The organism is Neorhizobium huautlense, from assembly GCF_002968575.1.
Classification (GTDB): domain Bacteria; phylum Pseudomonadota; class Alphaproteobacteria; order Rhizobiales; family Rhizobiaceae; genus Neorhizobium; species Neorhizobium huautlense.
The window spans coordinates 1-45908 of the sequence record NZ_PVBM01000032.1 but is presented as its reverse complement, the minus strand read 5'-3'; the positions used below and the strand labels follow the sequence as shown (position 1 = coordinate 45908).

The window sequence follows — 45908 nt, the reverse complement described above, 5'->3', positions numbered from 1 at the left end:
TGCTGCGCTTCCTTTCCTGATGCTTGTGGCTGTTTGGACAGACCACGTTTTATCATCAGCTCGAAGCGCAGCACCTCCTGCATCACCGTGGAAGATGAGGCGAAAGCCGAATACCCCATCTCCGGTACGAAACGTCACCTATCTCTCAGGTCGGGCATTCTATGAAATCCTAAATAAACGCAGCCTCGGCGGGCAATGATTTATTCGGCTTAGATGCCACACGAGTCGAGAGACCACGACATGGCGCAGGCGGCCGGTTGCGGCCGACAAGGTCAAGCCGCACGTCCTCATGCTTCCCGCTTAGTGCTTTGAAAAAACGTAATCGGTCTCCTGCCGCAGGGCCTCACCGGGGCGCAGGACGGCATTGGGGAATCCGGCATGGTTGATCGAATCGGGCCAGACCTGGGTTTCGAGGCAGAAGCCTGCGAAGGGGCCGTATTGCCGCCCGTCAAGTCCGGTCACCGGAAGCTTCTGCAGCTTAAAGGCCGCATAGAACTGCAACCCAGGTTCGGTCGTGCGCACTTCCATCGCAAGGCCGGAATAGATGCTGCGCACCAATGCCACGGGTCGTTTGGCTGTGCGTTCAGGCGACAGGCAGAAATTGTGATCGAAAAGGGTCTGATCGCCGCCGCCGAAGCGTTTCATCGGCCCCATTTCCCGCAGATCGAAAGGGGTGCCGGCAACGGCTAAAATCTCGCCAGTCGGCACCTGCCTGTCGTCGAGAGCAAGCACATGGTCGGCGGCGATCATGATGTCATGGCCGAGGGCGTCGTCACGGCCATCAAGATTGAAATAGGAATGCTGGCAGATATTGGCGAGTGTCGGTTGATCGGCCGTCGATTCGTAGATGACCGACAATACGCCGTCAGCCTTGAGCTGATAGGTGGCGGTGATGGTGCAGTTTCCGGGGTAACCGGCACGGCCATCCGGATCGGTGATGCGCAGCACCACCTTGTCGGGCGTGCAATCAACGATCGTCCAATTGCTGCGGCCGATGCCATCCGTACCGCCATGCAGGTGCGTAACGCCGCGTTCGTTCAGTTCAAGCTGATATTGCCTACCGTCCAAGGAGAAACGGCCACCGCCGATGCGGTTGGAACACCGGCCGGGGGTAGCGCCGAAATAGGGCGAGTGTGCGAGATAGTCCTCGAAGCGCTCGAAACCCAATACGAGCGGCGGCTGATGTCCGTCGAGCCGCAGATCCTGAATGACGGCCCCCCAGGTGATGACATGCGCCGTCAGCCCGCCGCCGGAAATCTTGACGCGGTAGACCGCCTCGCCCTTCTCCGTCTGCCCGAAAACCTCGAAACCCTGCTTCGCTTGATCCGCCACGGCCTGCTCCTCCGAATTGTCGGCGTGCAAACTGCGCGATTTGTCCGGCAGCCGCAACGTCGTTGCGAACAAAATTATCCGCCGCCATCGGATCCAAGCTTATTGCGCGCCGATCTTCTCCATATCGTAGGGCGTGGTCTGATAGATCTCGTTGATCCAGTTGCCGAACAGGAGATGCGCGTGGCTGCGCCAGCGGTTCAAGGGCGTCAGCGTGTCGTCGTTATGCGGGAAGTAGTTATGCGGCAGCTTGATCGGGATGCCCGCGTTCACATCCCGGAAATATTCGTCCGCCAGCGAGGTGGAATCATATTCGACGTGATTGAACATGTAGAGCCGTCTGCCGGCCTTCTCATGCACCAGGCAAATGCCCATCTCCTCGGATTCCATCAGGATTTCGAGATCCGGCACCTTCTCGATGTCTTCCCGTCGCACCTCCGTCCAGCGCGATACCGGAACCTGGAAATCGTCGGAAAATCCGTTGAGATAGACGGACGACGGGCAGAGATTGCGGTGGCGGTAAACTCCGAACGCCTTCTCTTTCAATTCGTATTTCGGAACGCGATGGAAGTGATAGATAGCGGCCATCGCCCCCCAGCAGACATTCATGGTCGAATGGACGTTGGTGGTCGTCCAGTCGAGGATCTTCTCCATCTCATCCCAATAGGTGACCTCTTCGAACGGCAGCGTTTCAATCGGCGCCCCGGTGATGACGAAACCGTCGAATTTGCGGTGCTTCACCTCTTCCCAGGTCTCGTAGAAGGCAAGCAGATGATCCTCGGAGGTATTCTTGGCCCTGTGGTTGCCGACGCGCACCAGTGAAAACTCGACTTGCAGGGGCGTCGCACCGACGAGGCGCGCCATTTGCAGCTCGGTCTTGATCTTGTTCGGCATGAGGTTCAGGAGCCCGATCTGAAGCGGACGGATGTCCTGCCGCACCGCCGCGGTTTCAGTCATCACCCGCACACCCTCTTCAACGAGGGTACTGAACGCGGGCAGCGTATCGGGAATCTTGATCGGCATGGCTCAACCCAACAAAAACAAAGCCGGCGGCGAAAAATCGCAACCGGCCCGTGGGAAGACATCTTCTCGCGGCCCTTTAGCGACTTTTTTAACGTGGCTGCAAGCCGGCCGGCCAAATCACCACGGAATTATGAGCTTTCAAATAATCCTTGCTAAGCCCCGCGTCAATGGTAGCAAAATCTACCTGACCTAGCCCAGCCGCCGTTCCAAGCATAAGACCCAGCGCAAAGCACTCGAAATCGGCGAGACGGGCTTCTGGCCGCTTTCCCTTCATGCCCTGTTTACGCTATGGGCAGTGGACATGACCCATTCAACCTTTGCCATCCTGCTCGGCGGAAACCTCACCGTCACCGCTCGTTTGAAGACGGCGCTCGCAGACAGCCGCTTCATCGCGGCAGATAGCGGCATGCGGCACGCAGCGATACTCGGCGTGGAACCCGAACTATGGGTTGGCGACTTCGACTCCACCGATGCCGAGCTCGCAAGGCAATGGCCGGGTATCAAGCAGAAGACCTATCCCCCGGAAAAAAACGAGACCGACGGCGAAATCGCCACGGCCGAGGCGGTCGACCGCGGAGCCACACGGCTAGTTTTCGTTGGTGCGCTCGGCGGCGAGCGGAGCGACCATGCCCTCCAGCACCTGTTACATGCAATGAGTCTCGCCGAGCGCGGCGTCGATATCGTTCTGACCTCCGGCGAAGAAGAAGCCGTACCTCTTTTGCCAGGCAGGATCAGCCTCGATCTTCCAAAAGGCTCGTTGTTTTCCGTCATCGGTTTTTCTGCCCTGGAGGGGCTCGATATCATCGGAGCTCGGTATCCGCTGGTAAATTTCTCACTTCCATTCGGTTCTTCGCGCACGGTTTCGAACGTTGCAGAAGGGCGCGTCGAATTCCATCTAAGAAGCGGCAAGGGCATGATACTCGCCCGCCCCTATGACATGACAGGAGCCTGACTTTTGGCGCCCCCAATTTTGAAACTGGACGACATCTTCTTGAGCTTCGGCGGCGCACCGCTGCTTGCCGGCGCGGGATTGCAAGTGGAACCGGGCGACCGGATCTGCCTCGTCGGCCGCAACGGCTCGGGGAAGTCGACGCTGATGAAGATCGCCGCTGGAATGGTCGAGCCCCAATCCGGTGAGGTCTTCCGTCACCCCGCCGCAACCATCCGCTATCTCGAGCAGGCCCCCGATTTCGCGGATTTCAAGACGGTGCAGGCTTATGCGGAGGCCGGTCTTGGTCCCGGCGACGATCCTTACCGCGTCACCTATCTGCTCGAACATCTGGGATTGACGGGCCAGGAGGATCCGAAAAACCTTTCAGGGGGGGAATCCCGCCGCGCAGCGCTTGCGCGCGTCATGGCGCCGGAACCGGATATCCTGATGCTGGACGAGCCGACCAACCATCTCGACTTGCCAACGATCGAATGGCTTGAAGAGGAGCTGCGCAAGACGAGAAGCGCGCTGGTTCTGATCTCCCACGACCGGCGGTTCCTGGAAAAGGTATCGACCGCTACCGTATGGCTCGACCGCGGCACTTCCCGGCGGCTCGACAGGGGATTTGCTCATTTCGAAGCTTGGCGTGATGAAGTGCTGGAAGCGGAAGAACTGGAGCAGCACAGGCTCGGAAAAGCCATCGAACGCGAGGAGCACTGGCTGCGCTACGGCGTGACAGCGCGCCGCAAGCGCAATATGCGCCGGCTTGGCGAATTGCACACGATGCGCTCGAATTATCGAGGCCACAAAGGACCGCAAGGCACGGTACAGGCACAAATCACCGAAGGCCGGGAGTCCGGCAAATTGGTGGTCGAGGCCGAGAACATTACCAAAGCTTATGATCGGCCTATCGTAGCACCGTTCTCGATCCGCGTGCATCGGGGCGACCGGATCGGCCTTGTCGGTCCGAATGGTGCCGGAAAGACGACACTTCTGAAGATGTTGATCGGCCAACTTTCACCCGATAGCGGAACCGTGAAGCTCGGTACCAATCTGGAAATTGCGACGGTCGACCAGAAACGCGAGGACCTGGACCCTGAAGAGACGCTGTCCCACTATCTGACGGATGGCCGCGGAGAGACGCTGCTCGTCAATGGGGAACAGCGTCACGTCGCCGGTTACATGAAAGATTTCTTGTTTCAGCCGGAGCAAATCAGGACACCGATCAAGAACCTGTCCGGCGGAGAACGCGCCCGCCTGATACTCGCCCGTATCATGGCAAAGCCATCGAACCTGCTGATCCTCGACGAACCGACCAATGATCTCGACATCGAGACGCTCGACCTGCTCCAGGAGATCGTGGCAAGCTACAACGGCACCGTGATCCTCGTCAGCCACGACCGCGATTTCCTGGATCGCACCGTCACCTCGACCATCGCGCCGGCCAATCCCGACGCACCGGATGGGCGCTGGATCGAATATGCGGGCGGCTACACCGACATGCTGGCACAGCGCAAAGGCGCTTTGGAGGAAAGGCGCAGGGCCGAAAAGGCTGAAAAGCCGAAGGCCGAATTGAACGCTTCCGCAGAAGCGCCGAAGGGCAAAGGCAAGCTTTCCTACAAGCAGAAATTCGCGCTCGAAAATCTGCCGAAGGAAATGGCGAAAACGGAAGCCGAAATCGCCGCGCGGGAGGAGAAGATGGCCGACCCCGGCCTGTTCACGCGGGATCAGGCTGCATTCAACAAGCTTGCCGCCGAAATGGAGAAGCTTCGCAGCAGCTTGAACAAGATGGAAGAGGAGTGGCTGGAGCTCGAAATGCTGCGAGAGGAACTCGAAGGGTAGCTAAGAATTTGTTATCCTTAACAAATAGTTAGCAGAAAAACATATGTATCGGCCCGGAACAATCCGGCTCGTTCGGCGTTCGACAGGCAGACAACGCCGGGACGCACCTCACGTGTCGGCATGATGAGAACCGCAACAGTGGGGACATTCAATGCTGACAAATGTTGAGAGTGGTCGGCTGGCCCGCGAGGCGCCAAGTCAACGCGTATTGATCGTTGAGGACGAATTCCTGATTGCCCTCGATCTTGCCGAAACGATTGAACATATGGGACTGGAGGTCGCAGGATTTGCACATGGCCGCCGGAATGCTCTCGAATTGGCACCGGAGGCGGATATCGCCATTGTCGACGTCAATCTCGCTGATGGGCGGACCGGGCCGGATATCGGTCGCATGCTCGCTGAACGTTACGGGGTCACCGTCATTTATATGACCGGGAATCCGGAAGACGTTGACGGTGTGAGGGGACCTCTGGGTGTTCTGACAAAACCGGTGCTCCCCCATGTGGTCGAGCAGTCGATTGACTATGCTGTGGCAAACCGTCTTGGCCGTTCCGCGAAGGTGCCGCGTGAACTCAAGGTCTTCCGGCAGGGGCGGGCCTGAGCCGGCCTCTTGCCAGCGGAACTTCCTGCCGTTAAATCTTTCTCCGCTCTAACGGGGTGCCACGCAATTTTCTGTGGCTGAGAGGCATCGCCAACCCGCGGAACCTGATCCGGCTAGCACCGGCGGAGGGATTAGACGGCTCGTTACCAGCGCCTATTCCCCAAACTTTTGAAGAGGAGGCGCTGATGCGCAATGTCATTGTGTCGATGTTCGCGGCTGCAGCGGCGCTGTCCCTTTCCACTGTTGCATACGCCCAAGAAAAAACGCTGACCGTCTATACCTACGAGAGCTTCATTTCCGACTGGGGTCCTGGACCCAAGGTCAAGGAGGCTTTCGAGAAGACGTGTACCTGCAATGTGAAATTTGTCGGTGTGGCGGATGGCGTGGCGCTGCTCACGCGCCTCAAGCTGGAAGGCCAGGATACCGATGCGGATCTCGCACTTGGTCTCGACACCAATCTTGTTTCCGAAGCCAAGGCTACGGGGCTTTTCGAGGCGCATGGGCTTGATCTTGCGGCGGTCAAAGTGCCTGGCAGTTACAGCGATGACACCTTCGCCCCTTATGACTATGGCCACTTCGCGGTCGTTTACGATACGGAGGTGATGAAGAACCCGCCAAAAAGCCTTCGGGAGCTTGTCGAAGGTGACCCATCGCAGAAGATTGCGATTGAAGACCCTCGCACCTCGACACCTGGTCTCGGCCTGCTCCTCTGGGTGAAGTCTGTCTATGGCGATAAGGCCCCGGAAGCCTGGGCAAAGCTCAAGAACCGCATTCTGACGGTAGCGCCCGGCTGGTCCGAAGCCTACGGCTTGTTCACCAAAGGCGAAGTCCCGATGGTGTTTTCATACACGACCTCTCCCGCCTATCACATGGTCGAGGAAAAGACCGAGCGTTATCAAGCAGCGTCCTTTGCCGAAGGCCACTACATCCAGATCGAGGTGGCCGGCATCCTGAAGGGCGCTTCAGATAAAGAACTGGCGAAAGAGTTCCTGAAGTTCATGGTCTCACCGGCCTTCCAGGACATCATTCCCACCACCAACTGGATGATGCCCGCCGCCAAGATATCCGGTCCTCTGCCGGACGCCTTTAACAAACTGGTCCAGCCGCAGAAGACGTTCCTCATGGGATCGGATGAGGTCGCGAGGAACCGCCAGGCCTGGATAGACGAGTGGCTGGCTGCCATGAGCATGAATTAAGAAGATCATGTTGCTGACGCGGGGAGAGCGAAGAAGAGGCGTCGCCTGGGGTCTGACGAGCTTCGCCTCTATCGCCCTCTTCGTCGCCATTGCCGTTGTTGCATTGCTTTCCTGGGATGCCGACGGCGCCCAATCCCGGGTCTTTACGGCCTACACATGGCGAATCCTGCGCTTTACGCTTTGGCAGGCGATGCTGTCGACATTGCTTTCCGTAGGGCTTGCACTTCCCGTGGCACTCGCTCTTGCCCGCCGGCCCGACTTTCCCTGCCGAACCTGGATCGTCCGCCTCCTGGCGCTGCCGATGGGGCTGCCGGTTTTGATCGGCGCGCTGGGGTTGATCGGTATATGGGGGCGGCAGGGCCTGATCAACGGCCTGCTGTTGACGCTCGGCCTAGACCAGCCCATCAGCATCTACGGTCTTTCCGGAATCCTGCTCGCACATATGTTCTTCAACCTGCCGCTCGCCACGAGGCTGTTGCTCGCGGCACTGGAGCGCCAGCCGGCGGAATACTGGCTTCTATCCGCAAGCCTCGGCATGAAACCGCTCTCGGTCTTCCGGTTTGTGGAATGGCCCGCCGTTAAAAACGTCATCCCGGGCATCGGCGCGCTCGTCTTCATGCTGTGTGCCACGAGCTTTACGCTGGTGCTGCTGCTGGGCGGCGGACCGGCAGCGACCACGCTCGAAGTGGCGATCTACCAATCGCTGCGTTTCGATTTCGACCCGCCGCGGGCGGTCGCCCTGGCGCTGCTGCAAATCGTCATAACAGGCGTTATTCTGCTCGCCATGGCATTGTTGCCGGCGCCGGACGACCAGGGTGCAGCCTCGGGCCGTACAAGCCGCCGCTTCGACGGTCAGGCGTTGTCTGTACGTCTTTGGGATTCATTTGCCATACTTGCTGCCACGGTATTCCTGATCATGCCCCTGGCTTCGATCCTTGCCGCCGGGCTTAGAGCAAATCTCTGGAACCTCGCATCGAGCGCCGCCTTTCTTGCCGCCGCCTGGACGAGCTTCTCCATCGCTTTGAGTGCCGGCCTGCTGACGATTGTGACCTCGCTCGCCATGATCGCAGGTAGGGAAGCGGTGGCCGACATGAAAAAGCCCGCCGCGAGCGCTCGGGGCTTCGCTGCGATGCTTGCGGGCACGTCCTCGCTTGTTTTGCTGGTGCCGCCGGTCGTCCTCGGCACCGGTTGGTTCCTGGTGTTACAACCCCTTGGGGATGTTGGTCGCTTTGCCCCTCTGCTGGTCGCGGTGATCAACATGCTGATGGCGCTGCCTTTTGTGATGCGGGTGCTGGAGCCGGCCATCGAGACCCATCGTCAGCGGACAGCCAGGCTTTCCGCAAGTCTCGGCCTCTCCGGTCCTTCGCGGCTTTGGCATATCGACCTCCCTGTGCTTTTAAAGCCCCTGGCGACGGCACTTTCCTTCGCCATGGCACTGTCTCTCGGTGATCTCGGGGCCGTGGCTTTATTCGGTTCCAACGATCTCGTCACGTTGCCCTGGCTCGTTTACAGCCGGCTATCCAGCTACCGGACCAATGACGCCGATGGCCTGGCGCTTATGCTGGGCATCATTTGCCTGCTGCTGACCATATTGGGAACGACCGGCCGGAGAGGGGCGGAGAATGGCTGACGGCATCAAGCTGGAGAATGTCGAATTGAGGCTCGGCACCACGGATTTCCGGTTTGATTGCGCTCTTCCCTCCGGCGCGGTGACAGCCATTACCGGGCCGTCAGGGTCGGGCAAATCCACTTTTCTCAATATCATTGCGGGTTTCGAAGTTCCCGACATGGGCCGCGTCTTCGTCGCCGGAGAGGACGTGACCGAAAAGCATCCATCCGAACGACCGGTTTCGCTGGTTTTTCAGGACCATAATCTCTTCGCTCATCTGGACCTCTTCACCAATGTCGGTCTCGGCATCAGTCCTTCGCTGACCCTTTCGCCCGAACACCGGAAGGCAATTTCGCAGGCGTTGGAACGTGTGGGGCTAGGCGGATACGAAAAACGCCTGCCAGGCACGCTTTCCGGGGGCGAGAGACAGAGAGCCGCCTTTGCGCGCGCCTTGGTGCGCAACAAGCCCGTACTGCTGATGGACGAACCGTTTGCTGCGCTCGACCCGGGTCTGCGCATCTCGATGGCGGGCCTTCTGCTCGACCTGCATCGGGAGACGGGCAATACCGTGCTGATCGTCACCCATGATCCGAAAGAACTGAACCGCTTGGCCGATCGCGCCCTATTTATTGAGCAGGGACAGATCATGCTGGAGGCACCGGCAGAGGAATTTTTGGGCCGTCGCGACATCCCGTCGCTCCTCGAATTTCTTTCGAGCTGATCGCTCCCGGCTCTCTTGAAGGAGAGTCTATCGACCTTTTTGACCGATCACGCCCGGAGACTCTTGCAAAAGCTCCGTTACATTTGCCGCCACAATTTGGACGTGGCGCAATGGCATCGCGAACTGGCTGTGGGGATTTTCTTTGCAAACACGCCGATAAGACATATCTCAATAATGTCTGTGCATGCGATGCGAAAATCGCTAAGCGAACATGGAGAACAAACTCGCTTTGGTTCGAGAGAGCCATCCTGAGGCCGGATGGCAGACCTTGGAAATGACGGTGCGTGAAACGAAGACGATGAGGCGCGATACGGCTGGTTCGATGGTCTTGCCAAGGGCTCGCTTCATGCTGGGCTTTCGGACTGCGGGCGCCTTGTTGCTCGGGGGAACCCTCCTGGCCGGCTGTCAGTCCATCTTCGAGCAGGCCTATACTCCGAACGTCTCTCCTTCCGACTCGCCGCAGATCGTCGATGAAGTCCAGAAGAACGATCCCCGAGCGCAAATGGGAGCGCGGGAGCATCCCCGCATCGTCGCAAGCTATGGCGGAGAATACCGCGATGCCAAGACCGAACGGCTGGTCGCCCGGATAGCCGGCGCCCTGACCGCTGTCTCGGAAAATCCCAACCAGTCCTTCCGCATCACCATCCTGAATTCGCCGGCGATCAACGCCTTCGCCTTGCCCGGCGGCTATCTCTATGTGACCCGCGGGCTTCTCGCCCTTGCAAATGACGCGTCGGAAGTCGCAGCGGTCCTCTCCCACGAAATGGGGCATGTGACCGCTAACCACGGTATCGAACGGCAACGGCGCGAGGAGGCGGAAGTGATCGCCAGTCGCGTTGTCGCCGAGGTCCTTTCGAGCGATCTTGCCGGCAAGCAGGCGCTTGCCCGCGGCAAGCTCAGGCTTGCAGCATTCTCCCGCCAGCAGGAGCTGCAGGCTGACGTGATCGGCGTGCGAATGCTGGGCGAGGCAGGATACGACCCCTATGCGGCGGCGCGTTTTCTGGATTCCATGGCAGCTTATGCCAGGTACTCATCCGTGGACCCTGATAGCGACCAGAGCCTGGACTTTCTGTCAAGCCATCCCAATTCCACGCAGCGTGTCGATCTTGCGCGCCGCCATGCGCGCAATTTCGGCCAGGAGGGTACGGTCGGCGACAAGGGGCGCGACTATTATCTCGCCGGCATCGACGGCCTTCTCTATGGGGACAGCCCGCAGGAAGGTTATGTGCGCGGTCAGACCTTCCTGCATGGTGGGCTCGGCATCCGCTTCGACGTGCCACCCGACTTCCGTATCGACAACAAAGTGGAAGCGGTACTGGCGACCGGGCCGGGTGAAACGGCAATCCGGTTCGATGGGGTCGCCGCCGGCGATAACAACAGCCTGACCAATTACCTGACGAGCGGTTGGGTGGCGGGGCTGCAGCCCGAAACGGTGCGGGAAATCCAGGTCAACGGACTGCCCGCGGCAACCGCTCGCGCTTCAGCCGACCGCTGGGACTTTGACGTTACAGTCGTCCGGGTGGGCGAGCAGATATTCCGCTTTCTCACCGCGGTGCCGAAGAACAGCGCTTCACTGCAGACCACGGCCGATCTGCTGCGCAGCACGTTCAGGCGAATGACACCGGAGGAGACCGCAACATTGAAACCTCTGCGGGTCCGGATCGTGACTGCCGCTCAAGGCGACACGGTGGCTTCCCTCGCCGCCCGCATGATGGGAACCGACCGGAAACTCGATCTTTTTAAGCTGATCAATGCACTATCGGCTGGCGCCACCTTGTCGCCAGGCCAGAAGCTGAAGATCATTTCCGAATAGCCCGCCGAATATCAGCAGACAGCGGCCATTTGCGGGTTGGCTGAAACCAGCGCCATCTTGAGTTTTTCGATCGCGCGACTCTCGATCTGACGTACGCGCTCTTTGGAAATGCCGAGCTCGGCACCCAGCGCTTCCAGTGTCGCACCTTCATCCGTGAGGCGGCGTGCCCGGATAATCTTCTTTTCGCGATCATTGAGCTTGGTAAGTGCACCCTGAAGCCATTTCAGGCGCCGTTCGCCGTCTATCATTCCGGAAACCTGTTCATCGGGCAGCGGCTCGGTACTGGTAAGCATGTCCAACCGTTCGCCGCTGTCGGCGTCGCCGGCGATGGACGGAGCCTGTAGCGAAGCGTCATTGCCGGAAAGGCGGGCATCCATGGTCTGAACATCCGCGACACTGACCCCGAGAGCTACGGCAATTTCTTCGTGGATGGCGCGCGCCGTCAGATTGGAATCCCCGCGGGCAAGTTTCGCACGCAACCGACGAAGATTGAAGAACAAGGCCTTCTGCGCCGAACTGGTGCCGCCGCGAACGATGGACCAATTGCGCAGGATATAATCTTGCATGGAAGCTCGGATCCACCAGCTTGCATAGGTGGAAAAACGTACATCACGTTCCGGTTCAAACCTTGCCGCAGCTTCGAGCAGCCCTACATAACCTTCCTGTACGAGGTCGCTCATCGGCAATCCAAAGCCGCGGAACTTGGAAGCCATGGCGATTACGAGCCGCATATGAGCAAGCGCGATCCGGTTGCGGGCGTTCTGGTCTTGATCGTCCTTCCACCGTACCGCCAGATCTCGCTCTTCATCTCGTGCAAGATAGGGTGCCGACATCGCTATCTTGATCATAGTGCGGTCTGCGGACATGGCTGTCATCGTGCTCTCCGTGAACGGTCTGATCCGACAAAAAGCAAAGCCCAACTCCAGCACCGTGCCTTCGAACGGCGATGAAGATTTTAAGGCTGCGCTTTTCTCCCCTCGTTGAATTCCGCGGGGATTCATCCGGCCGACAAGCCAAAAATCCGCCCGCACTGCTTCCTGCGGACGCGAATGATGCCGTTAACGCAATTCGCCATCCCGGTGGGACAACGCTGCAGCACGGAAAAAGTTCCAATAAAAAAACCCGGCTGGAAGGCCGGGTTTTAAAAACAAGGGCGCAATAGGAGCTTAGGCGGCTTCTTCCTGTGCCTCGTCTTCTTCGATTGTCTTGCCGCGCTTGGGACCCTTGGCAAGATTGATCTCGACAACGCGAACGGCTTCCGTTTCAGACATTCTGTTAACGGCAGCGATTTCACGAGCCATACGGTCGAGCGCGGCTTCGTAGAGTTGGCGCTCGGAATAGGATTGTTCGGGCTGGTTCTCCGCACGATAAAGATCGCGCACCACTTCCGCGATCGAGATCAGGTCACCAGAATTGATCTTGGCATCATATTCCTGAGCGCGGCGCGACCACATGGTGCGCTTCACGCGTGCCTTGCCCTGGACCACCTTGAGGGCACGCTCGACAAAATCCGTTTCGGACAACTTGCGCATGCCGATGTTCACGGCCTTGGCAACCGGCACCTTAAGGCGCATCTTGTCTTTCTCGAAATCGATTACGAAAAGTTCGAGCTTCATGCCCGCCACTTCCTGCTCTTCGATGGCCGTGATCATTCCCACGCCATGAGCGGGGTAGACAATCGATTCACCGGTCTTGAAGCCCTGGCGCGCGGGAGAATTCTTCTTCTGCTGAGTCGTCATTCGTTTCACAAACTCCCTATTACTCACCCGTGTTTCGGGTCGGGGAAACCGGGTCTGTCAGGCCCGGATGAGACGGGGGAAACCGTCGGGTCACTCCATACTGGTCCGACCAACGCTAGCGAAAAACAAACCCCATCGCGAACTGCGACCGCCAACATTCAAGCGTTGCAATGTCACTTGTACCGCGTTTTGGATGATCTGTTGCTTTCGTGATGTTTTTTGGGCACGCGAGTGCCGCCTTGTGGAACAGTTCTTATTACCTACCACAAAAAAGTGCGGAAATCAATAATTTGCTTTTGCATGTGCACACAAGGCCACATTCGTCCTGTGCTCAACAAAAAGGCAATATGATTCCAGATGGCTGCCGAGCCATGCGAGGAAGGTATGGATCAATCGCCCTTGCCAGGCTCCGGCGAGAAGAATTGCTCGTATTTGCCAGCCACGCCGTCCATCTCTTTGGCTTCCGGTAAAGGATCGCGCTTGACGGTGATGTTGGGCCAGACCTGCGCAAAATCCGCATTCACCTTGAGCCATTTGTCCAGCCCCGGTTCGGTGTCCGGCTTGATTGCCTCGGCGGGACATTCTGGCTCGCAGACGCCGCAATCGATGCATTCATCCGGGTGAATGACGAGGAAGTTTTCACCTTCATAGAAACAATCGACCGGGCACACCTCGACACAGTCGGTGTATTTGCAACGGATACAATTGTCGGTCACGACATACGTCATGCGGCACCCCAGCAATATCTCGGATCAGCAACACGCCGGCAACAGGATGAGTGCCGGCATGCCGGAAAGCCGGGACAGGCGAAACCCTAACTGCAAAGAGGACAGGAGGCAGGCATTCCGGCTTTTCGACTGTCAGGTAAAGCCTTTGGCTTTGCTTAGCAAGGATAAAGCGTCCTGAAAACCGCAGCTCGGCAGGTGATTTTTCTAATCTAATCGCTATCTGCGTCCGGAAACAGCCGGTCGGTTTCCCGACGCTCCTTCTTGGTGGGCCGGCCGCTTCCCTGCATGCGCTGCGCTTGCTCGAAGAGCGTCAGCCGCTGCCTCTCTTCCGGTGGCGGGCTGAGATCCTCGTAAAGAAGACGCGCCTCCTCGAAAGGGCCACGCCGCTCGCCACCCGACCTCACCACGAGCACGACATCGCGACGTTCAAGCGCAAGCTCGATGCGGTCCCCCGGCTTCACCTGGGAACTCGGCTGGGAAACAACATCTCCGTTCACCCGGACATGGTTCGATCGGATAAGGTCCTGAGCGATGGAGCGTGATTTCGCCATGCGGGCAAAAAAGAGCCACTTGTCGATGCGCTGGCGCGAACCGCTCAACGACGCCGCTTGTGGCTCCTTTTCCGTCATAGCCTTACTTCTTCATTTGCTCCTTGAGAGCAGCGAGCTTTGCAAAGGGCGAATCCGGATCGATCGGCTTCTCCTTGCGCGGGGGCTTAGCCTCAAAACGCGTCGGCTGCGACCCTTTGCCGCGCTCGTTACGATCCTGGCGCGGGCCGCCCTCCGGGCGTTCGCCGCGGTTTGGCCGATCGCCACGGTTGTTGTCAGGTCGGCGATTGTTGTCGCGGTTCTGCCGGCCGCCGTCGCGGCGCTCACGATCCCGGTCGCCGCTTGGCCGCCCTTCCCTGCGCTCTCCATCGCGACGATCGTCACGGCGCCCTTGAGCACCCTGAGCCGCCTCACCGCCGGCCTGGCGTTGGCCACCGCCGTGGCCACGCCGATCACCGTGTTGCTGGCGTCCAGTTCGCTGATTGTTGTCCCGGCCACCACCGGGCCGCCACAGAAGAACGGGCTTTGGCTCCTCGGGCTCATCAGTCTTTGCCGCATCAGCAGGGTCTGCCGAAGGTGTTTCCTCTACTGCCTCCGGTACCGCTTCGGATTGTGCCGCTTCGGATTGCGCCGTTTCAGCAGCCGTATCCGGCGAAGCCTCTGCCGTTTCGGAGGCGTCCGCGTCGTCAGCCTCTCCGGTCTCCTGTGCGGCTTCGGCAGATGCCGGCGCTACACTATCGGCAGACGCCCCGCCTTGAGCAGCCAGGAAAGCCTGCGCCTCTTCCGCCTTGACGGCATCCGCACGGTAACCCAATCCCTTGAGGATCTCTTCCATGTCATCTGGTGTGGCGCCTAGGATGGAAAGCATCGCGGTCGTCGTCGTGAACCGGCGGCCGTCATAAGCGCCCTCCGGACGTGGGGTGGTGCCGGGCTTCCACTGGAGGAGCGGACGGATCAGATCTGCCAGGCGCTCGAGAATATCGATACGAACCGCTCGTTTTCCGAGGAAACGGAAACCTGCCAGCTTGTAGAACATGCGTTCGAAAGCCGGATCCGCGACAACCGAAGTACGGCCGGCAGCAAGTGCCGGAATAAGGTCGCCGTAACCCGGCTTGTCGAGGCCGTCATTCTTCAAGGCCCAAAGAAGCGTGATCAGTTCGGCTGGAGCCGGCTTCAGAAGCGTTGGCATGAAGACGTGATAGGCGCCAAAGCGGATACCGTAGCGCCGCATCGAAGCGCGCGCGTCCTGATCCAGCGACTTGACTTCTTCTGTGACATCGCGCCGGAAGAGAACACCCAGATTCTCGACAAGCTGGAAAGCCAGCCCCTTCGCAAGACCCTGAAGGTCTTCGGCCCGCGACAGATCATCGAGCGGCTTCAGGATCGTGGCGACATGATGATTGACGAAGCGTTCGATGCGGGCAACCACATGATCGCGGGCATTGCCGGTGAGCTGCTCGTCCGACAGCAGGATAACGCGCGGACGCATGATATGATCGCTTGCTGTAAGACGGGCAACAGGTTCGCCCAGCCAACGCACGAAGCCATCGGATCCCACGGCGAGATCGCCATTGCCGGAGGCATAGAGCCTTGCGGCGCGGGCCTCGAATTCGAGGGCCAATGCCTTCTGGGCGGCCGCCTGCACCGCCTTAGCGTCCGGCCCCTCGGCCCCTGCGACGGGTGTGAAGCGGAATCCCGCCAACTGCCCGACGTGATGTCCTTCCACAAAGACATCACCATTCACACTGATTTCAGCTTCCAGCATAGCATTCTCTCTCAGGCGCTTCATGAGCACAGATGTCCTGCGATCAACGAAGCGTTTCGTCAACCGTTCATGTAGTGCGTCCGACAACCTGTCCTCAATTTCCCGCGTCTTTTCTTGCCAGTGTGTCGGATCGGCAAGCCAGCCGGGACGGTTCGAGACATAGGTCCAGGTCCGAATTTGCGCAATGCGTGCCGACAGCGTGTCGATTTCGCCATCGGTCCGATCGGCTCGGCGGACCTGCTCCGCCATGAAGTCCTCGTTCACAGTACCGAAGCGCACAAGATCGGAGAAAAGAGTCGAAATGAGGTCCGCATGCTGCGCCGGCGCAATCCGCCGATAATCCGGAAGAGCGCAGGCTTCCCATAGTTTCTCCACGCGTTCCGGCGTCGTCGCCGCGTCCCGGATCTCCGGATATCTCGAAAGATGATCAAGGGCTTGGCTATCGGTCGCGGGCAATGCACGGGTAAGACCGGAAACCGTGGGCGCCGCATCGAGGCTTTCTCGCAAAGCTTTGAGCGAAGAAAAATCCAGGTTCTTTGAACGCCACTGAAGCACCTTCACCTGATCGAATTGATGCCCTTCGATTCGCTCGACCAGTTCATCATCGAAGGGGGCAACCTGACCGGTGACACCAAAGGTTCCGTCTCTGACATGTCGCCCGGCGCGGCCAGCGATTTGGCCGAGCTCCCCCGGATTGAGATTTCGGAACTGGTAACCGTCGAATTTCCGGTCCTGGGCAAACGCGACATGATCGACGTCCAGGTTGAGACCCATGCCGATCGCATCCGTCGCAACCAGGTATTCAACATCGCCTGACTGATAAAGACCGACCTGAGCGTTGCGAGTACGGGGACTGAGCGCGCCGAGAACGACGGCCGCGCCGCCGCGCTGGCGCCGGATGAGTTCTGCGATGGCATAGACCTCGTCAGCCGAAAACGCCACGATGGCAGAACGCTGCGGAAGACGGGTGATCTTCTTCTGGCCGGCATAAAAGAGCTGAGACAGGCGCGGTCGCTCAACGATCGTCACGCCTGGCAATAGCCTTTCGAGAATCGGACGCATCGTCGCGGCACCCAGCAGAAGGGTCTCGTCGCGCCCGCGAAGATGCAGGATCCGGTCCGTGAAGATATGTCCGCGCTCGAGATCGCCGGCCAATTGCACTTCATCGATTGCAACAAACGACGCTTTCGTCTCACGCGGCATCGCTTCGACGGTACAAACGGAAAAGCGGGCGTTCGGCGGAGTTATCTTTTCCTCGCCGGTCACTAGAGCCACCTGGGAGATCCCGACTTTTTCCACCAGACGCGTATAGACCTCCCGCGCCAGAAGCCGGAGCGGAAGACCGATCACACCTGAACCATGGGCGACCATTCGCTCGATGGCGTAATGCGTTTTGCCGGTATTGGTGGGTCCGAGCACGGCGGTAACGCCGCGCCCGCTTGTAATCAAGGGCTGAAAATTCAAAGCCTAGGTCCGCGCATATGTGGACCGGTCATTACATGAGAAAAGGCCGGCCACGCCACACATGGCGATCCCTGCCGATAAAGGCAAGCCTCCATTGCGGTTTTGCACGCCAGGTACGTGGTTTTCCGCGCGATTTAATCATCTCCTTCCACAAGGAAAATCGTAGCAAAGAACAGACGCGAACGAATCGGAGACGAATCACAGACTCCACAGGATTCAACGTTTGTTCACGGCTATATATTGATGCACACCTGCTCGCACACACGACATCCTGAATCTCCGCGCCGATTCCTACCGCTTTTGATGGATGCCCCGGCGAAATCGCCGTCACTCACAGAGAAAGACCATAGTCAACATATTGATATAGTTAATTTTTGATAAACCAGCAACGCATGACCCCACTCCTAAAAGCACCCAAATTAACGTTCGGGCCAAAGCCAGAACGAAACGTTGACGAATCAGCGACCGGTCTTCTTTCCGGTTTTGTTCTCACAACATCTAGTATGTGCCGAGCCGCGTCCGACTCTAAAAATCCGAGCCGCAGTCAATCGTAACGGTAGTTTCCGATGCGGGCGTTAACCCCGCCTAACACCCGTTAACCACACGTGAGAGGTCACGGTTCCTGCTCTTGGAACAAAAAACGCGAAGCCACGTTTCCTCGCCACATCCGAACCGGATTGCCTAGCGGAGTAGAATGCCATGCTCGGAACCATATTGCTCATCATCCTCATCTTACTGCTCATTGGCGCTTTGCCGAATTGGGGTTATAGCCGAGGTTGGGGCTATGGTCCGTCCGGCGGATTGGGCCTCGTAGTACTGATCATCATCATCCTGCTGCTGATGGGCAGGATCTAAAAACGGCGTAGCCGTGCGTTAAAAGGGAAGGGAAATCACATGAAGAAGATTCTGGTTGTGGGCTGCATGATCGGCACGCTCGCCTCTTGCACATCCACCGAACGGGGCACGGCAATCGGTGCTGGTACCGGTGCTGTCATCGGCGGTGCTGTTACCAATAGCTGGGGCGGCGCAGCAGTCGGCGCTGTCGCGGGCGGTCTCGTCGGCGCAGCAATCGGCGAGTCCGAAAAGCGCCGCGGTTATTGCGTCTACCGCGACCGTTACGGCCGCACCTACGAGGCTCGTTGCCGCTAAGCCGCACGAGCGGAAGATATCGGCGACCGGCGTAGGGCAACCGACGCCGGTTTTTCTTTGCCTTAACGCGCTGGCGTCAACCTTTGGAGCAAAGCCGGAACAAATCGCTGACGAATCGGCGACATCGGCTGCTTCTCGGTTTGTTCACCACAATATCTCGTATTATAACAACACGTTAACCATATTGGCAGGCGGGATCGCCTGCCAAATTAGCCCCTAGTCACGGTAGACGGTTAATGGCGGAAATTATCCGGCCATAAACTGGCCGCCGTTTGCCGACAGCGTCGAACCGGTAATGAAGCCTGCCTCGTCGGAAGCGAGGAAAACGACGCAGCGGGCTATTTCCTCCGGCTCGCCAAGACGACCGACCGGAATCTGCGGAATGATCCGTTCGTTGAGCACCTTTTCCGGAACAGCTCGCACCATTTCTGTGCCGATATATCCGGGGCAAACCGCATTGACGGTGATGTTCTTCGCCGCTCCCTCCTGAGCAAGCGCCTTGGTGAAACCGAGATCACCTGCCTTGGCCGCAGAGTAATTCACCTGCCCCATCTGGCCTTTCTGGCCATTGATGGAAGATATGTTGACGATGCGACCGAACCCGCGGTCACGCATCCCGGCCCAGACCGGATGCGTCATGTTGAAAAGTCCTGTAAGATTGGTACCGATCACTTCGTTCCATTGTTCCGGGGTCATCTTGTGGAACATGCCATCGCGCGTGATACCGGCATTGTTCACAAGGACATCGATCGGTCCGAGTTCTGCTTCGACTTTGGCGATACCTTCAGCGCATGCTTGGTAGCTCGATACGTCCCATTTGAAGACCGGAATTCCCGTCTCGTCATAGAAGGCTTTTGCCTTCTCCTCATTGCCGGCAAAGTTGGCCGCCACCCGATAACCCGCGGCCTTGAGCGCAATTGAAATCGCCGCCCCGATACCACGCGTTCCTCCCGAAACCAATGCAACCCTGCTCATGCCACTTCCCTTCCCTTTGTGATACGGTCCTTCTGTGTAACCAGATGCTTACGGATTTTGACAGACTCGCGCCAGGAACAACCCCGCCTTCCGGATTCGAGCAAGCGGGGCTATCCCGTGAAAATCACATTGCTTCGAGACACATGGCAACGCCCATACCGCCACCGATGCAAAGTGTTGCGAGACCCTTCTTGGCGCCGCGACGCTTCATTTCGAAGAGAAGCGTATTGAGAACGCGGGCGCCGGATGCTCCAATCGGATGGCCGATGGCAATGGCACCGCCATTTACGTTGACGATCGAGGGATCCCAGCCGAGGTCCTTGTTGACCGCGCAAGCCTGCGCCGCAAAGGCTTCATTCGCTTCGACAAGATCGAGATCATTGACAGACCAGCCGGCTCTCTCCAGCGCCTTGCGGGAAGCAGGAATCGGGCCGGTACCCATGATCTGCGGATCGACACCGGCGGTAGCCCAGGAAGCGATGCGGACCAAAGGCGCAATGCCTCGGCGCTTGGCTTCTTCTTCCGTCATGAGCACGGTGGCCGCCGCACCGTCGTTGAGGCCGGATGCGTTGCCGGCAGTGACCGTGCCTTCCTTGTCGAAAGCCGGGCGGAGTTTTGTCATCGCGTCCATTGTTGCACCCGCACGGATGTACTCGTCGTTATCGACGGTCACGTCGCCTTTTCTCGTTTGAATGACGTAGGGAATGATCTCATCCTTGAAACGGCCTGCAGCTTGCGCCGCTTCTGCCTTGTTTTGGGAAGAGACGGCAAACTGATCCTGCTCTTCGCGGGAGAGCTGCCACTGGCGCGCAATGTTCTCCGCCGTAATCCCCATGTGATAGCCGTAGAAGGCGTCTGTGAGCCCGTCCTTGATCATCGTATCGATCATCTTGAAGTCGCCCATCTTCACGCCACCGCGCAGATGAGCGCAGTGCGGAGCCATGGACATGGACTCCTGGCCGCCTGCGACGATGATCTTTGCGTCACCCAAAGCAATCTGCTGCATTCCGAGTGCCACGGCACGCAGGCCCGAACCGCAAAGCTGATTCACTCCCCAAGCGGTTGCCTCCTTGGGAACACCGGCTTTCATCGCAGCCTGGCGCGCCGGATTCTGGCCTTCGCCCGCCGGCAGCACCTGCCCAAGGATGACCTCGTCCACGTCGGACGCATCGACACCGGCACGGGCAAGCGCGCCTTTGATCGCCGCCGCGCCGAGTTCGTGGGCCTGGACATTGGCGAAGGCACCGTTGAACGAGCCGACGGCAGTGCGGGCAGCCGATGCGATCACGATGGATGGATTAGCCATGGGAGGTCTCCTCTTATTCGATATTGCTCACGAGACTGGCAAAGCTTGGCCGCAGAGTCAAACGCTGGGGCGCATCAGCAGGCTGTGTTGGAAATTGGCCTTGAGATTTCGCGGATTTGCTGCGCAACAAAGCACTCGCCGCGCCGCACAAATCGATTGTCAGCCTGCTTCATTTAGGCTTACATTCCTCTTGGGAGCGCAACGCCATCGACAAAAAACAACCACGTTGACGGGAGCAGGAGGCAATTATGGCGAAGACCGAAGGCGAAATCATAATCAAGAAATATGCCAACCGACGCCTCTACAATACAGGCACCAGCACTTATGTGACGCTGGAGGACCTGGCAAAAATGGTGAAGAAAGGAGAGGAGTTCCTGGTTCAGGATGCCAAGACCGGCGAGGACATTACCCATTCCGTTCTGACGCAGATCATCTTCGAGCAGGAATCAAAGACGGGAAACACCCTGCTGCCCATCTCGTTTCTCCGGCAGTTGATTTCCTATTACGGCGACCAGATGCAGATGGTCGTGCCGACTTTTCTCGAACACTCGATGAAGACCTTTACGGAGCAGCAAACGCAGATGCGGGAGCAGATGGCCAAGGCCTTTGGCGATACGCCGCTCAGCAAAAACCTGCAGGCGCCAATGCAATTGATGGAAGAGCAGGTGCGTCGGAACACTGAGATGTTCCGTCAGGCGGTGCAGATGTTTTCCCCCTTCACGGGCCAGCCACCAGCCGCAGCTCAAAAGAAGGCGGATTCGAAGGATATCGACGAACTGAAAGAACAGCTTCGCAACCTTCAAAGCCGGCTCGACAATCTCTGATTAAAGCCCGATCGATACATCCCGCCCGGCCGAACGGATCGCGACTGCAAAGCCGCCGATGACGTCGATGAATGTTATGATCATCAAGATGAAGAATATCTGCGTTGCAGCATCTCTGACCAACAGGAATTCCGTCAGATATCCGACGAAGGTCAGCATTGAGAGCATGTGATTGAAAAGCGAGCCGCGACCGTTGCGGCTCGCCTTCAGGATTTCCACGAAGAGAAAAAACAACGCAACCACGATCAGAACGTCGCCCAGCGTCATCGTCCACTCCGCGCCGGAGAGCATCCGCAGCGAGATCAAGACGTTGTCGAGCGAAGCCACTCCGCCCCCGCCCATCGTTCCCAACATCGCAAGATTGTAGAGAACGAACGGAATGATCATCAACGGCAGGGCAGCGAGCATGGCAGACTCCAAACAATGATTGGTCGGCCGGACTGTGATGGCTGCTCGCGCTTTCCGCAAGACATCGCTGAAACAAAAAAGGCCGGCAAAGCCGGCCCTCATGCAAACTGCCTGCTAAAACGCTTATGCGTTTTCCTTCGGCGTCAGAACCTGGCGGCCACGGTACATACCGGTCTTCAGGTCGATGTGATGCGGACGGCGAAGTTCGCCGGAGTTCTTGTCTTCGATATAGGTCGGAGCCTTGAGCGCGTCGGCGGAGCGGCGCATACCGCGCTTGGACGGGCTCGTTTTTCTCTTCGGTACAGCCATTTTCGTTACTCCACTTTCGTGCAAAACATAATCCCCGGCCGGAACTGAGGCCGATTGGGCATGTCTCGATCTCGGAAATTTGGGCGGCTTATACATGCCCTGCAGGGGTTTGACCAGTCCTCAGCAGGATTTTTTGTAAATATGAGGCTTACGCCTCGTCTTCCGGCACGATCCAAGTTTCGGCAAGCGCCGCTTCCTGCCATTGGTGCCAAGCGGGATGGGATTTCATCGCCGCCATGTAAGCGAGCGCATCTGCATCCGATACAAGATCATAAACGTCAAACCGATTAACGACCGGTGCGAACATCGCATCCGCTGCGGAGAACTCGCCGAATAGAAATGGCCCGCCAGACGTCGCGCGCAGTTCCCGCCAGATCGCGGAAATCCGGGCAACGTCCTCCATCACGCCTTCGGCCAGTTCAATTTTGCGCTTTGGCCGCCGGATATTCATCGGGCAGGCGTTGCGCAACGCTCTGAACCCAGCAAGCATCTCAACCGAAATCGACCGGGCTATCGCTCGGTCGGGCGCCGCTTTTGGCCAGACGCGCCTTTCGGGGAAAAGCTCGGCCACATATTCGATGATCGCCAGCGACTCCCAGACGCGCAGGTCCCCATGGTGCAGCACGGGCACCTTGCCGGTTGGCGATATCGGCTTAAACTTCGGATTCCCTGCTGGAAAATCGAACGGTATCAGCACCTCTTCGAACGGAATCCCAGCTCCCGTCATCGCAATCCATGGGCGGAAGGACCATGACGAATAGTTCTTGTTGCCGATATAAAGGATGAGCTTTTCCACGACGGCGCCTCCAGCAGGTTTTACCTGCCTATAATCGGCCCGCCGGACAACAACCAATGAAATTGCGCGAAGTCAGCCATAAATGCATTTGATATAATCGGCGGAGCTGCGGGCACGCCGCTCGACGACCGCGGCCAAGCGCTGCATTCCGCGGCCGGGCTTGCCAGCAACCCGGGTGATGGGATTGGGAAGCGCCACAGCTAGAAGCGCTGCCTGCCGCGCACTAAGCTTCGCGGCCGGCACTTTAAAATGATATTGGGCTGCCGCCTCTGCCCCGTAGATGCCAGGGCCCCATTCAGCGATATTGAGATAAATCTCCATTATCCGACGCTTCGACCACACGAAGTCGCCGCCGATTGCGAGAGGCAGTTCGAGACCTTTTCGGATGAACGAACGACCATTCCAGAGGAACAGGTTCTTGACCGTCTGCATGGGAATCGTGCTGGCTCCGCGTGTCGCTTCGCCGTCAAGGGCATCCTCCACCACGCCGCGCATCTGGGCCCAGTCAACGCCGCCATGGAAGCAGAACTGTCCGTCTTCCGACATCATGACCGAACGCACCAGGTTGGGCGAGATGTCGTCGAGACTAACCCAGCGCCGATCATAGCCACGGAAAAGGATCAGTTCCGAGAGCATCAAGGTCGAGACAGGGCGAGTAAACGGTATGGCGTAGACCAGGATCAACAGGTAGGGCAGCACCAGGACGACGACCGCAATTGAGAGAAAGCGACGCGTCAGCCTATTGGACAACAGACGGTCCCGCCGCGTCCTCATGACGGACTCCTCTTCGTCCACGTGCTGTTCGGGTGAAATGTCCAATATCCCGCTTATCCCATGCTTAGCAATTTCATAACCGGTGAATGCTTCCAAGGCGAGTCCGGCGCCGAAACTTCCGGTGTACTGGTAAATCTCCGTTGCTTGCCAACGGTTGGCATGCCAAACAGCGGCCATGACGGACACCAAACCTGCATTTGACGAGCGCTTACGGCAAAGCGCTTCCGAGACGGAAGCCTTGCTTGCTTCAGTGCTTTCCGATGCCGCCCTGCCGGATGAGATCGCACGCCCGGCACACCTGATGGCAGCCATGCGGCACGGCTCCTTGAACGGTGGGAAAAGGCTTCGGCCCTTTCTGTTGCGCGAAAGCGCGGTTCTTCTTGGCGGGTCATCCGATGCCGCGCTTCGTGTCGGCGTGGCGCTCGAATGCCTTCACTGCTATTCGCTGATTCACGACGATCTTCCGGCCATGGACGACGACGATCTGCGGCGGGGCCAGCCGACCGTTCACAGGGCTTTCGACGAAGCGACAGCTATCCTCGCAGGCGATAGTCTTCTGACCTATGCTTTCGACATCATCGCGGCTCCGGAAACCACGCTTGCGGACAGGCTCAAGACAGAGCTTGTGCTGGCACTGGCGCGGGCAGCAGGCCCCGGCGGCATGGCAGGCGGACAGGCTCTTGACCTTGCCGCAGAAAAATCAGCGCCGGATGAAGCCGGTATCGTGACCTTGCAGGCAATGAAGACCGGTGCGCTGCTGCGGTTTGCCTGCGAGGCAGGCGCCATCGTCGCCGGGTCGCCGCCGGCCGATCGGGAAAGACTTCGTCTTTTCGGCCAAAAGATCGGCCTCGCGTATCAGCTCGCCGACGATCTGCTCGACCTCACCTCCGATGCCTCCACCTTGGGGAAGGCGGCCGGCAAGGATGCCGCGCGCGGCAAGGGAACGCTGGTCGGCCTCCATGGCAGGGATTGGGCTGAAAAGAGGCTCGAAGTACTGACCAATGAAGCTATCGGCCTTCTTGCGCCCTACCGAGAAAAGGCGCTTATTCTGCAGGAAGCGGCGCGCTTTATCGCCAGCCGAGACAATTGACCCCCGAGGGAAGACCTTGCCTGAGATCCTGATCTATATGTGGCCCGCCTATGTCGCCTATATCATCAACGTCGCAAGCCCCGGCCCGGCCAATTTCGCGATCATCGGCGCCTCGATCTCGCAAGGCCGCCGGGCCGGGTTGATCACCGCACTCGGTATCGGATGCGGTTCTTTCACCTGGGCCTGCGCCGCAGCGCTTGGCCTGGCGGCGCTGCTGCGCAACTATGCGCTTGCACTGGAGATCCTGAAAATCCTTGGCGGACTCTACCTGATCTATCTCGCCTGGAAGGCTTATAAATCCGCACGCTTACCGGATGCAAAAGCCGCAATCGGCAATGCCCGGACCGATTATACGGCGGGCCAGCTCTGGTTGCGTGGTTACATGATCCACTTGACCAATCCGAAGGCGATCTTTGCCTGGCTCGCGATCATTTCGCTCGGTCTGCCGGAAAACGCGCCGGTCTCGGCAATCGTCCTGATCATCGCCATCTGCATGACATCAAGCCTGACGATCTTCACCACCTATGCGGTGATATTTTCCACATCCCACGCGCTGCGGAGTTACAGGAGCGCGCGACGCTGGATCGAAGGCACAATGGCCGTCTTCTACAGCGTCGCCGGGTTCAAGCTTCTGACGAGCCGCATCTGAGCGGCTCGCCGAGTTCTCAAATCAGCCCTGGGTGATCGGAGCGATCGCCACTTCGACGCGACGGTTCTGCGCGCGACCATCCGAGGTCGCGTTAGACGCAACCGGTTGCGACGGACCAAAACCCATCGTCGACATGCGGCGCTGGTCGACCCCGCGGCCTGCCAGATAGTTCGCAACCGACGCAGCACGGCGTTCCGACAGCCCTTGGTTATGCGAGAGGCTGCCGGTCGAATCGGTATGCCCGTTTACATCGATAAAGGTCTTGTTGAACTTGTTCAGCACGACCGCTACCGAATCGAGGGTTCTGTAGAATGGCGGGATCACCTGATCCTGGTCGGTCGCAAAGGTGATGTTGGACGGCATGTTGAGGATGATGCGGTCGCCGACGCGCGTCACGGAAACGCCCGTGCCCTGAAGCTCGGCACGTAATTCCGCTTCCTGATTGTCCATATAGGCGCCAATCCCGCCGCCGGCAAGCGCACCGATACCGGCGCCGATCAGAGCATTGCGACCCGCATGGCGTCCTCCCGTCAGCCCGCCGGCAAGTGCGCCCAGGCCGGCACCGATCACGGCACCACCAGCGGTGTTGGAAACCTTTTGTTCACCCGTATACGGGTCGGTTGTGGTGCAGGCAGAGAGATAGGTCGCGCAAAGTGCGACGATTGCGATTTTCTTGAGCATGAAGTTGAAGTCCCCGTCGTCAATGGTGACATCTCATTTACCACGAATTGCGGCAATAGCGAGGAGAGGCTTCGGCACTCGGTAGCCCCTTTTGTCCAACAGCTGGCATTCCGGGACTGACCAACCTCGTCGACGATTGCAACGTGTTGGCGTGGCGGCTCTTGGGAACCAAATTACTCTGCAGCCGAGCGGTGCCCGAAGCGCTGTTCGATATACTCGATGACGAGTTTCTCGAAATCGGCGGCGATGTTCGGGCCGCGCAGCGTCATAGCCTTCTGGCCATCGATGAAAACCGGTGCCGCCGGCGTCTCGCCGGTGCCGGGCAGCGAAATGCCGATATCGGCATGCTTGCTTTCGCCGGGCCCGTTGACGATGCAGCCCATGACGGCGACGTTAAGCGCTTCGACGCCTGGATATCTCTCGCGCCAGACCGGCATGTTCTTGCGGATGTCGTTCTGGATGTTCTGCGCCAGCTCCTGGAAAACTGTCGACGTCGTGCGGCCGCAACCGGGACAGGCCGCGACCACCGGCAAGAACTGGCGGAATCCCATGACCTGCAGCAGCTCCTGCGCCACCTGAACCTCGCGGGTGCGGTCGCCATTCGGCTCCGGCGTCAGCGAGACCCGGATCGTGTCGCCGATCCCATGCTGCAGCACATAACCCATTGCCGCAGACGAGGCGACGATGCCTTTCGATCCCATGCCGGCTTCGGTGAGGCCAAGGTGCAGCGCGTGGTTGGAGCGCTCGGCAAGCATGGAATAGACAGCGATCAGGTCCTGCACCTGGCTGACCTTAGCCGACAGAATGATCCGGTTGCGTGGCAGGCCGATCTGCTCGGCAAGCTCTGCGGAAATTAGCGCGGATTGGACGATGGCCTCATGCATGACCTGACGGGCGGAAAGCGGCGAACCCTCGGCGGCGTTGCGGTCCATCAACATGGTCAGGAGATCCTGGTCGAGCGAACCCCAGTTGACGCCGATGCGCACCGGCTTGTCGTAGCGGATCGCCATCTCGATGATGTCGCCGAACTGCTTGTCCTTTTTGTCCTTGAAACCGACATTGCCCGGATTGATGCGATATTTAGCCAGCGCTTCGGCGCAGGCCGGATGGTCGGCAAGCAGCTTATGGCCGATATAGTGGAAGTCGCCGACCAACGGCACGTCCATGCCGAGCCGCAACAAGCGCTCGCGGATTTTTGGTACCGCTGCAGCACTCTCGTCACGGTCGACGGTGATGCGGACGATTTCCGAACCCGCCTTGTAGAGCGCGGCGACCTGCGCGACCGTCGCATCAATGTCGGCAGTATCCGTATTGGTCATCGACTGAACGACGACCGGCGCGCCGCCGCCGACGATGACGCCACCGACATCGACCGCAACAGTGGCACGCCGCGGCTTGGGATCGTAATCGACGGGTGAGGACATGGAACTTCTCGTCGCCTTGAAAATAGGAGCGCCTTTCAGGTGGCGTATGGCTTGCGGCTTGTCAACCGGCTGGCCGCGCACTTTATCGCAGCAGGCTCTCTTCTTCCATCAGCGCGCGATTGCGCCTTTTTTAGTGATGGGCGTTGTCGGCATGCCTTGCAAGCGGTGACAGCAGCAATGCCACTGCGATCAGGATGGAGAGGGCTGCAAAGATCACGGCAAGCCCGGTGTGCTCTGCAATGAAGCCGATTGCCGACGGCGCCACGAGAATGCCGGAATATCCCATCGTCGTAACGACCGAGAGACCGACACCGGGTGCCATCCCGGGCAGGTTGCCGGCGGCGGAAAAGGCGATCGGCACGATGTTGGAAATGCCGATACCCGTCAGCGCAAAGCCCGCGATCGCCATTGCCGTATTCTCGGCAAAGCCGATCAACAGCAGACCAAGGATTGCAATCACTGAACAGACGCGAAGCGTCATGACGGCGCCGAACCGGTCGCGGATGAGGTCACCCGCAAAACGCATCGCCGCCATGGTCAGAGAGAAAGCAGCGAACGCGAAACCGGACAGCGTGACGGAAGCCGCAAGTTCGTTACGGAGATAAAGCGCACCCCAGTCGAGGATCGCGCCTTCCGGTATCATGCAGAACAGGGCCATGATGCCAAGCAGCCAGGGAAGCGGCGAAAGCGGCAGGCGACTCTTGCCATGATGCCCCTCGTCGGGATGCGGTGCGTCATGCAACACCGTCCGCCAGGCCGCGACGATCATCAGCGCCGCCAGTGCTGTGACGAGGATCGCATGCGCGGAAACCCCTATATGCTCAATCAGGAAGCCGCCGGTCGAGGAGCCGATTAGGCCGCCTAAGCTCCAGAAGGCGTGGCAGGAGGACATGATGGCACGCCGCATGCGCTTCTCGACGGAAACCGCATTCGCATTCATCGCGACATCCATTGCCCCGATCAGGCCACCGAAAAGGAAGATTGCGATTGCGCCGGTCCAGATGCCGCCGACCCAAGTCAGAAACAGCAACGTCGGCGTGAGCAAAACCGCCGTCCATTTGGAAACCTGGCTCGATCCGAAGCGGGCGATCTGGCTGCCGGCGAGCGGCATCATCACGATCGATCCGAGCCCGAATGTCAGGATCATCAACCCGAGAGCCCCTTCGTCCAGGCTGAGGCGGCTTGCAAATTCAGGAATTTTCGGAGCCCATGCGCCCACCATGAAGCCGTTCATCAGGAACAGCAGCGATACGCCTACCCTTTCGCGGGTAATGAATTTTTCAGACCGAATAGGAGAATTAAGAGGTGCGCGAGTATCCATACGTCCAATCCTTCTGGTTGTCGCGACCATATTTAAATCGATTGAAATTGCAACGGCGCATTGGCGGCCCGTGTCTCACAAATTATGTGCGAACGAAACCGGCAACGATCCAAAAGGTTCTCGGGATTGGCAACGGGACAAAAGATAGGAGGCGCCATCCGGAAGGGTGGCGCCTCTAACATCGACGAATCTCAGAAATAAAGTCGGTAAAATCAGCCGCCGTAGACGATCAGCAGATCCTTCGCATCGATCTGGTCGCCTGCCTTGACGAGGACTTCCGCGATCACGCCGTCCTTTTCCGCATGGAGCGCGGTTTCCATCTTCATCGCTTCGATAGAGAGCAACACGTCGCCAGCCTTGACCGATTGGCCGGTGGAGACGGCGACTGTCGAGATCACGCCAGGCATGGGGGCGCCGAGATGCAGACCATTGCCAAGCTCAGCCTTGCGGCGATTCGCGCCCCCGGATGCGCCATGCGCCCGGTCCGGCACCTTGATGCGGCGCGGCTGACCGTTCAGTTCGAAGAAGGCCGTCACCATGCCCTGCGCATCGGTAGCGCTCATCGCCTGATTGACGATGACCAGCGTCTTGCCTTTCTCGATATCCGCAAACAGTTCCTCGCCATCCTTCAGCCCGTAGAAATACGCAGGTGTCGGCAGGACGGAAACCGGTCCATAGGTATCGATCGCCAAGGCAAAATCGGTAAACACCTTGGGATACATAAGATAGGAGGCGAACTCGAAGTCGTCGATCTTTCTGCCGAGCTTCTCCTCGATGACCTTGCGTTCTGCATCGAGATCGGCTTCCGCCAGCAGCGAGCCCGGACGCGCTGTATAGGGTTCTTCGCCCTTCAGCGCCTTCTTCTGCAACGCTTCCGGCCAACCGGACGGCGGCTGGCCAAGATCGCCCTTCAGCATGGAAACGACCGATTCCGGAAAGGCGATATCCTTGGCTGGGTTCTCGACATCGGCCACCGTCAGGTCCTGGGAGACCATCATCAGCGCCATGTCGCCGACGACCTTCGAGGACGGCGTCACCTTGACGATGTCGCCGAACATCTGGTTCACGTCGGCATAGGTTTGGGCGACCTTATGCCATTTGGTTTCAAGGCCGAGCGAGCGGGCCTGCTCCTTGAGATTGGTGAACTGGCCGCCCGGCATTTCATGGAGATAGACTTCGGAAGCCGGTCCCTTGAGATCGCTTTCAAAGGCTGCATATTGGGCCCGCACCGCTTCCCAATAGAAGGAAATGCGACGGATCCATTCCGGATCAAGACCAGGGTCACGCTCGGTGCCCGACAGCGCCTCGACGATCGATCCGAGGCACGGCTGCGACGTATTCCCCGACAGCGCATCCATGGCCGCATCGACTGCGTCGACGCCTGCATCGACTGCGGCAAGCACGGTGGCAGCAGATATGCCGGACGTGTCATGCGTATGAAAGTGGATCGGCAGGCTGGTGGCCTCGCGCAGCGCCTTGAACAGGACGCGAGCGGCGGCGGGCTTCAGAAGGCCTGCCATATCCTTCAGCGCGATGATATGGGCACCCGCCTTTTCCAGTTCCTCGGCCAAAGCGACGTAATATTTGAGGTCGTATTTCGGCCGGGCAGAGTTCAGGAGATCGCCCGTATAGCAGATCGCCGCTTCACAGAGCCTGTTTTCCTCCTGAACGGCATCCATCGAGACACGCATGTTCTCGACCCAATTCAAGCAATCGAAAACGCGGAAGAGATCGATGCCGCCCTTCGCCGCTTGGCGGACAAAATATTTGACGACGTTATCAGGATAGTTCTTGTAGCCAACGCCGTTGGCTCCACGCAAAAGCATCTGCAGGAGCAGGTTCGGAGCTCCCTCGCGGATCAACGCCAACCGCTCCCAGGGATCTTCGGTCAGGAAGCGCATCGAGACATCAAAGGTCGCCCCGCCCCAGCACTCCAGCGAAAAGAGATTGGGAAGCGCCCGTGCATATACGCCGGCGACACGGGCGATATCATACGTGCGCATCCGGGTCGCGAGCAACGATTGATGTCCGTCACGCATCGTCGTGTCGGTCATCAGCACGCGCTGTTCACTTCGCATCCATTCGGCGAACTTCTTCGGACCAAGGACATCGAGGCGTTGTTTCGTGCCGTCCGGGATATCACCGTTGATATAAGGGATGATCGGCTTTGCCATCTGTTCTGAAGGCATTGGCCGGCCCTTGGTTTCCGGATGGCCGTTCACCGTTACGTCGGCAAGATAGGTCAGCAGCTTGGTTGCGCGATCCTGCCGTTTGACCTGCTCGAAGAGCTCAGGCGTCGTGTCGATGAACCGCGTCGTATAGGAATTGTCGCGAAACTTCGGGTGACCGATGATCGCTTCGAGGAAGGTGAGATTGGTCGCCACGCCGCGAATCCGGAACTCGCGCAGCGCCCGATCCATGCGGCTGATCGCCTCCTGCGGCGTCGAGCCGGCGGCTGTCACCTTGACCAGCAACGGATCATAATAGCGGGTGATGACCGCACCCGAATAGGCCGTGCCGCCATCGAGGCGGATGCCGAAGCCGGCCGCCGAACGATAGGCGGTGATACGGCCGTAGTCCGGAATGAAATTGTGCTCGGGATCTTCCGTTGTGATACGGCACTGGAGCGCATGACCGTTGAGGCGGATATTCTCCTGGGCCGGAACGCCCGATTCCGGCGTGCCGATCGCAAAGCCTTCGAGGATATGAATCTGCGCCTTGACGATATCGATGCCGGTGACAACTTCGGTCACCGTATGCTCGACCTGGATACGCGGATTGACTTCGATGAAGTAGAATTTGCCGGTATCGGCATCCATCAGATACTCGACCGTGCCGGCGCCGATATAATTCGTCGCCTTGGCGATCTTCAGCGAATAGTTGGCCAATTCCTGCCGCTGCGCTTCCGACAGATAGGGGGCCGGGGCACGTTCCACGACCTTCTGGTTGCGCCGCTGGATCGAACAGTCTCGCTCGAAAAGATGCACGGCATTGCCGTGGGTATCGCCGAGAATCTGGCTCTCCACGTGGCGTGCCCGCTCCACGAGCTTTTCCAGATAGACCTCGTCCTTGCCGAAGGCAGCCATGGCCTCGCGCTTGGCTTCAGTCACCTCGCGGGCGAGATCTGCTTCGGCGCGGATGACGCGCATTCCGCGCCCGCCGCCGCCCCAGGAGGCTTTCAGCATCACCGGATAGCCGATCGTCGCTGCCATTCTGGCCACTTCCGCCAAGTCATCCGGCAGGGGCTCCGTTGCCGGAACGACCGGTACGCCGACTGAAATCGCCAGATTGCGGGCCGCCACCTTGTTGCCGAGCTGACGCATCGTCTCGGCCCTCGGGCCGATGAAGGTGATACCGGCAGCGTCGCAGGCTTCGACAAATTCCGGGCTCTCCGAAAGAAGCCCATATCCGGGATGGATGGCGTCCGCGCCGGACAATTTGGCAACGCGGATAATTTCGGGGATAGAGAGATAACTTTCGATCGGCCCCAGGTCCCGCGGAAGATGCGGGCCGCGGCCAACCTGGTAGCTTTCGTCGGCTTTGAAACGGTGCAGCGAGAGTTTGTCCTCCTCCGCCCAGATCGCAACCGTTTTAATACCCAGTTCGTTCGCAGCCCGAAAAACGCGGATCGCAATTTCAGACCGGTTGGCAACGAGAATCTTCGAAATCGGCAAAACGGACCTCCCCAGGCGCCATCGAAATGCTGCACTGCGAAGAACCCATATCGCCTTAATCGCCTCAGTGCAATTTCCCTGGAAGCCTGGCGCTAAATTATTGTCATAATTCGGTCATCGGCGGTTGCTCAAGTCACCAATCCCATACGGAAGGCAGAGGCAACGACATGCTGACGGTTCTTTGCCCGCAGCTTCTCCTGCAAACCGTTGATATACCAGTCGACGGTATGGCTGGATATCTCCAGCGACTTTGCGATTTCGTTGGAGGTCAAGCCCTCCGCAAGCAATCCGACGACTTCCATCTCTCGGCGCGTAAGCTGCGTGTCGACTTGGGCTGCGGCCTCAAGCGCTGCAGCCTCACCCCGCATCTCCATAAAGCGCCAGAAGACCTTTTTCGCAGCCGCATCGAACAGCGCCATCTCGGCAGGCGAAAGATCGACGGGCCGGCCACCGACCGTCATCGTTCCCAGAAGCCCGTTGCGACCATAGACCGGAAAGATATAACCGTCCTGCAGACCGTAGCGAATTCCTTCCTGCATCATTCGTTGCATGCGCTGCCGGTGCGGATCGTTCCTGAGCGTAAAAAGTGCGTCGCGCCAGCGGAACGGCCTTTGCGCGATACTCAACATCCGGATGGTTGGATCGATGAGAACATATCTGCGGGTAACATACACCTGCGGCCAACCGTTGGGCCAGCGGCCTGCCAGCAGCAGGTCCATGGGATTTTCGTTGAGTCGAGGCTGTATCAGTACGCCATAGTATTCAAAGCCATAGGCCGCCAGCAGGGATTCAAGCTGGGCCGTCAACTCAGCCTCCGCCTTGGTCTCACCTGCCAATACCAGGAGCTGTATGATCAGCTGAATGTTCAAGACTGCCCCCGCAATGCCCATCTGCGTCTTTTGTTTGCGTGAAATTTCAGTTAATTCCCCGGGCCATAGTTGACTAGCATAGTTATCATTCGTTGAAGGTATACCGCAAAATTTAGCCTCTTGACGGCTTGAAAAGAGTTACTTCGAGGTCAGCCCAGAAGCCAGCTTTACAAAGGCTTGCCGTATAAGGAACATTTCTGGCAGAAGGGCTGTTAATCGCCCGCTTCGTCGCGGAATTGCCGTTTCCGATCTTTAAGTACCAAGCACGACGCAGTTGCGGCTCCATATGAATGAGGTGGTATTCGTTGACGCTGTTCCAGGTTTATGCCCGAGCACTGAAATATCTGGCGAAGAACAAATGGCGGGTTACCGCAGTGGTCGTCGCCAATATCGTGCTCGCGATCATTACCATCGCAGAGCCGATCCTTTTCGGCCGAATCATTGATGCCATTTCCTCAGGTGGCAACGTTACCCCTGTGTTGATGCTCTGGGCTGGATTTGGCGTTTTCAATACAATCGCCTATGTGCTTGTTGCAAGGGAAGCCGACCGGCTCGCCCATGGACGCCGCGCATCCTTGCTGACTGAGGCCTTCGGGCGAATCATCTCCATGCCGCTCGCGTGGCACAGCCAACGCGGTACGTCGAATGCTCTGCACACCCTGCTGCGTGCCGCCGAAAGCCTGTTCGGTTTATGGCTCGAATTCATGCGCACGCATCTTGCCACGGCAGTCGCTTTGGTTCTCCTGGTTCCGACAGCCATCTCCATGGACTGGAGACTGAGCCTCGTCCTTCTGGTGCTGAGCATCCTCTACTGGATCATCGGTGTGACGGTGATGAACCGCACCAAGGAAGGGCAAGCCTCTGTTGAAAGCCACTACCACACAGTCTTTTCACATGTGAGCGACGCCATCAGCAACGTCTCGGTGCTGCATAGCTACAACCGGATCGAGGCTGAAACCAAGGCACTAAAGAACTACACGAAGGACCTGCTCGCCGCCCAATATCCGGTGCTCGATTGGTGGGCCCTTGCCAGCGCTCTGAATCGTACGGCCTCGACAGTATCGATGGGCGTTATTCTCGTGATCGGCACCGTGCTTGTCCAACAGGGCGAACTGCGTGTCGGGGACGTCGTCGCCTTTATCGGCTTTGCAAATCTTCTCATCGGGCGCCTCGATCTTCTGCGCCAGTTCGCCACACAGATTTTTGAAGCACGGGCCAAGCTCGAAGACTTCTTCGCGCTTGAGGATTCAGTCGAGGAGCGCGCCGAACCGGTCGATGCCGGCGAGCTGTCTGACGTTCGGGGCGAGGTGGAATTTCGAAACGTCTCCTTCGGCTTCGCCAGCACGAGCCAGGGCGTCCACAACATCTCCTTCACCGCAAATGCCGGGGAGACAGTTGCGATCGTCGGCCCGACAGGTGCCGGCAAGACGACCCTTATCAACCTCCTGCAGCGGGTCTACGATCCCCAGGAGGGCAAGATCCTCATCGACGGCACCGATATCAGCAAGATCACGCGCAAATCGCTCCGCCAATCCATTGCCACCGTATTCCAGGACGCGGGACTGTTGAACCGTTCGATCAGCGAGAATATTCGCCTCGGGCGCGAGGGCGCCACCGAAGAGGATATCGCGAGAGCGGCCGAAGCAGCGGCGGCGACAGAGTTCATCGAAAGCCGGTTGGTCGGGTACGAGACCCCGGTCGGGGAGCGTGGCAATCGCCTCTCGGGCGGCGAACGTCAACGAATCGCCATTGCCCGCGCCATCCTCAAGAACGCACCTATCCTCGTACTCGACGAGGCCACCAGTGCATTGGATGTGGAGACGGAAGCCCGTGTGAAGGCCGCGATAGACAGGCTGCGCCAGGACCGTACCACCTTTATTATCGCCCACCGGCTCTCGACCGTTCGCGATGCCAACAAGGTGATCTTCCTCGACAATGGCCGGATCATCGAGATGGGCACCTATGACGAGCTCAGCCAGAGCGGTGGCCGTTTTGCTTCGCTTCTCAAGGCCAGCGGTATTCTGAACGACGAAGATGAGAAACAGCCCGAAGGGCCGCTGCCGCAAACGGCCTGAACCGAAGCGGACCACGCGAAAAAGCCCGCCGCCATTTCCATGGCGGCGGGCTTTTTTTTCTCACCGTGACCTGATCTCAGTTGGTGAACTCAGTTACTCGTGTCGACGACGTCTTGAGGAGGAACCCTTCTCCCTCGCTGACGGACTGCCCATTGATGGTGACTTTGCCACTTTCCACCGCGATCTTGTGCGCGACTTCATCAATGGTGATTTCAGCAGTGAAGCCGTTCCAGCCTGCCGGTAGCACGGGATTCACGAACAACCGGTCGCCTTGGCGCCGGATGCCGAGAATGCCTTCGACTGCCGCACGATAAAGCCAGCCGGCGGAACCCGTATACCAGCTCCAGCCGCCTCGGCCGGTATAGGAGCCGTGCCCATAGACGTCGGCGGCAACCACATAGGGCTCCACGCGATAGGTATCAGCCGCCTCACGGCTGAGCGCGTGATTGATCGGATTGAGGATCTGGAAGCATTTCCAGGCGTCGTCTCCCCGCTTCAAAGCAGCAAGAGCCAGCACCACCCAGATCGCCGCATGCGTATACTGACCGCCGTTTTCGCGGACGCCGGGCGGATAGGCGCGGATATAGCCGGGATCTTTGCGCGTTTCCTGGAAAGGCGGGGTGAAGAGACGGATAATCCCTGCCTGCTCGTCAACGAGCTTTTCCAGAACGGCGTTCATCGCTTGGCTCCCCCGCTCGGGATCGCCTTCGCCCGAAAGCACGCTCCAGGACTGTGCAAGCGAATCGATCCGGCATTCGTCGCTCGAAATCGAGCCAAGCGGAGAACCGTCGTCGAAGTAACCGCGGCGGTAATAGCTCCCGTCCCAGCCCGCTTTCTCCAGCGCCTGCTTCAGAGTCTCCAGATGCGCCGTCCAGCTTTCGACACGCGGTTGGTCGTTTCGCTCGGAAGCGTATGGCAGGAAGCTCCGCAAGGCACTTGCAAGGAACCAGCCTAGCCAGACGCTCATACCGCGGCCGCCTATACCGACACGGTTCATGCCGTCGTTCCAGTCGCCGCCGAGGATCAAAGGCAGGCCTTTTTCCCCGGTGCGGGCAACGGCAATATCGAGTGCCTTGGCGGCATGCTCGTAAACGGTAGCCGTTTCTGAGGATATCTCCGGTTTGAAGAACGAGTCGTGCTTGTGTTTTTCGAGAACAGGACCCTCGAGAAAAGCAACCGGCTCATCCAGCAGCGATTTGTCGCCTGTCGCCGAGACGTATTGATGCGCCGCATAGGCGAGCCAGACCACGTCGTCCGAAATCATCGTGCGGACACCGGCGCCGGAATTCGGCAACCACCAATGTTGCACGTCGCCTTCGTGGAATTGGCGCGACGCGGCGTGAAGGATTTGATGCCGCGCCAGCGACGGCTCCTGAACCAGGAAGGCCAAAGTGTCCTGCAGTTGGTCGCGGAAGCCATAAGCTCCGGACGACTGATAGAAGGCGGTGCGCGCCATGATGCGGCAACCGAGCGCCTGATATGGAAGCCAGTGGTTGACCAGGTTATCGAGAGACTTGTCCGGCGTGGAAATCTTCAGGCGACCGGTAAATCCTCTCCAAAACTCGCGATTTGCGTCGAGAACCGTTTCGAAATCCTCTGCCCGCAGCTCGGCGACAAGCGCCCCAGCGTCTTCCTGGGTCTCGGCATCGCCCAGGAAGAAGGTTATCCTCTTCTCTTCGCCGGGCGCCAACTCGATGTCATAGGCGAGTGCCGCGCACGGATCGCCATCAAGATCGAGAGAACCGCTAAGAGCGGAAGCGGACACGACTGCCGCAGGCAGCTGTACCGAACCGAAGCGGCCGATGAATTCGCGCCGGCTTGTCGTAAAGCCGGATGGCATCTCCCGCATAGCCATGAAAGCAAAGCGGCGATGATCGATGCTGTAAGGATTCGTGGCGAAGAGCGTGCCCGCTTCCTCGTCGCGGGTAGACAGAATGAACGGGATGGTCCGGGCAGGATTGCTACCCAGCAGCCATTCCGCATATCCGTACACGCGCAGCCTGCGAACTTCGGAACCGATATTGCGGAGGAAGAACGACGTGAGTTTTGCCGGGCGCGTGCGGTCAACCGTCTGCGTCAGCTCGAGTTTCAAACCGTTATCTTCTGATGCGAACACCGAATAGCCGAGCCCGTGCCGGGCTTCGAATTTTATTTCCGGCTTGCGCGACAGAGCCGCGAAGGGGGTCGATACGGTGCCGCTGTCCTGGTCGCAGACGTAGAAGGCCTCGCCTGGCCGATTGATGACCGGATCGTTGCTCCACGGCGTAAGCTGGTAGTCGCGAGAGTTCCGAGCCCAGGTGAAGCCCGCCCCTTCCGCCGACACATGGAAACCGAACTTCTCGTTCGAGATCACGTTGATCCACGGCTGCGGGGTTGCCTGCCCGCCCCTGAGGCGCACGACATATTCGCCGCCGTCCTTTGAGAAGCCGCCATATCCGTTCCAGAACTCAAGGTCGGCAGGTGCTTCCGCCTCAGCGGGCGGCTGGAAGACTTCGCCGTTCAGCAGCGGACGCCGGTCTATCTCGATTACCTGATCCTTGGCGGGTGCGAAAATGGATGCTGTCCGGTTGAGCTGGTCACTGATCTTGCCGTTGCGCGCATGCAGAACGACGCGCGATGCGGCTACAAGACCTTCCGACGCCGTCTCGTCCAGGATGTCGCGGCGAAGGGAGAAGACATGCTGACGCTGCCCTTCCTGCTGACCGAGACGACGGGCATTCTCCGACAGATACTCGATCGCGTGCTGCATTTCCTGCGCATAGGAGGCTGCGCGCTCGTTGAAGATCACCAGATCCGAGATGACCCCACGCGAACGCAGATATTCCTGAGCGCTCATCGCCTCCTTCGCGACCGCCATATCAGCATCGTCGTTGATACGCAGCGTAAAGATCGGGAAATCGCCCGAAATCGCCGAAGGCCACAGAGACGATTGCGGCTGCATTGAAGCCTGAATCGTCGCCTGGTCCGCCCGGAGCTGCATATCCGGATAGATCAGGTAACGCGCCAGATGCTGGAATGCCGCGGCATCCTGGGACGACACGCCGAGATGACGCATCTGCACCTGCGTACGGGTCCAAGCCTGCGTCAGTTCCGCCTGGAAAGCGTCCGGATGACGGTACCGCTCGATCGCCTGGTCGAGTTCCTCGCGTTTGGGAGCGGCAATCGTCCAGAAGATGACGCTCACCTTCTTGCCCGCCGGTACCCTCACGACGCGGCGCAGCGACAGGATCGGGTCGAGCGTAAAGCCGTCCGTTCCGGAAAGCGTCGCGCCGGGGTCGAAGGCGGCCGCTTCCGCAAGCGTGCGACCACGGCCGAGGAACTTCCGTCTGTCGGTCTCGAACTCCGTGGGCCGTGCAGACCCTGCGTTGTCGGCAGCAAGATGCGCAATCACCATGTCGGGATCGCCGGGGTTTCGCTTGTTGCGCCACGCCCGGATCACATCGCCGCGTTTGCCGATCTCGGTACGGACAAACATCCGCGAAAAGACGGGGTGGGCATTGTCGTCATCTTCCGGAGCCAGCACGGGCTCCATATAGGAGGTGACTTCGATGAAGCGATCCTCCGTACCCATATTCAGCAGGGTCAGGCGACGACCCTCCGCATCGTGCTCGGTCGCGACGATGCACTCCACCGTGCTGGTGAAGTCGCCAACGGTTTTGTGGAACTCGGCGCGCTCGTCGCTGAAGATAGCTTTGGTCGTCTCGCCTTCCACACGACGAGGCTCGGAGGTCGCCGACCACCATTCGCCGGTCGCCGTGTCGCGAAGGAACAGGAACTGGCCCCATCGATCCTCCGTGGGATCCGGCTTCCACCGGGCGACCGACATGCCGTTCCAGCGGGAATAGCCGGATCCGGTCGCAGTGAGCATCACCGAATAATGGCCATTCGACAGAAGAACGAGTTCGCGGTCCTTGGTCGCCGGATTGGTGATCGTGCGGATTTCCGGACGCAGCAGTTCGCCCTGACCCTTGCCAGGCGTCTCCTCGTGCTTTGCACTCATGACCGGGATGTCGCGCGGAGCCTTTTCCTGCAGAAGGAGTTCGGCTGCCTCGATTACCGGATCGGAGTGGAAGAATTCGCGCAGCAGGCCATTCATCACCACGTTGGCGATCGCTGCGATCGACATGCCGTGATGGTGTGCGTAGTAGTTGTAAACCACCGCGCAACGCTGCCCCTCCGGAACACGGGTCGGGGTGAAGTCGACGGCGTCGTGGAAGCCGAACATGCCGAGCGCGCCGAGGGAGCGCAGCTCCGCCAGGTTCTCGGCAGCCGAGATCGGATCATACTGACTGGCGAGGATCGAGGCATAGGGGGCTATGACGGCGTTCTGGCCGAGGCCACGCTTCAGGCCGAGCGTTGGCACACCGAAATTCGTGTACTGATAGTTGAACAAATGGTCGCGGGCATTAAAGGCGGCTTCCGAAATGCCCCATGGCGTGCCGAGCCGCTTGCCGTGGTTCATCTGCTCCTTGACCACGAGATTGTTGGTCTGGTTCAGGATGCCCCCTTGTCGCTCCTGCATGACGAGCGGCGGCATCAGATATTCGAACATCGAACCCGACCAGGATACCAGGGCGCCCTGCGCACCGATCGGCACGACCTGACGACCCAGGCGATACCAGTGCTCCGTCGGCAGGTCGCCCTTGGCGATCGCAAACAGGCTGGTCAGGCGGCATTCGGACGCCAGCAAGTCATAACAGGCTTCGTCCAATTCGTTGCTGTCGACACGATAACCGATCGAAAGCAGCCGGCGTTCCTTGCGGAATAGGAAGCTGAAGTCCATCGAGAACGCGATCGTCCGGGCACGGTCCCTCAACGCAGCCAGCCGCCCGCGCAGCGACTCCATATTGGAATTATCAAAGACGTTGTCGGCGATATGCGCTTCGCAGACGTTGACTAGGGATGCCGACCAGCGGGTTACCTCGTCACTCTGAACCGAACGAACCTCATGATCGAGATTGGTCGCCAGTTTCTGGATCTCACGCGCCAGAACCGTCAGGTTGATGATGCGGATCGATGCAAACTCGTGCTCCCGCTTGACGGCGGCAAGCGCGTTTCCGAAGCCGGCGATGCGCTCCTCAAGCCGGCGGCGCAACGGGCGCACTGTCTTGCGGTCATCGGGCAGAGCGGTCAACGTTTCGGCGAGGATGCCGGCGACATCGCCGATACCATCGAGATTGCCCTGCAGGTGGGCTGACGGCGCTTCGGCCCACATGCGGCAGGCGGATGAAATCGCAATTAGATGACCGGCAAGATTGCCGCTGTCGACTGCCGAGATGTAGGGTTGGCCAAGCGGCTTCAGCGTATCGCTATGATACCAGTTGTACAGATGCCCACGGAATTTCTCCATTTTTTCGATCGTCGAGATCGTCTGCTCGAGACGCTCGATCGTATCCGTGAAGCTGATCCAGCCGAAATGGCGCGCCGAGATCGTCGACAGCAAGTAGACCCCGATATTGGTGGGCGAGGTGCGCTTAGCGATGATTGGATCCGGGCGTTCCTGGAAATTGTCCGGCGGCAGGTAGTTCTGCTCGAGCGTTACAAAGGTCTCGAAATACCGCCAGGTGCGGCGAGCGATCTTGCGTAGTTCAACGGAGACCGTATCCGGAACGAAAAGGCGATCTTCCGTTTCCGCCGACTGGCTTACATACCACGCAACGAGCGGAGAAAAGATCCAGAGCACGGCGAAAGGAATGCCCACCAGAAACGCGTTGTCGCCGGGCAGAGCCGAAAGGATGATGCTCAGAACGGCAATCGTGGGCGCATGCCACATCGCGCGATAATAGTCCTGCGGGCTGCCTTGGGCACTCGACTGGATCGATGCGGCCGTACGCCATTCCAGCATCAGCTTGCGGCTGAAGAACAACCGGTAGAGCGAGCGCGCGATCGCGTCCGTCATGATGCAGGCGGTATCGGCAATGAAGACGACGCGAAGTGCGACCTGCGCGTTTGCCGAACGCATATCCGACCAGAGCGAATAGAAATGCGCACCAGGCACGATATCGGTCGAGCGCGGAAGCAGACCTGTCACCAGAGAGAGTGTCGGCGCCACGAAGAGGAGGAAAATCAGCAGGATCTGCCAGATCAGCGCGCCGAGCGGATCCATGAAGTACCAGCCGAGAACGGATGCGAAAAACCAGGCGATCGGGGTGAGCGAGCGGCGCAGATTGTCGATCATTTTCCAGCGGCCGAGTGCAGTCACGCCGCGCGTCGGATCGAGAATATAGGGAAGCAACTGCCAGTCGCCCCGGGCCCAGCGATGCTGACGGGAAACCTCGACCTCGTACCGAACCGGGAAATCCTCGACCAGTTCGATGTCGGTGATGAGGGCGCAGCGGGCAAAAGAGCCTTCCAGGAGATCGTGCGAAAGGACGGAATTTTCGTCGATCCGGCCTTTGAGCGATGCTTCGAAAGCATCGACATGATAGAGGCCTTTACCGGTAAACGTGCCCTCGCCGGTCAAATCCTGATAAACGTCGGACACCGTGAAGACATAGGGATCCAGCCCTCGGCCGACAGAGAAGACGCGCTGGAAGACGGATGCCTCCTTACCGGTCGTCAGCGATGGCGTGACGCGCGGTTGCATCAGCCCATAGCCATGAATCACACGGTTGCTCTTCGGATCGAGCACCGGACGGTTGATGGGATGATGCATTTTGCCGACAAGTTTCGTCACCGCATCCCGCATCAGACGCGTATCGGCGTCGAGTGTCATGACGTACTGGACGTCCGAGGGGACCATGTTGGCGCCCGGCAGATAGGTCGTATCCTGATCACCCCGAAGCAGCAGGTTCAGTTCATGCAGCTTTCCGCGCTTGCGCTCCCAGCCCATCCACGCGCCTTCGTTCGGATTGAAGAGGCGACGCCGATGCAGGAGATAGAAGCGCGTCTTGCCGTCATGAGCATACTTGGCGCTGAGTGCCGCAATCTCGCGCTTGGCATAATCGAGGATTTCCAGATCCGCGTCCGTCTCTTCGAGCTTGCTGTCACGCCAGTCGCTCAGCAACGCGAAATAGATTTCGCCACGGGGATTGGCGAGATAGTGGACTTCGAGGTTCCGTATGAGTTCATCGACCGTGTCGCGGTCGGTAATCAGGCACGGCACCGCGACGAGCGTTCTGGCGTCGTCCGGGATGCCTTCTTTGAATTCATACCCGACGAGGCGTGCCGGACGGACCACATAGGTCACCAGTGTATTGAACAGGCCGGTTGCACCTTCCGAAGCAGGGAGGGCGAACATCAGCAGAAAGAAGAACACGACCGGCAGCGGCATATTCGCCTGGACGAGGAACCAGCCGGCAATTGCCATCGCCAGCACGGTCAGGAATATGACCGGACCCGCAATTGCGAACCAGTTGAGCCGTCGAACAAGACGGACCGTCTGCTGCACGATAAGCGGCTTGTAACCGACTGCAGCTTCCAGTTCCCTGCGCCGGCGTCCGACGATGAAGGCGCCGATATTGCTTTCGCGTGGATCGTCGCTTTCCCCGGCTGCTTGCTCTGCAAGGCTGATGGCCGCATTGGCGACCTCGCTTTCGCTCCTGCGGGAGCGGCGGGCGATCTGTTCGATACGGTTGCGGTAGGCGTTTCGCGAACCGAAATCGAGGGCTTCGTAATCCGTGCGGTCTCGGAAGATCTTGTCGATCTGCGAAACTTCTTCGAACCAGACGCTCCACTCCGTGTCATCGATGTGACGCAGGCTCTTGATGATATTGCCCATCGTCACATTGCCGGACGAAAGCCGGTTCTGTTCGGCGAGCATCACCTCTTCGACATCGGTGCCGGCCTGCTCGAGCCGCTGCTCCAGCCAGGTTACCGCAAAACCTGAGGTCTGGGAGGCATTGCGCAGACGATAAAGAAACTGGGTGATGAACGTGTTGTCGCTGGTGAGCGCCTCAATGCTCTTGAGCACATCCGCACTGGCGGCTTCGTCGTTCAGCCTAATGACTTCGTCGGCTACATCGTTCGCACGACGGCGCATGTTGCGGGAACGGTCGACGCGGGTGGCGATACGACGAAGGTTTTCGATCAGAACGAAGCGGATAAAAGACGGCAGAGCCCAGAGTTCACCGATCTCGAGCGGCTCTTCGACCTGGAATCCGTCGACCATGGCAGCCAGAGCGTCCTGTGAAACGCTGCTGTGGGTGTGGGCGACATAGAGCCATGCCACCGCGAGCACGCGGGGAATTTCCTGCCCCGCGACCGTCATGGTCGGAAGCTGCCGATAGAACTTTTTGGGGAAGTCGCGGCGGACTTCCTGGATCGCTTCCTCGACAATGTAATAATTGTCGAGAAGCCACTCGGCGGCGGGCGTGATCGACGCCCCGGCATCCACATCCGCAGCGGTTGCGCGGTAGACCCGGAAGATTTCCTTCTCGTTCTCCTGATGGCGCTTGAAGAAGTCGAACTCCAGGAAACCGGGTAGGCTGGAAGTGCCCTCCTTGCCGAGCTTTTCGCCGCACTCCCTCAACGCATCTATGTTGAAATAAGTCGAACGGATCGAATCGTTATGATCGATCTGCTTGGCTTCGGTATCGCGCGAGGAAGCTGGCTGCGGATTCTGAAAGGACATGGACACGGCTTCTGGGTGAGAAAACTTTAAGGGTTCGTCGGCCTCGCCTTACTCGGCCTGCATTGGAAGCGCCAGTCATCATTTTGATTATGGTGACTGGCCCGACGCAAATTCGCGAAGAGGGGAAATAGAGGGCAGTAACGATATTGCAAATAACTGACCAAAATCTATTGCCCGCTTCTGGCGGATTAACACATCAACGCCTCTAATGGCGCAAGCCTGAATGAAAGCTGAACAACAGCAGGGCCTTGATAAGACGGGAGATTCACCTTCGGCGACGACCACGGGCCGCCCACACGAAATTTGATCAGGAACTGGGTTACCTCCGTACGGCGGCGCTGCTATCCATGGTGGAGCGGAAGGTTTTCAACTCCCGCAGACAAACTAGCGAAGGCAGTTTTTGCGATGACGGTACAATTTTCAAACTATATGGCCGAGGTGGTGGCAACCCGCCGCTATCTTCATCAGCATCCGGAACTGGGACTTTCGGAGTTCAACACGTCCGATTTCGTGGCCCGGCAGCTCACGGAGTTCGGCTACGAAGTCACGCGCGGCCTCGCCAAGACCGGGCTTGTAGCGACCTTGAAAAACGGCACAGGCAATCGGTCGGTCGGTATCCGCGCGGATATCGACGCCTTGCCGATCGAAGAAGAGACAGGCGCCGAATACGCCAGCAGGAACAAGGGCCTGATGCACGCCTGCGGGCATGACGGCCACACGGCCATGCTGCTCGGCGCGGCCAGGATTCTCGCTGAACGAAGGAATTTCGACGGTACGATCCATTTGATTTTTCAACCGGCAGAGGAAAATTTGGCCGGCGCAAAATTGATGATCGAGGACGGCTTGTTCGATCGCTTCCCCTGCGATGCAGTGTTCGGCCTTCACAACGACCCTACTTTGCCGTTCGGAAAGATCGTTGTGAAGGAAGGACCGATACTGGCCGCTGCCGACGAATGCCTTATCGTCATCAACGGGCGGGGCGGCCACGGCGCGGAACCTCAATCGACATCCGATCCGATCGTCTGCGGTGCAAGCATCATCATGGCTCTCCAGACAATCGCCTCCCGGAATATCCATCCGCTCGACCCGGTGGTAATCACCGTCGGATCTTTTCGTGGTGGTATGGCGAGCAACGTGATTCCGGAACGCGCCGAGATGCGGCTTACGATCCGGTCCTATGACCCTGCGGTGCGCGAGAGACTGGAGGAACGTGTCCGCATGATAGCCGAAGGCCAGGCTGCAAGCTTCGGCATGACCGTCACCATCGATTACGAGCGTGGTTACGACGCGACGATCAACCACAAGGCCGAAACCGACTTTGTCCGCGAACTGGCAAAACAGATCCTCGGAGAACAGAATGTCGAAGATCTGCAAAGGACATCGATGGGCAGCGAGGATTTCGGGTTCATGCTGAAGGAGCGCCCGGGCAGCTATTTCCTGCTGGGTACCAAACGGACCGACAACGACCCGCCGTTGCATCATCCCCAGTTCGACTTCAATGATGACGCGCTGCCGATCGGGACAAGCTTCTGGGTAGAACTCGCGGAAGCGTATCTGCCGGCGAAATAGCCCTCAAAATCGGGATAGGGGGGAGCCTATTGGCTCCGCCCCTCCCACACCACCCGGCATGCGGGTCCGCACCGGGCGGTTGGAGCAGTTGAGGTCGTCAGGCCCGTAGTTCTCCCGGCCTGGCGCCTGGGTTT

33 protein-coding genes and 2 riboswitches are annotated in these 45908 nt (G+C 58.9%); of the genes, 14 read left to right on the top strand and 19 right to left on the bottom strand.

Translation table 11 applies throughout. The annotated features are described in order from the left end of the window. Positions 1-300: 300 nt before the first annotated feature. Both C5L12_RS24480 and metA read right to left on the bottom strand, forming a co-directional pair. Positions 301-1332: an aldose epimerase family protein gene (locus tag C5L12_RS24480; RefSeq protein ID WP_105374674.1), complete on the bottom strand. Its 1032-nt coding sequence runs from the start codon at positions 1330-1332 to the stop codon at positions 301-303. 99 nt (positions 1333-1431) lie between these two features. Then, positions 1432-2352 (bottom strand): homoserine O-acetyltransferase MetA, encoded by a 921-nt coding sequence (metA, locus tag C5L12_RS24475; protein WP_105374667.1) that lies wholly within the window; start codon positions 2350-2352, stop codon positions 1432-1434. Positions 2353-2408: 56 nt separating this feature from the next. Further along, positions 2409-2486: riboswitch (SAM riboswitch) on the bottom strand. A 167-nt stretch (positions 2487-2653) separates the two neighbouring features. On the opposite strand from metA, the gene C5L12_RS24470 reads away from it, so the two are divergent. The 7 genes from C5L12_RS24470 to C5L12_RS24440 all read left to right on the top strand — a co-directional run bounded on the left by C5L12_RS24470 (position 2654) and on the right by C5L12_RS24440 (position 11065). Beyond that, complete coding sequence (locus C5L12_RS24470) at positions 2654-3304, top strand: thiamine diphosphokinase (RefSeq protein ID WP_105374666.1); 651 nt, start codon at positions 2654-2656, stop codon at positions 3302-3304. Between the two features lie 3 nt (positions 3305-3307). Continuing rightward, entirely contained in the window at positions 3308-5125 is a 1818-nt protein-coding gene (locus C5L12_RS24465; protein ID WP_105374665.1) for an ABC-F family ATP-binding cassette domain-containing protein, read from the top strand. 151 nt (positions 5126-5276) lie between these two features. Next, positions 5277-5726 carry a response regulator gene (locus C5L12_RS24460; RefSeq protein ID WP_105374664.1) on the top strand — a complete coding sequence of 150 codons (450 nt, stop codon included), beginning with the start codon at positions 5277-5279 and terminating at the stop codon, positions 5724-5726. A gap of 42 nt (positions 5727-5768) precedes the next feature. After that, positions 5769-5874: riboswitch (TPP riboswitch) on the top strand. Between the two features lie 58 nt (positions 5875-5932). Next, positions 5933-6922: a thiamine ABC transporter substrate binding subunit gene (thiB, locus tag C5L12_RS24455; protein WP_425350825.1), complete on the top strand. Its 990-nt coding sequence runs from the start codon at positions 5933-5935 to the stop codon at positions 6920-6922. 7 nt (positions 6923-6929) lie between these two features. Continuing rightward, the gene (locus C5L12_RS24450) at positions 6930-8552 is read left to right on the top strand and encodes a thiamine/thiamine pyrophosphate ABC transporter permease ThiP (protein WP_105374662.1); all 1623 of its coding nucleotides are present in this window, start codon (positions 6930-6932) and stop codon (positions 8550-8552) included. After that, positions 8545-9252, top strand: coding sequence for a thiamine ABC transporter ATP-binding protein (locus C5L12_RS24445; RefSeq protein ID WP_105374661.1), 708 nt, complete (start codon positions 8545-8547; stop codon positions 9250-9252). Before C5L12_RS24450 ends, C5L12_RS24445 begins: the two co-directional genes overlap by 8 nt. A gap of 346 nt (positions 9253-9598) precedes the next feature. Further along, positions 9599-11065: a M48 family metalloprotease gene (locus tag C5L12_RS24440; RefSeq protein WP_245423015.1), complete on the top strand. Its 1467-nt coding sequence runs from the start codon at positions 9599-9601 to the stop codon at positions 11063-11065. Positions 11066-11076: 11 nt separating this feature from the next. Here the strand turns inward: C5L12_RS24440 and C5L12_RS24435 are convergent, their stop codons facing one another. The 5 genes from C5L12_RS24435 to C5L12_RS24415 all read right to left on the bottom strand — a co-directional run bounded on the left by C5L12_RS24435 (position 11077) and on the right by C5L12_RS24415 (position 17309). Beyond that, a complete protein-coding gene (locus tag C5L12_RS24435) occupies positions 11077-11940 on the bottom strand; it encodes an RNA polymerase factor sigma-32 (protein ID WP_105374660.1) in 864 nt (287 codons plus the stop codon). 291 nt (positions 11941-12231) lie between these two features. Further along, positions 12232-12804: a CarD family transcriptional regulator gene (locus C5L12_RS24430; RefSeq protein WP_105374659.1), complete on the bottom strand. Its 573-nt coding sequence runs from the start codon at positions 12802-12804 to the stop codon at positions 12232-12234. A 389-nt stretch (positions 12805-13193) separates the two neighbouring features. Next, complete coding sequence (gene fdxA, locus C5L12_RS24425) at positions 13194-13532, bottom strand: ferredoxin FdxA (protein WP_105374658.1); 339 nt, start codon at positions 13530-13532, stop codon at positions 13194-13196. 209 nt (positions 13533-13741) lie between these two features. Beyond that, the gene (locus C5L12_RS24420) at positions 13742-14161 is read right to left on the bottom strand and encodes an RNA-binding S4 domain-containing protein (RefSeq protein ID WP_105374657.1); all 420 of its coding nucleotides are present in this window, start codon (positions 14159-14161) and stop codon (positions 13742-13744) included. Between the two features lie 4 nt (positions 14162-14165). Continuing rightward, positions 14166-17309, bottom strand: a complete 3144-nt coding sequence (locus C5L12_RS24415; RefSeq protein ID WP_105374656.1) for a helicase-related protein — start codon at positions 17307-17309, stop codon at positions 14166-14168. 699 nt (positions 17310-18008) lie between these two features. Here C5L12_RS24415 and C5L12_RS24410 point away from each other — a divergent pair. Both C5L12_RS24410 and C5L12_RS24405 read left to right on the top strand, forming a co-directional pair. Continuing rightward, complete coding sequence (locus tag C5L12_RS24410; RefSeq protein WP_105374655.1) at positions 18009-18164, top strand: DUF3309 family protein; 156 nt, start codon at positions 18009-18011, stop codon at positions 18162-18164. Positions 18165-18203: 39 nt separating this feature from the next. Then, positions 18204-18458 carry a YMGG-like glycine zipper-containing protein gene (locus tag C5L12_RS24405; protein WP_105374654.1) on the top strand — a complete coding sequence of 85 codons (255 nt, stop codon included), beginning with the start codon at positions 18204-18206 and terminating at the stop codon, positions 18456-18458. A 246-nt stretch (positions 18459-18704) separates the two neighbouring features. On the opposite strand, the gene phbB is transcribed toward C5L12_RS24405, so the two are convergent. Continuing rightward, entirely contained in the window at positions 18705-19433 is a 729-nt protein-coding gene (phbB, locus tag C5L12_RS24400; RefSeq protein ID WP_105374653.1) for a beta-ketoacyl-ACP reductase, read from the bottom strand. A 124-nt stretch (positions 19434-19557) separates the two neighbouring features. Beyond that, positions 19558-20739 (bottom strand): acetyl-CoA C-acetyltransferase, encoded by a 1182-nt coding sequence (locus tag C5L12_RS24395; RefSeq protein WP_105374652.1) that lies wholly within the window; start codon positions 20737-20739, stop codon positions 19558-19560. A 248-nt stretch (positions 20740-20987) separates the two neighbouring features. Here C5L12_RS24395 and phaR point away from each other — a divergent pair, with 248 nt between their 5' ends. Beyond that, positions 20988-21563: a polyhydroxyalkanoate synthesis repressor PhaR gene (gene phaR / locus C5L12_RS24390; RefSeq protein ID WP_105374651.1), complete on the top strand. Its 576-nt coding sequence runs from the start codon at positions 20988-20990 to the stop codon at positions 21561-21563. Here phaR and C5L12_RS24385 read toward each other — a convergent pair whose 3' ends face one another. The 4 genes from C5L12_RS24385 to mtgA form a co-directional block, all read right to left on the bottom strand. Continuing rightward, a complete protein-coding gene (locus C5L12_RS24385; RefSeq protein ID WP_105374672.1) occupies positions 21564-21971 on the bottom strand; it encodes a hypothetical protein in 408 nt (135 codons plus the stop codon). Positions 21972-22094: 123 nt separating this feature from the next. After that, a complete protein-coding gene (gene rpmF, locus C5L12_RS24380) occupies positions 22095-22280 on the bottom strand; it encodes a 50S ribosomal protein L32 (protein ID WP_003535764.1) in 186 nt (61 codons plus the stop codon). Positions 22281-22428: 148 nt separating this feature from the next. Continuing rightward, positions 22429-23076 (bottom strand): glutathione S-transferase family protein, encoded by a 648-nt coding sequence (locus C5L12_RS24375; RefSeq protein ID WP_105374650.1) that lies wholly within the window; start codon positions 23074-23076, stop codon positions 22429-22431. 72 nt (positions 23077-23148) lie between these two features. Continuing rightward, on the bottom strand, positions 23149-23850 hold the full coding sequence (mtgA, locus tag C5L12_RS24370) for a monofunctional biosynthetic peptidoglycan transglycosylase (RefSeq protein WP_105374671.1): 702 nt from the start codon (positions 23848-23850) through the stop codon (positions 23149-23151). Between the two features lie 175 nt (positions 23851-24025). Between mtgA and C5L12_RS24365 the strand changes: the two genes are divergently transcribed. Further along, positions 24026-24940: a polyprenyl synthetase family protein gene (locus C5L12_RS24365; protein ID WP_105374649.1), complete on the top strand. Its 915-nt coding sequence runs from the start codon at positions 24026-24028 to the stop codon at positions 24938-24940. Between the two features lie 16 nt (positions 24941-24956). Beyond that, the gene (locus tag C5L12_RS24360) at positions 24957-25589 is read left to right on the top strand and encodes a LysE family translocator (RefSeq protein ID WP_205839375.1); all 633 of its coding nucleotides are present in this window, start codon (positions 24957-24959) and stop codon (positions 25587-25589) included. Positions 25590-25610: 21 nt separating this feature from the next. Here C5L12_RS24360 and C5L12_RS24355 read toward each other — a convergent pair whose 3' ends face one another. The 5 genes from C5L12_RS24355 to C5L12_RS24335 all read right to left on the bottom strand — a co-directional run bounded on the left by C5L12_RS24355 (position 25611) and on the right by C5L12_RS24335 (position 33558). Next, positions 25611-26270, bottom strand: coding sequence for a YiaD family glycine zipper/OmpA-like lipoprotein (locus C5L12_RS24355; RefSeq protein WP_105374648.1), 660 nt, complete (start codon positions 26268-26270; stop codon positions 25611-25613). 173 nt (positions 26271-26443) lie between these two features. Beyond that, on the bottom strand, positions 26444-27694 hold the full coding sequence (ispG, locus tag C5L12_RS24350) for a flavodoxin-dependent (E)-4-hydroxy-3-methylbut-2-enyl-diphosphate synthase (protein ID WP_105374647.1): 1251 nt from the start codon (positions 27692-27694) through the stop codon (positions 26444-26446). Between the two features lie 130 nt (positions 27695-27824). Continuing rightward, entirely contained in the window at positions 27825-29015 is a 1191-nt protein-coding gene (locus C5L12_RS24345) for an MFS transporter (protein WP_105374646.1), read from the bottom strand. Positions 29016-29227: 212 nt separating this feature from the next. Then, positions 29228-32689, bottom strand: a complete 3462-nt coding sequence (gene pyc, locus C5L12_RS24340) for a pyruvate carboxylase (protein WP_105374645.1) — start codon at positions 32687-32689, stop codon at positions 29228-29230. 128 nt (positions 32690-32817) lie between these two features. Next, a complete protein-coding gene (locus tag C5L12_RS24335) occupies positions 32818-33558 on the bottom strand; it encodes a LuxR family transcriptional regulator (protein ID WP_105374669.1) in 741 nt (246 codons plus the stop codon). Positions 33559-33863: 305 nt separating this feature from the next. On the opposite strand from C5L12_RS24335, the gene C5L12_RS24330 reads away from it, so the two are divergent. Then, the gene (locus tag C5L12_RS24330; RefSeq protein WP_105374644.1) at positions 33864-35633 is read left to right on the top strand and encodes a glucan ABC transporter ATP-binding protein/ permease; all 1770 of its coding nucleotides are present in this window, start codon (positions 33864-33866) and stop codon (positions 35631-35633) included. A 76-nt stretch (positions 35634-35709) separates the two neighbouring features. Here C5L12_RS24330 and C5L12_RS24325 read toward each other — a convergent pair whose 3' ends face one another. Next, complete coding sequence (locus C5L12_RS24325) at positions 35710-44205, bottom strand: glycoside hydrolase family 94 protein (RefSeq protein WP_105374643.1); 8496 nt, start codon at positions 44203-44205, stop codon at positions 35710-35712. Positions 44206-44610: 405 nt separating this feature from the next. On the opposite strand from C5L12_RS24325, the gene C5L12_RS24320 reads away from it, so the two are divergent. Further along, positions 44611-45774, top strand: a complete 1164-nt coding sequence (locus C5L12_RS24320) for a M20 aminoacylase family protein (RefSeq protein WP_245423014.1) — start codon at positions 44611-44613, stop codon at positions 45772-45774. Positions 45775-45908: the final 134 nt, after the last annotated feature.

What these genes read in the sequence shown, in the direction of transcription:
- C5L12_RS24470 (WP_105374666.1), top strand. Translation starts at nt 2,654, where the DNA reads ATGACCCATTCAACCTTTGCCATCCTGCTCGGCGGAAACCTCACCGTC.
- C5L12_RS24445 (WP_105374661.1), top strand. Translation starts at nt 8,545, where the DNA reads ATGGCTGACGGCATCAAGCTGGAGAATGTCGAATTGAGGCTCGGCACC.
- C5L12_RS24460 (WP_105374664.1), top strand. Translation starts at nt 5,277, where the DNA reads ATGCTGACAAATGTTGAGAGTGGTCGGCTGGCCCGCGAGGCGCCAAGT.
- ispG (WP_105374647.1), bottom strand. Translation starts at nt 27,694, where the DNA reads ATGTCCTCACCCGTCGATTACGATCCCAAGCCGCGGCGTGCCACTGTT.
- C5L12_RS24405 (WP_105374654.1), top strand. Translation starts at nt 18,204, where the DNA reads ATGAAGAAGATTCTGGTTGTGGGCTGCATGATCGGCACGCTCGCCTCT.
- C5L12_RS24385 (WP_105374672.1), bottom strand. Translation starts at nt 21,971, where the DNA reads ATGCTCGCTGCCCTGCCGTTGATGATCATTCCGTTCGTTCTCTACAAT.
- rpmF (WP_003535764.1), bottom strand. Translation starts at nt 22,280, where the DNA reads ATGGCTGTACCGAAGAGAAAAACGAGCCCGTCCAAGCGCGGTATGCGC.
- C5L12_RS24450 (WP_105374662.1), top strand. Translation starts at nt 6,930, where the DNA reads ATGTTGCTGACGCGGGGAGAGCGAAGAAGAGGCGTCGCCTGGGGTCTG.
- C5L12_RS24320 (WP_245423014.1), top strand. Translation starts at nt 44,611, where the DNA reads ATGACGGTACAATTTTCAAACTATATGGCCGAGGTGGTGGCAACCCGC.
- fdxA (WP_105374658.1), bottom strand. Translation starts at nt 13,532, where the DNA reads ATGACGTATGTCGTGACCGACAATTGTATCCGTTGCAAATACACCGAC.
- phaR (WP_105374651.1), top strand. Translation starts at nt 20,988, where the DNA reads ATGGCGAAGACCGAAGGCGAAATCATAATCAAGAAATATGCCAACCGA.
- C5L12_RS24355 (WP_105374648.1), bottom strand. Translation starts at nt 26,270, where the DNA reads ATGCTCAAGAAAATCGCAATCGTCGCACTTTGCGCGACCTATCTCTCT.
- metA (WP_105374667.1), bottom strand. Translation starts at nt 2,352, where the DNA reads ATGCCGATCAAGATTCCCGATACGCTGCCCGCGTTCAGTACCCTCGTT.
- C5L12_RS24365 (WP_105374649.1), top strand. Translation starts at nt 24,026, where the DNA reads ATGACGGACACCAAACCTGCATTTGACGAGCGCTTACGGCAAAGCGCT.
- C5L12_RS24325 (WP_105374643.1), bottom strand. Translation starts at nt 44,205, where the DNA reads ATGTCCTTTCAGAATCCGCAGCCAGCTTCCTCGCGCGATACCGAAGCC.
- C5L12_RS24430 (WP_105374659.1), bottom strand. Translation starts at nt 12,804, where the DNA reads ATGACGACTCAGCAGAAGAAGAATTCTCCCGCGCGCCAGGGCTTCAAG.
- mtgA (WP_105374671.1), bottom strand. Translation starts at nt 23,850, where the DNA reads ATGAGGACGCGGCGGGACCGTCTGTTGTCCAATAGGCTGACGCGTCGC.
- thiB (WP_425350825.1), top strand. Translation starts at nt 5,933, where the DNA reads ATGTTCGCGGCTGCAGCGGCGCTGTCCCTTTCCACTGTTGCATACGCC.
- C5L12_RS24440 (WP_245423015.1), top strand. Translation starts at nt 9,599, where the DNA reads ATGCTGGGCTTTCGGACTGCGGGCGCCTTGTTGCTCGGGGGAACCCTC.
- C5L12_RS24395 (WP_105374652.1), bottom strand. Translation starts at nt 20,739, where the DNA reads ATGGCTAATCCATCCATCGTGATCGCATCGGCTGCCCGCACTGCCGTC.
- C5L12_RS24345 (WP_105374646.1), bottom strand. Translation starts at nt 29,015, where the DNA reads ATGGATACTCGCGCACCTCTTAATTCTCCTATTCGGTCTGAAAAATTC.
- C5L12_RS24420 (WP_105374657.1), bottom strand. Translation starts at nt 14,161, where the DNA reads ATGACGGAAAAGGAGCCACAAGCGGCGTCGTTGAGCGGTTCGCGCCAG.
- C5L12_RS24410 (WP_105374655.1), top strand. Translation starts at nt 18,009, where the DNA reads ATGCTCGGAACCATATTGCTCATCATCCTCATCTTACTGCTCATTGGC.
- phbB (WP_105374653.1), bottom strand. Translation starts at nt 19,433, where the DNA reads ATGAGCAGGGTTGCATTGGTTTCGGGAGGAACGCGTGGTATCGGGGCG.
- C5L12_RS24435 (WP_105374660.1), bottom strand. Translation starts at nt 11,940, where the DNA reads ATGACAGCCATGTCCGCAGACCGCACTATGATCAAGATAGCGATGTCG.